This is a genomic window from Halorubrum sp. B52 (assembly GCF_059752555.1).
Genome location: NZ_MWTG01000008.1, coordinates 495,935 through 548,893, shown reverse-complemented (window position 1 = coordinate 548,893; position 52,959 = coordinate 495,935). Strand labels below are relative to the sequence as shown.

The window sequence follows — 52,959 nt, the reverse complement described above, 5'->3', positions numbered from 1 at the left end:
CGCGGGGTCCCCACGAGCGAAGCGAGTGGGGGCAAGCGAGGGAACGAGACGAACGAAGAGAGTCGAGTGGACTCGCGGGGATTTGAACCCCGGGCCTTCCCCGTGCCAGGGGGATGATCTACCACTGATCTACGAGCCCTCGTACGCGTTCCATCGTTCCCCGCTGGATATATTAAGGCCTTCGACTCGGCGATGACGCGCCCGTCGCCTCGGACGCGTGCCTTTCGCCCTCAGATCCGCTCGGAGTCGACGTACACGTCGAGGTCGACGCTGCGGGTCGACCCCTCTAGGTCGCGGACGGCCCGCTGAACGACGCGCTCGGCCTCGGTCCGGATGAGCGGGACCGCCTTCTTCACCACCCAGTCGAAGGAGACGAGCCGCGGGAGGTCGAGCGCGTCCGGGCTGGCCGACCCCGGGTCGAACTCGACTTCGAGCGCGACTTCGCAGGCGGGCGAGTCGGTCGTCTCGCCGGCTTCCTCCCCACCGTCCGACTCCACCGGCGTCACGCGCCAGCAGCCGCCGGCGTCGATGTCCTTCGTGATCTCCCAATCGATCCGTTCGGGCGGCTCAACCCCGGTCACCCGCGAGTGGGCCGTGTAGGTGACCTTCCACCACGCGAAGGTGAGAGCGTAGCGGGTGCCGGGGCCGCCGTCGCCCTCGATCGTCCGCACGTCGTCGAGGTACTTCGAGTAGCGGGCGTAGCCCGGGAAGTCGAGCAGGAACTCGTACACCTCCTCGGGGGCGGCGTACACCTCGGTGCTCACGACGAGTTCGTCCACGCACCGTGGTTCGGGCGGCGCGTAATAAGCAGTCCGGCGAGACTACGTGTGAGAGGATCGGGTAGGTCGTCGGCGTGTGTTCGACATGGTCGGAGGCGTCTTCGGTATCTCAGTCGGTAACGAATTAATGAATACCGCCGGGCCGACGGTGAACGCCTCCAAAGCCCCAGCCGCGACGGCTCGCGTGACTCGCTGCGCTCCTCAGTCGCTCACTTCGTTCGCTCCCTGCGGTGCTTGCGTCGTCAGGCGTCGCCCTCGCGGCTGCCCCTTTGAGTCCCACCCCAACCGCACCGCAACCGCGCCTCACGCCTCCCCAGCCTCGTCGGTCGTCCTCCGCGTTGCTCCGGACGACCGACTCCCTCGCACGCGCTCCTCGCGGCCGCCGGCGGCGGCCACTCGGAGGCGCGCGCCACCGCAGTAGTTTATAAAGTATAGTCGTGCTCTCCGGTCTCGGAGTCGAGGAACGCCGTCAGCAGGTCGATCGTCGCCGCGACGTCGTCGCCGTCGGCGGTCTCGGTGACGGTGTGGAGGTAGCGCGTCGGGATCGAGATGGCGCCGACGGGCTTCGCGCCGGCCGTGTTCTGGAACCCGGCGGTGTCGGTGCCGCCCGCGGGCAGCACCTCGTGCTGGTGGTCGATCCCCGCGGCCTCGGCCACGTCGGTCAGGCGACCGTGGACCTTCGGGCTGGTGATCACCGAGGAGTCCTTGAGCTTGATCGCGGTCCCCGCGCCGAGCTCGGTCACGGCGTCGGCTGGCTCCCCGATCTGCGGGACATCGTTGGCGACGGTGACGTCGAGCGCGACCGCGAGGTCGGGGTCGATGTCGACGCCGAGCGCGCTCGCGCCCCGGAGCCCCACCTCCTCCTGAACGGTGGCCGCGAAGTGGATCGTCACGTCGGGGTCGTCGATCCGGCGGGCGGCCTCCAGCATCGCGAACACGCAGACCCGGTCGTCGAGCGCCTTCCCGGTCACGCGGTCGCCCATGCGCGTCGTCGTCTGGTCGAGCGTGACGAGGTCGCCGACGCCGACGAGCTCCTCGACTTCCCCGCCGTCGCGGCCGAGGTCGATGAACACGTCTTTTACCTCGTCGTCCTTCTCCTTCTGTTCGTCCGTGAGCGTGTGCGGCGGCACGGAGCCGATGACGCCGGTGAGGTCCTCCTCGCCGTGGACGGTGACGCGCTGGGCGCGGAGCACGCGGGCGTCGAACCCGCCGAGCGGGTCGACCTGCACGAACCCCTCGTCGGTGACGTGACGGACCATGAAGCCGATCTCGTCCATGTGGGCCGCGACCGCGACCGAGTAGTCCGAGTCGCCCTCGACGGTGCCGACCACGTTCCCCATCGCGTCGGTGCGGACCCGGTCGGCGGTGTCGGCGAGCTCACGGCGCACGATCCCGCGGACGTCGTCCTCGTAGCCCGGAACGCCGCGGGCCTCGGTCAGCTCTCGCAACAGCTCGAAGTCGAAGTCGAACGACATGGGCGACCGTTGGAGTCCAGCACCAAAGGTAGGGAGGTTCCGGTACACTCGTCGCCGTTCTCGCCGTTCCCCCGGGCCACCGACGTCCGCACCGACCCCGCGTCGTCGTTCGAGAACTTCAAACATGTTTATCGTTGTTCCGCAACGCTTTTGCGGCGGCTCGCGGGATGGGAGTGTATGAGTGACGTCAGAGCGGAACTCCGCGAACAGTTCCTCGACGCGTTCGGCGGCGCCGACTTCCCCGTCGAGAACCAGATGGACCTCGTCCCGGCGCTCCCGAACGGCCCGGCCACGAAGTTCGAGGCCGGCGACGTGAGCCTCACGGCGATGGAGATGGCCGCGAAGCTCGGCAGCGAACAGGAGTTCCCCTACGAGACCGCCGAAGAGCTCGTCGACGACATCCTCGACGGCCTCGAGTCGAAGGGGATCATCTGACGCCGGCGTCCCCTTTTTCCGACGGTCGGCTCCCGCCCGGAGCGCGTCGCTCGCCGATCCCCCGCGGTCCCGGCGAGGGGTTGATAGGCGCCGAGCCGTTACCGGAGTCGTGGTCGTCGAGTTCATCGGCGCGGTGCCGCCGTGGATCCTCCTCGGGGTCGCGCTCGGCGGTGTCGCCTCCGCGCTCGCGGCGCTCGCCTTCTACCTCGGGAACCGGTTCGTCGCCCCGGGCGTCGCCGCGGCGGGCGGAGGCCGGTCCGCCGCGGGCGACGAGCGGCGCCGCCGAGAGATCCGCGAGTACCTGACGGCGATCGACGAGCGGTTCCGCGAGGACCACGCGCTCGGCGAGGTGGCCGTCCCCTTCTACCTCCCCGAGCGCGAGGTCGCCATCACGTTCGACGCGCACGACTACTTCCGGCTGGAGGGCGAGGGCGTCTACACCGTCCTCTGCGAGCACGAGATGCCGGGGCGGGGGCTCGGCCGCCGCCTCCCGTTCGACGTGATCGAGCCGGACTGGGGACCGGGCCCGTCCGTCGACCGGGGCGGCCGCGACCCGGTCGCCGCGGCGTTCGCGGAGCTCGACGTCGCCCGCGACGCCGACGCCGACGAGGTGAAACGCGCCTACCGCGAGCGCGTCAAGGAGACCCATCCCGACCAAGGCGGGGACGAGGAGTCGTTCCGGCGCGTCCGCGAGGCGTACGCGACCGCCCGCAACCACGCCGCGAGCGCGGGAGAGGGGAGCGGACGCGGACGCGGGCGCGCCGCGCCCCGAGGCGATCGCACCGATCCCCCGGCGGGATTCGGCCGGTGACGGGGGGCGGTCGATGACGAGGGGCGGCCGATGACTGGGATCGCGTTCGCCGAGCGCGCGGCGTACCTCGGCCGACACGACGCGCTCGTCGTCGCCGACCTCCACGTCGGCCGCGGGGAGGCCTCCGCGGTGTCGCTCCCGATCGGCGAGCGCGAGGACCTCGTCGACCGGCTCCGCGGACACCTCGCGCGCTTCGACCCCGCGACCGTCGTCGTCGCCGGCGACGCCGTCCACACGTTCGACCGCGTCACCGACCGGAGCCTCGGGACCCTGAACGCGCTCCGCGATGCCTGCGACGCGAACGGCGCCGCCCTGGAACTCGTCGCGGGCAACCACGACACGGCCCTCGCGAGCGCGTGGGACGGCCCGGTTCGCGAGGAGTACGTGTTGGACGCCGCTGGCGCCCCCCGGACCGTCGTCTGCCACGGCCACGAGGCGCCCTCGACGGCGGCGGACCGGTACGTGATCGGCCACGTCCACCCGACGATCGAGATCGAGGGCGACAGGCGTCCCTGCTTTCTCCGGGGCGAGGGCGTCTACCGCGGCGCCGGCCTCCTCGTGCTCCCCGCGTTCACCCGACTCGCCCCCGGCGTGGCCGTCAACGACATGCGAGCGGAGGCGTTCGACTCCCCGCTCGTCACCGACGCGGACCGGCTGGCGCCGGTCGTGGTCGATCCGGGAGCGGCGGGCGCAGACGACGCCGGCAGCGCGGACGCCGCGGACGGCGCGGGCAACGTCGGAGAGCCGCTCCGGTTCCCGCCGCTCGGCGAGTTCCGCGACCTGTTGTGAACGCTTTTGACGCTTCGTGCGTACCGTGAGCCATGAACACGGAGAACGCCTGCCTCGGCTGCGGCGAGCCCTTCGACTGGGGCGAGGGCGCGTGCCCCGAGTGCGGCTGGGACCGCGACGAGTGGGCCGCGAGCGGTCGCCACGGGCTGGAGAAAGAGGGACACGGCGAGCCGGAGGAAGACGGTCGCTCGGGCGGCGGCGGGCTCGGAGGGCTCGGACCGATCCGCTGAGACCGAGAGAACGCTGCGGAGAGGGCGAGAACCGACCGGCGGACTCCGTCCGGCGTCGATTTCGGTCGGCGGAGCGCGGCTCAGTCGTCGGTGCCGAGCGTCCACGTCGAGGTGAACTCGTCGACGTCGCCGTCGTACGTCGACCGGTCGCCGTCCGACGGGTCGACGTACTTCGGTCCCGATCCGTCCGGGCCGTCCGGGCCGTGGCGGGCGCGGTGGAGCGCGTCGCAGACGGCGCCCTGCCCGCCCATGTTCACGGTCGCGAGCCGGGACCGCTTCTGGACCACGTCCAACTGGTCCGCCGGGATCGGGTCGCCCTCCGGCGTCAGGAACAGCGTGTCGTCCGGCTCCGTCACGTGTCCGCTCGTCGTGACGCGGTCGAGGTAGTCGGCGATCGGCGCGGCGTCGACGACGAGCGAGAATCCGTCGAGGTCGACGTGCGCCTCGTCCCCGGCGATCGTCAGGTCGGCGCGAACGAGCGAGACGACCTGTTCGGGGTGGGCCCCCGCGTCGAGCAGGGCTTGGACCGCCTCGCGCTGCCTGGAGACGCGGGCCTTGTCGGCGATCGCGGCCCGGACCGCCGCGACGTCGCCGTCGGCGTCCGGGAACGTCTCGCCGAAGCTGTCGCGGGCGTTGACGCCGGCGGTTATCTCCTCGCCGTGCATGTGGTCGCACAGCTCGATCCGCGCCTCGCGCACCCGGTCGAGCGCCTCGACCTCGTCGCGGGCGTCGGTCGCCATCATCCACGCGAAGGCGGGCGAGCACCACGCCGTCGGGAGCGTGAATCGGACCTCGACGCGACCGCCGTCGATCTCGATCGCGTCGATGTAGTCGAGCTCGACGATGGAGCGGGCGAGCTCCGGGTCCTCGACGCGGTCGAGTCGCTCTCTGACCGCCTGAACCCCCGCGGGATCGCCGCCGGCGCCGCTCGTCGGGTCCGCGCTTCTCCCCGACATCAGTCCGCCGCGGCCCCCGCGTCGCCGCCGTAGTGGGCCTCGAGGTCGAACCGCTCGGAGATGTCGTCGTCGCGGAACTGCCGCTTCTTCGCCTCGATGTCGATGTCGTACAGCTCCGCGGCGTTCTCGCCCATGATCTTCTTCATGGTGTCGACGTCGAGCTCGACCCCGTACTCGTCTTTCTGCTCGTCGGTGAGGTCGGCGTTCATCACCTGGTCGACGAGCCAGTCCGGGTTCCACAGCGCGTAGTCGGAGCCGAACAGGATCCGGTCCTCGCCGAGCCAGAAGAGGAGTTCGCCCATGATCTCGCCGAACTTCCGCTCGCGGTGGGTCGACATCGCGGAGGCGACCGCGAGCCCGCCGTACACGTTCGGCTCCTGGGCCGCGATCCAGCAGAAGTCGTCGAGCCGCGGGAGCCCGACGTGGTTGACGATGAAGTTGAGCTCCGGGAACGACGAGGCGGCGTCGTCGACGTCTTTCACGTCGAACGCGTCGCGGTTGAGCGGGCGGATCGTCGGTCCCTTGTGGGCGTTGATGTTCTCGATGCCGAGGTCAGCGCACTTCTCTAAGAACTCGAAGGCATCGTCGCTGTCGAGCCGCCACCCCTTCGAGTCGCCGCGCCACTCGGCGGTGTACAGCTTCACGCCGGGGATGTCGTACTCCTCCTTGAGGTGTTCGAGGTAGCGCAGGCCCTCCTCGCCGTCGCGCGGGTCGAAGCTCCCGTTGAGCACGAACCGCTCGGGGTACTCCTCCGCGAGCTCGGCGTTCTGTTCGGTCGTGTTGAACCCCTCGTCGTAGAAGTCGTCGAGGTACGTCGGCTGGAAGATCGCCATGTCCGCGGCCGCGTTTCCGAACAGGTCCTCGGTCATGCGGTCGGCGCCGTAGTGGCGGTACGTGTCGATGTCCCACTGCTCCTCCTCCGGGGTGAACCCGGTGTGGTAGTCGTAGAAACACTGGAGGAACTGCTCGCCCCCCTCGTGGATGATGTTCTCCTCCCGCGCGTCCCACAGGTGAACGTGGCCGTCGATGACGAAGATCTCCTCGCCGTCCTTCTCGTACATACGAGTGAATGTGTGACTCGACAACACATAACTATAAGGATCGTTCAGGTAAATTACGCACCGGTTTTTCGTTCACGCGTCGGGTCGGCGGTTTCGCTTCGTCGGCGTCGTCCCCGAAGCCGGGAGCGACGCGAGAAGCCCTCACCGTAACGAACGTTTATGATGTAGGCTGCGAGATATTATGTCACATGCAAGCAGCCAGACTCCACGAGTACACCGACGACATGAGCGAGGGGCTCACGATCGACGAGGTAGACCGGCCGCACGCGACGGGCGCGAGCGACGTGATCGTCGAGGTCGAGGGCGCCGGGTGGTGCCAGACGGACAACCACATCATCGAGGGGATGTGGACGGAGTACGTCCCCCAAGAACTTCCGCTGACACTCGGCCACGAGAACGCGGGCACCGTCGTCGAGACGGGCGAGGACGTCGAGATCGTCTCGGAGGGCGATCCCGTGATCTGCCACCCGGTCCAGACCTGCGGCACCTGTCGTCCCTGCCGGCTCGGCGAGACGATGTACTGCGAGAACAACGCGTTCAACGGACTCACCGTGGACGGGGGGTTCGCCGAGTACCTCCACACCAGCGAGCGCTCGGTGATCCCGCTGCCGTCCGGCGTCGAACCGATCGACATCGCGCCGCACGCCGACGCCGGGATCACGGCGTATCACGCCGCCAAGAAGGCGGTCGCCGACCTCGACCCCGGCGACCACGCGGTCGTCATCGGCGTCGGGGGGCTGGGCCACATCGGCCTCCAGTGTCTCGACGCGATGAGCGCGGCCCGGATCACCGCGGTCGACCTGAAGGAGTCCGCGCTCAGCTTGGCTGACAGCTACGGCGCCGACCACCTGATCAACCCCTCCGAGTCGGACGTTCCGGCCGAGATCGAGGGGATCACCGACGGGAAGGGCGCCGCGCAGGTGCTCGACTTCGTCGGCGAGGACGTCACCACCGCCTACGCGCCCGACATCACCGCCGCCGGCGGCGATCACCACATCATCGGCTACGGCGGACACATCCACGAGCCGGCGCAGGCGCTGGTGAACGGCGAGTTCTCCTTCGTCGGCAACATCGTCGGCCGGTACGCCGAGCTCCAGGAGCTGGTCGCGCTCGTCGAACAGGGCGACGTCGACCTCCACACGAGTCGGTACGAACTCGGCGACGTGAACACGGTCGCCGAGAAGCTCGAACACGGCGAGATCGACGGCCGCGCCGTGATCACGCCCTGAGTCGGGAGCCGACTGCCGAGCGCAGGCCCGACCCGCAGAAGATTTTTATCGATCGTTGTGGAGCCTCCGAGTATGGACCGCAGAGCCCTCCTCTCCGCGATCGGCGGGTCCGTCGCCGCGCTCTCCGGCTGCGCCGGAGCCGATCCGGGCGCTGGTCCGGCGCCGAACGGGACCGACGACGGGTCGGCGGGAGCCGACGGCGAGGGGTCGGACGGCGGTGACGAGTCCGGCGCGTCCCTCGACGTCAAGCTCCGAACGGTGCCCCACGTCGTCACCGCCTACGAGCCGTCGCCGAGCCGCGGGATCGACCCGGAACGCGTCGTCCCCGAGTCGGAGGTCCCGGCCGCGCTGCGCGACCCCCTCGCCGAGGCGCGCGGCGGGCGGTTCGAGACCGACGACCCGAGCGACGCGCTGCTGGCCGCCGTCGACGAGTTCCGCGTGTACGACCGCGGCGAGCTCAAGCCGTACGTCGAGCTGGACGGGACGCGCTACGCGTTCGAGCCGACCCTCCCGACGTTCACCGCGGCGCTCGTCGACGAGGAGGCCGAGGGGTACGACGAGGACCGCGTCCTCCGGGAGGCGGGGCGGCGCGACGACCTCGGCTCGGCGGCGGTCGAGACGTTCGTCAACGCGCTGACGGCGTACGGCCCGAACACGGCGCGGGGAGAGTACCGCCGGTGCGTCCGCCCGGAGGCCGTCGCCGCGTTCCTCGACGAGTACGACTACTTGGAGGACGGACGCGGCGTTTCCCGGATCCGCACGACCGTCGAGAACGAGGACCCCCCGTACGCGATCACGGCGCGCGAGCTGGCCGAGACGGACATGTGGGACCGGCCGGTGGTCGACGAGTCGGCGCTCGACGACGAGGTGGCGGCGTTCTTCGAGCGCGCGCTGGCGTCGCCCCACCGAGAGCCGGCGTTGCCGACCCCCGGCCGGAGCCAACTCTTCGCGGACGACGTGCCGGACGCCTACGGAGACGTCGCCGCCGAGTACGACGAGCCGCCGTACTACCGGATCGACGGGACGGTGTACAGCGTCTTCGTGGGGGAGCCGCGGTACGACCGGCTCCCGGTGTCGGTGTCCGTCGCGCCGAGCGAGGACGCGGACCGACGGTTCACGCTCAGAGTCGCGCCTGCGCCCGAGAACGCCGACGGGGACGTCGAGGGGCCGTACACGTTCACGAGCCGCGGCGCGCTGCCGAGCGCCCTCTGGGTGGTCCACGAGGGGGAGCGGACGGAGCTGGACATCGTCGAGACGGAGGGGATCGAGGGGCCCCCGCCGACCCGCAGCGACGGTGAGGCGCTGGAGTCGCTCGACGCGGGCGACGAGATGGCCGCGACGTACGCGGTCCCCGCGGAGCTCCCCGCGGATACGTACGTGAGCCGCGGGCTGTTCGGGGTCTCCTGGAACGTCCCCGATCAGACGCCGGGGGAACACGGGGCGTACCCGTTCGAGCTGGACATCGCGGTCGAGTGAGCGGGGGCGGGGGTCCGCCCGCCGATCGAGGGACCCGCCGTCGCAGCGGAGACACAAGTCGACGTTTCATCCACGGGAAACGTTTTAGTTCGCTTTCACGACGTTCGAGTATGGACGATGCTTCCCGGTCCGAGTCGAAGCCCTCGTCTCCGCAGCGGTGGGTGCTGCTCGCCGGCGTCTACGCGTTCGGCTGCGCGACCCTCACGGCGTTCGTGCTCTCCGACATGCTCGGCCTCTTCGCGGAGGTGATCGGCCTCCCGACCGCGTTCTCGATGCCGCTGCTCGCGACGCCGGCGCTCGTCGTCGGCGCGGGCGTCTGGTGGGCGCTCGTCGAGCGGCGGGGGGCTCTCACCTACCCCCGCGGGGCCGCGTTCGGGCTGCTCACCGCGCTCGTCACCGGCGGCCTCTGGACGGCCCGGTTCGTATACGTCTGGGGACCGGAGATGCTGACTGCCGGCCCCGTCCCCCTGCTCGTCGGGTTCGTACTCGGCGCGGTCGCCGTCGCGGGCGTCCTCGTCGGCCTCCCGATCACGTACGTCCGCCGGCGGAGCCGAGAGCGGTCGGAGGCCGCCGGGACCGCTAACTCCTTGTGACCGGCGCGCACACCGATCGCCCATGGACGAGAACGGCGCCGACGCCGCCGGTTCCACCGATTCGCCTGCCGACCCGTCCGACGCCGCAACCGATCCGCTCGCGGACGCGGACGTCTACCGCGTGCTCGGGCCGGACGGCAGTCCCCTGCCGGACGCGACGGTCCCGGACCTCTCCGACGAGCGGTTCCGCGCGATCTACCGCGACTTGGTGGTCACGCGCCGGTTCGACGAGCGAGCGGTGAGCCTCCAGCGACAGGGCCGGATCGGGACGTACGCGCCCTGCGCCGGGCAGGAGGGGTCGGCGGTCGGCTCGACCCACGCGCTCGCGGACGACGACCTGATCAGCTACCAGTACCGCGAACACGGCGCGGTCGTCGTCCGCGACCTCCTCTCCGAGTACCTCCCCTACTGGATGGGCCACGAGTCCGGGACCGAGGCGATCGCGGAGGGGAACGTGTTCCCGCTGAACATCGGGATCGCGGCGCACCTCCCGCACGCGGTCGGCGCCGCGTGGGCGTTCGACTACCGGGACGAGGACCGGGTCGCCGTCGCGCACTTCGGCGACGGCGCGACCAGCGAGGGCGACTTCCACGAGGCGATGAACTTCGCGGGCGTCTTCGACACGCCGACCCTCTTCTGCTGTCACAACAACGGCTGGGCGATCTCGATCCCGGAGTCGCGCCAGACCGCGAGCGACACCTTCGCCGAGAAGGCGGCCGCCTACGGGTTCGAGGGCGTTCGCGTCGACGGGATGGACCCGCTCGCGAGCTACGCGGTCACGCGGGAGGCGGCCGATCGCGCCCGGGGCGGCGGGGAGGTCTCGGGGGACGCGTCCGCCGGCGGCGACACCCCCCGCCCCGCCCTGATCGAGTTCGTCGAGTACCGGTTCGGCGCGCACACGACCGCCGACGACCCGACCGCCTACCGCGACCCCGACGACGTGGACCCGTGGCGCGCGCTCGACCCGCTCGACCGCATGGAGGCGTTCCTGCGGGAGACCGACCGGATCGACGACGAGGGGGTCGCGGCGATCCGCGACGAGGCCGACGAGGTCGTCGCCGACGCGATCGACTTCGCCGAGTCGGTCGAGGCCGACCCGACCGACATGTTCGACCACGCGTACGCCGACCTCCCGCCCGAGATCCGTCGCCAACGCGACGAGCTGCTCGCGGCGGTCGAGGAGCACGGCGAGGCGTCGTTCCGGCGGGAGGAGTAGGGCGCTCGGGGAGCGTTTCGCGGCGGCTACAGGTACCCGCCTGCCGCGTCGGCCGCCGTTCGCCCGCTCGCTAACGCGCCCTGGATCGACGACCACTCCGTGTAGTCGCCGGCGAGGACGACCGGCCCCTCGGGGTCGTCCGGGTCCGGGAGGTCGGCGTGAACGCCCGGCGGCTGCGCGAACTGCGCGAACCGGACCCGATGGACGTCGAGGGTCTCTAACCCCCCGAAGTCGCGGTCGGGGTACCACGCTTCGAGGGCGTTCCGGACGTCCTCGCGGAGGGCATCGGCGGGGCGGTCCAGCGCCTCCGCCCCGAGGAACGTCGCGGCGAGCAGCGCGCGGTCGTCGGGGGCGTACTCGGGCGCGACCTCCGACATCGGGACCACGGCGTTCGGCGAGTCGTTCGCGGCGTTGAGCAGGATCCGCCCGCCGGTCTCGAACGACTCGCCCGCGGGGAGCGCGTACCAGCCGGTGACGTTCGGGACGCCCTCCGTGGGAATCGACTCGACGCCGGTGAGCCGGCGGGCCTCCGGCGGGGTCGCCGCGACGACGACCGCGTCGGTCTCGCGCGTCGAGCCGTCGGCGAGCTCGACGGTGGCGCCCTCGGCGTCGGCGCGTCCCGTGCGGAAGGGGATCCGCCCCTGACCGGCGGTCCGGACCGACTCCACGTCCGCGCCGGTCTCGATCGTCACGCCCGCCTCGCGGGCGCGGGCGGCGAGCGCCTCGGGGATCGCGGCCATCCCCGCGGCGGGGACCCCGATCGCGCCGCGGCTCATGGCGCGGAAGGTGTACTCGAACACGTGCTTCGAGGTCGAGAGGCTCCGGTCGAGCGTGATCCCGCCGTAGAAGGGTTCGACGAAGTTGGTAACGTAGTCGTCCGCGAAGCCCCAGTCGTCGAGGTACTCGCGGATGGAGTCGTCCCGCCCGCCGAAGAAGTCGCCCTCGTCCCGCTTCGAGAGGTCGTACCGGAGCGCGAGCGTCCGGAGCTTGTCCGAGAACGAGACCTCGTCGTTCAGGAGCGAGGGGATCGCCCCGCGGGGGTCGCGGAGGGGGTCCGAGAGGGTCGACCGCGATCCCGGCCGGCAGATCGTCGCGCCGGGCGCGAAGGGCCGGACGTCGAGGGCGTCGACGTCGAGTTCGTCCGCGACCGCCGGGTAGCTCGTGAACAGCACTTGGAAGCCGCGGTCGAGCGTGAAGCCGTCTACCGTCTCGGTGCGCACGCGCCCGCCGACCGCGGGCCGTCGCTCGTACAGCGTCACGTCCGCGCCCGCCTCGGCGAGCCGGCTCGCCGCGACGAGCCCGGCGAGCCCGCCGCCGACGACCGTAACGTCTCCGTTCATACGTCCGTGATCGGGTCGCGAGTTTATAAGCGGTCGCTGACGGAGCGACGGTGAACGCCTCCGAAGCCCCAGCCGCGAGGCGCGAAGCGCCTCTGGCAGCCGGCGCGGAGCGCCGGCGACCTCGCGCGTGCTCCTCGGCCGCGAGGCGGCCTCGCAGGCACGCGCCACAGCACGAATGACGGATTCTCTCGAGCGAGACCGAACGTCCCGAGAGGGAAGCGATTAGTCGGCGCCGCCGCAACGGTGCGTATGGAGTCGACGGAGACGACGACGGCGTTCCGCGGGCTGGAGAGTCGCGCGTCGGGTCGCGTCCACGAGACGCCCGACCCGACGACGGTGTCGGCCGAGGAACAGGCGCGGGGGCTCGACCCCGCCTACGACTACGACGCGGTCGACCCGGAGGCGCTCTTGGAGGGACCACGAGACGGCCCGGCCGGGACGGGGCGCGGCCACTGGCGCTTCGACGCGCTTCTCCCGTTCCCGGCGGAGACCGCCATCTCGGCCGGCGAGGGCGCCACGCCGCTCGTCCCGACGGAGCGGCTCGCCGACGAGCTCGACGTCGACGCGGTGTACGTCAAAGACGAGGGCCGGAACCCCACCGGGACGGTGCTCGACCGCGGGCTCTCGGTCGCGCTCACCGCGGTCGCGGCGCGGGCGGCCGACGGGGCCGACGTCGAGCCGCTCGCGTGCGCGAGCCCGGGCAACGCCGGGCAGTCGATGGCGGCGTACGCGGGCCGGGCCGACCTGCGCTCGTACGCGTTCGTCCCCTCCCGGTGCGCGTTCTCGAACAAGGCGATGACGAACGTCCACGGCGGCGACATGCGCGTGGTCGGCGGGCGGTTCCCCGACGCGGCCGCGGCGGTCGACGAGCAGCTGGAGACGGAGTACACCGACCTCGCCGAGTTCGCGACGCCGTACCGCCACGACGGCGTGAAGACGCTCGCGTTCGAGCTGGTCGCCGACCTCGGCGAAGCGCCCGACGTCGTCGTCGTCCCGACCGGGTCCGGCGAGGTCGTCGCGGGCGTTTATAAGGGGTTCACGGAGCTGGAGCGAGTCGGAGCGATCGACGCGGTCCCGCGGATCGTCGCCGCGCAGGCGGCGGGCTGCGCGCCGATCGCGGCGGCGGTCGAGCGCGGCCTCGACGAGCCGGAGCCGTGGTCGACGACGGACACGATCTGCGGCGAGCTGGAGATCGCCGACCCCGCGGGCGGCGCGGCCGCGGTCGAGGCGGTCACGGAGAGCGGCGGGACGGCGGTCGGCGTCGAGGACGAGGACGTGCTCGCGAGCGCGGTCGCCGTCGCGCAGAACGAGGTGATGGAGATGGGCGCCACCGGCGGCGCCGCGCCGGCCGGGGCGTGGGCGCTCAAAGAGGACGGGTTCTTCGACGGCGACGAGACGGTCGTCCTGATCAACAGCGACGCCGGCCTCAAGACGCCCGACGTGCTGCGCAGCCACCTGATGGGTCAGGGGATCTGAGCGCGGGCGCTGCGAGCGGGAGGACCGCGGGGACGTTGTCGCCGTGCGCGCCGCCACGGCCGCGGGGAACGGTTTTTACGTCGGCCCGCGTACGTGAGCGTATGTACGTCCGCGACGCCAAGAACCGTGACGAGGCGTGGTTGCTGGACGCGATCGAGCGGCTCGGGCTCGACGACGTCGCGTTCCGGTCGCGGGACTACGTGATCGCGGTCGACCAGGAGTCGGGCGACCGGGCCGGGTTCGGCCGGCTGCGCCTGCACCGCGGCGACGAGGGCGAGGAGAACCGCATCGAGCTCACCGGGATCGGCGTGCTCCCCGAGTGGCGCGGCCGCGGCGTCGGCGCGCACGTGGTCGAGCGCCTCGTCGACACCGCGGCCGCGGACGGGTTCGAGACGGTGTACGTGCTCACCGACCAGCCCGACTACCTGACCCAGTTCGGCTTCGAGGAAGTCGACACCGACGACCTCCCGGCGGCGCTCTCCGACCGGCTCGGCGAGAAGCGCGAGTTCCTCGGCGGCGGCGTCGTCGGCCTGCGGCTCCCGGTCGACGCCTTCGAGATGCCGGACCGGTTCCGCGAGGCGTTCAAGGAGGCCGAGCCGGCGGACGCAGCCGAGGAGGACACCGCGGAGTCGCCCGAGGACTTCGGGATCGACCCCGAGTCGGCCACCTACAAGTACGACACCGGGAAGTGAGGCCGCCGTCGGCTCGGTGTCGGCCCGCCGTCGGGCGCGACCCGACCCCTTAACGCCCCGCCGACCGACGACCGGACATGGACCTGATCGAGGCCGCGCGCGACGCGCTCGACGACGCGCACGTCCCGTACTCCGAGTACCGCGTCGGCGCCGCGCTCCGGACCGCCGACGGCGCCGTCTACACCGGCTGTAACATCGAGAACGCGAACTACTCCAACAGCCTCCACGCCGAGGAGGTCGCGGTCGCGGAGGCGGTGAAGAACGGCCACCGCGAGTTCGACCGGATCGCGGTCACCTCGGGCGTCCGAGACGGCGTCACTCCCTGCGGGATGTGCCGGCAGACGCTCGCGGAGTTCGCGGCCGACGACCTCGTCGTCGTCTGCGACGAGGGCGACGGCGAGACGAGCGAGTACACGCTCGGCGAGCTGCTCCCGAACACCATCTCGGAGGGGACGCTCGACGACGCGAGAGGGGTCTGAGGGCGGAGGCGAACTCCCCGAGCGGCAGACCGCGAGGCGGAACTACTTTTAAACGGCTCGCCGAAGGGCGGGGACATGACCGACGAGAGCGAGACCCCCGCCGACGAGGCCGCCGCGAGCGACAGCGAGGATCCCAACGACGAGATCGGCTACCACGTCGAGGTGGGTTCCGACGACGTCGCCGACGCCGTGCTCCTCCCCGGGAACCCCGAACGCGTCGACAAGATCACGGCGCTGTGGGACGGCCACGAAGAGGTCGCACACCACCGCGAGTACCGCACCGCGACCGGCAGCTACGACGGCGCGCCGATCTCGGTGACGTCGACGGGGATCGGCTCGCCGTCGGCCGCTATCGCCGTCGAGGAACTCGCGCGGGTGGGCGTGGACACGTTCGTCCGGGTCGGCTCCTGCGGCGCGATCCAGCCCGGAATGGACGTCGGCGACCTCGTGATCACGACCGGCGCGGTCCGGCAGGAGGGGACGAGCGACGAGTACGTGCGGGAGGACTACCCGGCCGCCGCCGACGGCGAGGTCGTCTCGGCGCTCGTCGCCGCCGCGGAGCGGCTCGGCCACGACTACCACACCGGGGTGACGATGAGCGCCGACTCCTTCTACGCCGGGCAGGGCCGCCCCGGCTTCGAGGGGTTCGAGGCCGCCGGCTCCGACGAGCTGGTCGCGGAGCTGCGGGACGCGAACGTGAAGAACATCGAGATGGAGGCGTCGGCGATCCTCACGATCGCGAACGTCTACGGGCTCCGGGCCGGTGCGGTCTGCTCGGTGTATGCGAATCGAGTGACCGGCGAGTTCCGGACGGAGGGCGAGTCGCGGGCGGCTGAGACCGCGAGCCTCGCCGTGAAGCTCCTCTCGCGCATGGACGAGGTCAAGCGGGAGGCGGGCGCCGACCGCTGGCACGCCGGGCTCTCGCTGTAGCGCCGGGGCGCGTCGCCCGTCGGCGAGCGACCGGACGACGGCGACGTCACGGACGTTTCAAAGCGACTTTACCCGCGCACTGCGGAGCGATGTACATGAGTACACAGGTCGTCGTCGTCGGCTCCGGCTACGCCGGGGCGGGTGCGGTGAAGGCGTTCGAAGACGAGGTCGGCGAGGGCGAGGCGGAGCTCACCTGGATCTCGGAGCACGACTACCACCTCGTCTTACACGAGGTCCACCGGGCCATCCGCAACCCCGCGGTCGCGGACAAGATCACCATCCCCGTCGACGAGATAAAGTCGCCCGAGTCGGAGTTCGTGCAGGGCCGCGTCGTCGACGTCGACACCGACGAGCGCGTCGTCGAGACGGACGACGGGACGACCGTCGACTACGACTACCTCCTGCTCGGCGTCGGCTCCACGACCGCCTTCTTCGGCATCGACGGGCTAAAAGAGCACGCCCACCAGCTCAAGAGCCTCGACGACGCGAAGGCGATCCACGAGGACGTGCGGTCGGCCGCGGCCGAGGCGACCCGCTCCGACCCCGTCGAGGTCGTCGTCGGCGGCGCCGGGCTCTCCGGCATCCAGACCGCCGGCGAGATCGCGGAGTACCGAGACAAGCACCGCGCCCCGATAGAGATCACGCTCGTCGAAGGCCTCGACGAGGTCTTCCCCGGCAACGACCCGCAGCTTCAGGGCGCGCTCCGCCAGCGGCTGGAAGAGGCCGACGTGGAGATCCGCACCGGCGACTTCATCTCGGAGGCCGACGCGGACGCGGTCTACCTCGGCGGCGGCGAGGACGAGGAGCCAGAGGAGCTCGCGCACGACGTGCTGGTCTGGACCGGCGGCATCACGGGCCAGCCGGAGCTGGAGAACGTCGAGGTCGAGAAGGACGAGCGCTCCAACCGCGTCCACGCCGACTCCGACTTCACCACCAGCGACGACCGCGTGTTCGCCATCGGCGACACCGCCCTCGTCGAGCAGGGCGACGACGACGTGGCGCCGCCGACCGCGCAGGCCGCCTGGCAGGCCGCCGAGGTCGCCGGCGAGAACCTCGCGCGGGCCGCCCGCGGCGCGCCCCTCCAGTCGTGGGAGCACAAGGACAAGGGAACCGTCATTTCGGTCGGCGAGGAGGCGGTCGCCCACGACGTGATGGGGATGCCGATCGAGACGTTCGGCGGCACCCCGGCGAAGCTGCTGAAGAAGTCCATCGCGGTGCGGTGGATCGCGAAGGTCTCCTCGACCGGGCGCGGCGTGAGCGCGTTCGGCGACATGTAGGATCGGTGAAAGCGCACCCGTCACGGCGGTGATTCTCGTTCGCGGGCGACCGTCTTCGACTCCGAGAGCGACGGCTGGGGGCCGACGGCGACGAATCAAGCGCGAAGAGAGGGAGACAGACCGATACGGCCGGCGAAACCGGTCAGTGCTCGGCGGGCTCGTCGGGCGCGCGCATGTCGTCGATCCGGAGGATGAGGATGTTCGCGGTGTCGTCTTTCCCGTCGACGGTCCCGTCGATGACGAGCTTCGAGAGGGGCGTCGGGCCGACGGTGACGGAGTCGCCCTCGTGGAAGTTCCGGACGGAGCCCTGGACGTGGATCTCGGCTCGGCAGAGCTCGGGGTGGTGGACGCTGGAGAGGTCGATCCCGTCGACGTTGACGCCCGTTACCTCCTCGCCCTCGTGGAAGATGGGGACGTCGGCTGGCTCGTCCATGCGCTGGATGTCGAGCGCCTCGTACGCGTTCGAGGTGGGTTTGTACCCGCCTTTCGGGCCGGGGACGCCCTCGACCAGCTGGAGGGCCTTCAGGCTCTGCATCTGGTTGCGGATCGTGCCGGGATTGCGGTCGACCTCCTCGGCGATGGCCTCGCCTTTGACGGCGTCCTCCTGCTCCCCGTACAGGTTGATGAGGGCCGTGAGGATGCTTTTCTGACTCGACGTGAGCTCGATCGATGACATGGTCGCGACTAGATGGCGGCACCGCTTAAATGCGATGGAAGCCCGTTATAAACGATCGTGTGAGATCCGACGATCCGCACCGTTGACGGCCACGATCCGTACCGTTGACGGCTACGACCCGTACCGTCGGCGGAACCGGAGGTACGCGAGCGGGCTGGAGAGCGCGACGACGACGCCGACCCCGATCAGGGCCAGCCCGAGGTCGCTCACGAACAGGGCGATTCCGGCACCGACGAGCCCGATCACGGCCCCCGTGAACGCCACGGCGATCATGGCGCCGACCGGTTCGATGTCGCTGCCGCGGACGTCGGCGGGGTCGAACTCGGAGGGCGGGTCGTCGGTGCCGCTCATACCGCCCGATCGGGCCGGCACGGCAAAACCGTGTGCGATCCCGGTCGCCCGGCGGGCGACGCGGGACCCCACCATTCAAGCGTCGGGACGCCGCGCCCACAGGTATGACCACCGTCAGGATCATCGGCGCGCCGACCGACTACGGGGCGAACCGACGCGGCGTGGACATGGGGCCGTCGGCCATCCGGTACGGCGGACTCGCCGACCAGCTCGCGGGCGCTGGCGTCGACGTGGTCGACGCGGGCGATCTCGCGGTCCCGCGCGCGGAGGAGCGCGACCCGGACACGGACGCGCCGAGCGCGGGGAAAGCGAAGTTCCTCCGTGAGACGGCCGACGTCTGCCGGCGCCTCGCGGACGAGGTGGGCGAGACGCTCGCCGACGGGGCCGTGCCGCTCGCGCTCGGCGGCGACCACTCGATCGCCATCGGGTCGCTCGCGGGGTCGGCGCGCGACGCCGACGTCGGCGCGGTGTGGTTCGACGCGCACGCCGACCTCAACACGCCCTCGACGACCCCCTCGGGGAACGTCCACGGGATGCCGCTCGCGGCCGCGCTCGGGTTCGACGAGTTCGCGGGGTCGGACTGGGCGAACGCGCCCGGGCTCACCCCGGAGAACGTCGCGCTCGTCGGGCTCCGCTCGGTCGACGAGTCGGAGGTGGAGGTCATCCGCGACCACGGCTTCGCGGCGTACACGATGTCCGACATCGACGAGCGCGGGATCACCGAGATCACGGAGGAGGCGATGGCGACCGCCGGCGCGGGCGTCGACGGCGTCCACGTCAGCCTCGACCTCGACTTTCTCGACCCCAAGGAGGCGCCCGGCGTCGGCACCCCCGTTCGCGGCGGCGTCACCTACCGAGAGGCCCACAGCGCGATGGAGATCGTCGACGAGGCCGACAGCCTCCGGTCGATGGAGCTCGTCGAGGTGAACCCGACGCTCGACCAGCACAACGAGACGGCCGAGCTCGCGACGGAGCTGGCGGCGAGCGCGTTCGGGAAGCGGGTGTTGTGGTAGGCCGGCGAGACGGCGAAGCCGCCGCTCAGACGCCGCGGTCCAGCTCGTCGACGACGCGCTGGAGGTCGGCCTCGCGCTCGATCTCGCGTTTGATCTCCTCGCGGCGGCGGACGGCCGCGGAGTCGGCGTCGTACGCGCGGACGAACTCGGCGCGGGTGTGCTCGTCGAACGCGTGCCGGATCGCGAAGTAGCCGTCCGGGACGATCGTGCCGCACACCTTGCACTCGTGGCGCTGGTGGCCGTCGGTCTGGTGGACGATGGCCGACTCAACGTCGTCGAACGCGGCGTCGCAGCCGTCGATTCCGCACGTCCAGCGGGGCATGTGTCCCCGTCGCTCCCGCGGGGGATTAACCGTTTCCCCCGCGCGGCGGGCGCCGTCATCGACGCCGGAACCGGATCCGCTCGCCGTCGAACGATACGCCTTTGCTCGGGCACGCATTCGATGCACTCGTGACCCGATCGAGAACGCGCGTCGACGCCCACGTGAAGGTGCTCGACGACGACGTCGTGGCCCTCGCGAAGGAGCGGGGGATCGACGCGCTCGTGTACGCGCCGCACTTCACCCGGCTCCCGACGGTCCGGAAGCGCGCGGCCCGGTACGCCGACGACGATCTGACGGTCGTCCCCGGCCGGGAGGTGTTCACCGGCGACTGGGGGAACCGCCGGCACCTCCTCGTTATCGGATTGGACGAGCCCGTTCCCGACTACATCACCTTCGAGGCGGCGATGGCCGAGTTCGAGCGACAGGACGCCGCCGTGCTCGTCCCGCATCCCGGCTTCGCCACCATCTCGCTCACGCGGCCCGAGATCGCGGCCCACGCAGAGCGGCTCGCCGCGGTCGAGACGTACAACACCAAGCTCCTCCCCCACCAGAACGCCCGGACGCGACGGATCGCGGAGGTGACCGATATGCCCGGCTTCGGCTCCTCGTACGCGCACCTGTCCGGCACCGTCGGGGAGGCGTGGACCGAGTTCCAGGGCGACCTCGACGACGCCGACGCGGTCGTCGACGCCTTCCGGCAGGAGCGCCCCCGGACCGTGGTCCACCGCGGCGGGGTCCGCCACCAGCTCCGCGGGCTCTTGGAGTTCGCTCACCTCGGCTACGAGAACACCTGGGAGAAGCTCGACCGGCTGTTCCTCTCCGGCGACGAGCCGACCCTGCCGACGAACGTCGTCTACGAGGGCCGGTTCAACGACGTGAGCGTCTACTCCGGGACGCTGTCGGACTACCGGCCGAAATAGCTGAGTCGCCGCGTCGCGACCGCACCGAAGCGAGACCCCTCAGACGCCGAGCCCCGCCGCCGCCTCCGAGGCGGCCGCCGAGAGGTCGAGATCGAGCGTCACGACGTAGGTGTGGAGCGCCCAGAACGCCGCCAGCTCGAGCGCTGTGATGACGACGGTGACGAGGTCGGCGTACTTGCTGCTCGTCGTCACGCCGGAGGGGAGCCCGTACTCCGTGTCCGACAGCGGGTGGAACAGCGCGATGCCGCGACGGCTCCCGACGACGTCGAGGAGGTAGTGGGTCAACACGCCGATCCAGACGTACTGGAGGTTCCCGAAGACGATCGGGTACGCGACGAAGACGGCGAGCACCGGGAGGCTGTGGAGCGTCTTCCGGTGGCGTCCGAACGCGGTGTCGACGTCGGGGAACAGCGCCCCCAACACGATCGGCACGGTGATCTGGGCGGTGGTCCGCGCCGTGGCCGCGTCGAGCCCGGGCTCGATGACGAAGCCGAGCCCGAGCGCGAGCAGCAAGGCGTTGAGGACGTGGCCGCGTTTGTTCATACGACGGGGAGGTCGGGGCCGTAGGTGAAACCACCGGATTCCGGCGACCGGAGAGGGGTGGTCCCGCCGGGCACGCGAGCGCGCCGCCGGTCGAAAGAGCCACGGCGGACGCCGCCCAGCGGTCCGTATGGAGTACGAGGAGCCGAAGTTCTTTCACGTGATGCAGTACGCGGCCGCGGCCGACGGCGACGTCATCGACATGGTGAGCGGCAACCCCGACTGGGAGCCGCCGGCCGCGCTGCGGGAGGCGCTCCGCGAGTACGCCGACCTCCCGTCCGACGCCTTCCAGTACCCACCGAGCGAGGGGCTGTCGGAGCTGCGGGAGGCGATCGCCGAGCGCCGGAACGTCGGCGTCGACCGCGTCGTCGTCACGAACGGGACCGGCGAGGCGAACTACCTCGCGATGGCGCGCGCGCTCGGTCGCGACGCCGGCGACGAGGCGCTGTTGATGGACCCCGTCTACCCGTACTACCCCGGGAAGGTGGACATGCTCGGCGGCGAGGCGACGCTCGTCCCGACGGAGCGCGACGGGAGCCTCGACGTCGCGGCGGTCCGCGAGGCCGCGAGCGCGGACACCGCGCTGATCGCCTTGAACACGCCGAACAACCCGACGGGGGCCGTCTACGACCTCGACGCGGTCCGCGAGGTCGTCGAGATCGCGCACGCGGTCGACGCCCTCGTCCTCGTCGACGAGGTGTACGACCACTTCGATCTCACCGGCGAGTTCGAGTCGGCGCTGACGCTGTCGTCCGACCGCGTGATCGTCACCAGCGGCTTCTCGAAGTCGATGGCGATCACGGGGTTCCGAGTGGGGTACGGGGTGTTCCCCGAGGCCCACGCCGGCGACGCGAAGACGCGGCACATGCTCGTGAACGTCGCCGGACCACGGCCCTCGCAGTACGCGGTCCACCACGCGCTCGCGGAGACGCCCCCCGACTACTACGCGGAGGCCCGCGACCTGCTCTCGGAGCGCGCCGACGCGTTCACCGACGCCCTCGACGCGGCCGGCGCCGAGTACAGCCGCCCCGAGGGCGCCTTCTACGTGCTCGCGCGCTTCGAGGGGTTCCCCGGGACGATGACGAACGTGAAGCGGCTGGTCGACGAGGCCGGCGTCGCGGGGATGCCGGGCGAGGCGTTCGGCTCCGCGCGCGACGAGTGGATCCGGTTCGCCCTCGTCACCCCCCGAGCCGTCGAGGCCGCGGAGCGGCTGGCGGACTACTTCGGAGAGTAATCGACGACGCAAGGCGGTGGCGCGTGCCTTCGAGCGCCCACCGGGCGCGAGGAGCACGCGCGAGGGAGGCGGCGGGCCGGCGCGGCTTCGCCCGCGCCGGGCCGTCCGCCGAGGCTGGGGAGGCGTGAGGCTGTGGTGTTTTGCGGTCGGGTGGGGCTTTGGAGGCCCTCACCGTCGGTCCACAGTGAACTAGTTAAAAAAAGATCGGCCGAAGCGTCCCGAACCGCGCCTAGCCGAAGTTCTCGACTTTCGCGGCGTCGGCGTCGCCGCCGGCGGCCTCGACCGCGGCCTCGGCGTCGGCGACGAGGTCGGCGAAGCCGTACACGAAGACGGTCTCGCCGTCGGCTCCCGTCAGCGCCTCCGTGACCGCGTCGTCGAGCGCCTCGTCGGCGTCGAGGAGGCGGATCGCGGCGCCGCGCTCTTTCAGCCGGTCCAGGCGGTCGGCGTGCGACACGTCGTCGTCGCGGTAGACGACCGCGGCCTCGGCGCCGTCGTCGAGCGCGCGCTCCGCGATGGCGACCGCCGGGCCGACGCCCGGGCCGCCCGCGATCACGACCGCGCGCGGCTCGCCGTCGTAGTGCTGGTCGCCGAACGGGCCCGAGAGCGTCATCTCGGTGCCGGCCTCGGCGTCCGCGAGGAACGCGGAGAACTCGCCGCCCTCCTCGGGGTCGATCCCGACTGTGACCTCGAACGTGTCGCCGACCGTCGGCGACGAGAGGGTGTAGAAGCGGGCGACCGACTCGCCGTCGATCTCCGTGCCGAGCTTGACGAACTGACCGGGCTCCGCGGCGAATCCGTCCGGCGCGTCGAACCGGAGGGCGTACGTGTCGCGGCCGACTTCCTCGACCGCGCTGACCGTCGCTGTCGTGTCCATATCGCCGATCCGGCCGGCGGACACAAACGTGTTCCCGTCGGCGTCGGTGTTGCCCGCGTCTGGGACGCCTCCCGCGTCAGGGACGCCGCCCTCGTCGGGGACGTCCGGTCCGTGACGCCCGCACCGCGGACGAGCATCGAGGACGGCTCTCGTCGGCGCGCGTCCCCCGGGCGCCGGTCCGCGCCGCCGGGCGCGACCCGCGCGCGAGGGACACGCCGAGATCGTTCGACGAACGTCGAAAAACGACTGCGACGAGGAGGGTCGATCGTGAGGAAACCGGAAAACGATCGTCCACTAAAAATCGATTTTGAACGAAAACGACAGCTGTGATCTCCGATATTCAAGGAAAGTTGAACGAACGTTGGAAAAGTCGCTGGTGGCTCCTTCCAGAAGTCTTTTGATGAGTCCGGCGAAAACTGCGACATAGCATGGCTGCGGACTTCAATTGGGCCGTCGGCGGGGAGGCCGGCGACGGCATCGACTCGACCGGGAAGATCTTCGCGCAAGCGCTCTCTCGGGCGGGTCGACACGTGTTCACGTCGAAGGACTTCGCCTCGCGGATCCGAGGCGGCTACACCGCCTACAAGGTGCGAACCTCCGTCGACAAGGTACAGAGCGTCGTTGACCGGCTCGACGTGCTCATCGCGTTGACCCCGCGGACCATCGAGGAGAACCTCGACGAGCTCCACGAGGGGTCGGTGATCATCTACGACGGCGAGCGGACCACGATGCAGGACGTCGAGATCCCCGAGGGGATGATCGGTCTCGACGTGCCCCTCAAGAGCCTGGCCGAGGAGGCCGGCGGGGCGATCATGCGGAACGTCGTCGCGCTCGGCGCGGCCTGCGAGGTCGCCGAGTTCCCCATCGAGAACCTCGACTCCGCCCTCGAAAAGCGGTTCAAGGACAAGGGTCAGAAGCTCGTCGACAACAACAAGGAGGCCGCCCGCGCGGGGCGGTCGTACGTCGCCGACGAGTACGACCACGAGTTCGACTACGACTTAGAGACCACCGACGAGGACTACGTCCTCCTCAACGGCGACGAGGCCATCGGCATGGGCGCCATCGCCGCGGGCTGCCGCTTCTACGCCGGCTACCCGATCACGCCCGCGACCGACGTGATGACGTACCTCACGGGCCGGATCGAGCGCTACGGCGGCCACGTCGTGCAGGCGGAGGACGAGCTCTCCGCGATCAACATGGCGCTCGGCGCGGCCCGCGGGGGCGCCCGGTCGATGACCGCGACCTCCGGGCCGGGGATCGACCTGATGACGGAGACGTTCGGGCTCATCGCCACCTCGGAGACGCCGCTCGTCATCTGTAACGTGATGCGCTCCGGCCCCTCGACCGGGATGCCGACGAAACAGGAGCAGGGCGACCTGAACCAGATGCTGTACGGCGGCCACGGCGAGGTGCCGCGGTTCGTGCTCGCGCCGACGACCATCGACGAGTGCTTCTGGAAGACGGTCGAGGCGTTCAACCTCGCCGAGAAGTACCAGCTCCCCGTCTACCTCACCGCCGACCTCTCGATGGCGGTCACCGAGCAGACGTTCTCCCCGGACACCTTCGATATGGACGCGGTCGAGGTCGACCGCGGCTTCGTCGTCGACGAGGCCGACATCGACGACCACATGAGCGACTCCGGCGGCTTCCAGCCCCACGAGATCACCGACGACGGGGTCTCGCCGCGGGCGTTCCCCGGCACCGCCGACGGCGCGCACATGTCCACCGGCCTCGAACACGACGAGCAGGGCCGCCGGACCGAGGACACCGAGATGCGCGTCGCACAGGTCGACAAGCGCAACCGGAAGGTCGAGACGGCCCGCGAGCGCGAGGACTGGAGCCCGCGCGAGTTCGGCGACGCGGACGCCGACACGCTCGTGGTCACGTGGGGGTCGAACGAGGGCGCGCTCGCCGAGGCGGTCGACATCCTCGACGACGAGGGGCTCGACGTGCGGGTGCTCTCGGTGCCGTACATCTTCCCGCGGCCGGACCTCACCGACGACGTCGCGGCCGCGGAGGACGTCGTCGTCGTCGAGTGCAACGAGCAGGGGCAGTTCGCGGACCTGGTCGAGCACGACGTCTTAGAGCGCGTCGACCGGGTGAACAAGTACAACGGCGTGCGGTTCAAGGCCGACGAACTCGCATCGGAGATCAAAGCGACCCTCGCGGAGGGGGCGGAGGCGTAACCAATGAGCTCAGACATTCGATTCACCGACTTCAAGTCCGACAAGCAGCCGACGTGGTGCCCGGGGTGCGGCGACTTCGGCACCATGAACGGGATGATGAAGGCCCTCGCGGAGACGGGCAACGACCCCGACAACACCTTCGTCGTCGCCGGCATCGGCTGTTCCGGTAAGATCGGCACGTACATGCACAGCTACGCGCTCCACGGCGTTCACGGGCGCGCACTCCCCGTCGGGACCGGCGTCAAGATGGCCCGGCCCGACATCGAAGTGATGGTCGCCGGCGGCGACGGCGACGGCTACTCCATCGGCGCGGGCCACTTCGTCCACGCCGTTCGGCGCAACGTCGACATGACGTACGTCGTGATGGACAACCGCATCTACGGGCTGACGAAGGGGCAGGCGTCGCCCACCTCGCGCGAGGACTTCGAGACCTCGACGAGCCCCGACGGGCCGAAACAGCCCCCCGTCAATCCGCACGCGCTGGCGCTGGCGTCGGGCGCGACGTTCATCGCGCAGTCGTTCTCCTCCGACGCGCTCCGCCACCAGGAGATCATCCAGAAGGCGGTCGAACACGACGGGTTCGGCTTCGTCAACGTCTACTCGCCGTGCGTCACGTTCAACGACGTCGACACGTACGACTACTTCCGCGACTCGCTGGTCGACCTGAAGGAGACCGACCACGACCCGACCGACCGCGAGGACGCGAAGGACGTCATCCTCGACAACGAGAAGGAGCACCAGGGCGTCATCTACCAGAACGAGGACTCCGTGCCGTACCACGAGCAGCACGGCGTCGACGAGGACATGTCCGTCATCCCGGACGGTGCGCCCGAGGGCGCGACCGACCTCGTCCGCGAGTTCTACTGACGCCGGCGCCCGTTTTTCCGACCGTTTTCGGTGACCGTCGATCGGCGACTCCGCCGACATTCCGACCTTCTCGGATAGCCAAATTCCGGCGATCGAGCCGGGTCAGGGGCCGTTCGCGACCCGTTTCAGCAAGCCTAATTACGTGGGTCCGAATTACGTGAGGTATGGTTGATCGCTACGACGTCGTTGTCGCGGGCGCCGGTCCGGCGGGGGCGCAGTGCGCCCGCGACCTGGCGACGCGCGGCTACGACGTCGTCGTTCTCGAAACGGAGCCGGAGGCCGAGTTCCCCCGCCAGAGCAACAAGTCGACCGCGGGGACGTTCCCCTCGATGATGTCGGCCTTCGGGATCCCCGACGACGTCGTGATGTCGTACACGGACGACGTGGTGTTGGAGTCGCCGAACAGCTACTACGAGAGCTACCAGCCCGGCGCGGTCTTGGAGTTCGCCGACTTCAAGCGGTTCCTCGTGGAAGACGGCCGCGAGAACGGCGCGGAGTACCGGTTCGACTCTCGCGTCTCCCGTCCGATCCTCGACGACGACGGCGTCATCGAGGGGGTTCGGTACGACGGCGACGAGGAGGTGTACGCCGAGGTTGTCGTCGACGCCACCGGCCCCGCCGCGCCGATCGCGAGCGCGCTCGACGTGGTCGATCTGGAGCGGGAGAACCAGGCGATCGGGATCGAGTACGAGATGGAGGGCGTCGAGATGAACCACCCCGAGTACGCCGACCTCCGGCGGGCGATGATGCTCCGGCTCGACCACGACATCGCGCCGGGCGGCTACTCGTGGATCTTCGCGACCGGCGATGACTCGGCGAAGGTCGGTATCTGTTACATCCAGAACGACCGCCACCGCGAGGAGGCCGAGGAGGGGAAGACCGTCGACGGCTACCTCGAGGCGTGGGTCGACCGGGACCCGCGCTTCGCCGACGCCGAGCGCATCGACGGGAAGGTCCACCGCGGCTCCGCGCACATCCAGATGCCCGACGAGATGCACACCGACCGGTTCCTCGCGATCGGCGACACCGTCCCCACCATCGACCCGCTGTGGGGCGAGGGGATCCACAAGGGGATGAAGTCCGCCCGCGCCGCGGCCGCCACCATCGACCGATGTCTCACGGACTCGGAGCGCCGCGTCGACGCCGAGAGCCTCGCCGTCTACGAGCGGCTCTGGCACCGCGACGTGGCCCCGCGGATGCGCGCCCGCCTGATGCTCACCCGACTGCTGTACCTCGCGCCGAACGAGCGGTACGACCGGTTCATGGAGGACCTCCGCCGGACCGACGACGACACCTTGGAGCGGGCGAACCAGGGCGACAAGTCCGCGATGGCGAAGCTGCTCCACCTCGACGACCTCCCGCTGTTGGCGAAGTTCGCCCGGGAGCGGTGGGAAGCGTAGGACCCTTTTAAGAAGCGTCGGCCGCGCCGCGAGAGACCGCTGCCGGCGGCCTACCGCTCGTCGATCGGGACGAACTCGGCGCTCTCCGGGCCGGTGTACCGAGCGCGCGGGCGGATGAGCCGGTTGTCGGCCTGGTACTCGACCATGTGAGCGATCCAGCCGCCGGCGCGGCTCATCGCGAAGATGGGCGTGTACATGTCGACCGGGATCCCGAGCGAGTCGTACACCGAACCGGAGTAGAAGTCGACGTTCGGCGCGATCCCCTTGTCGAGCAGTCCCTGGTCTGTCAGGTACTCCTCGATCGCGGTGGTGTAGTCGAGCCACTTCGTGTCGCCGGACGACTCCGAGAGGTCCTGCAGCTTCTCCTGGAGGATCTTCGCGCGGGGGTCTTTCACCTTATACACGCGGTGACCGAAGCCGGGGATCCGCCGGCCGTCATCGCGGGCGTCCTTCACCCACGAGACCGGATCCTTCGACGACTCGTCGATCTCGTGGAGCACCTCCATCACGTCCTGGTTCGCGCCGCCGTGGAGCGAGCCGGAGAGCGCGCCGATCCCCCCGGTGACGCCGGAGTAGACGTCGGCCAGCGTTGAGCCGATCACGATCGCCGTGAACGTCGAGGCGTTGAGCCCGTGGTCGGCGTGGAGGGTCATCGCCATGTCGAACGTCTCCTCGCTGACGGCGTCGGGCTCGGCCCCGGTGAGCATATAGAGGAAGTTCCCGGCGTACGAGAGGTCCGGATCCGGCGCGACGGGCGCCTCGCCCTGGCGCGCGCGCTCGAAGGCCGCGAGGACGGTCGGGATCTTCGCCGTGATACGACGGCCCTGCCGGCGGGCCGCCTCCGTGACGTCGTCGTCGTCTTCCGCGTCCGCGTCGGGGTCGTACGCCGACAGCATGGAGGTCGCCGTCCGGAGGGCGGCCATCGGCCGCTCGCCGGCGTCGGCGAGGGTCCGGACCGTGTCGAGCACGTCGTCGTCGACGGCCCGCTCCGCGGCCAGGTCCGCGGCGAACGCGTCGAGCTCCTCGCGCGTCGGCAGCGAGCCGTGCCAGAGGAGGTACAACACCTCCTCGTAGCTCGCGCCGCGAGCGAGGTCCTCGATGTCGTACCCACGGTACACGAGCTTGCCGACCTCGCCGTCGACGTAGCTCAGCTCCGACTCCGCGACGAGGACGCCTTCGAGCCCGCGCTTTAACTCGTCTGACATGCTGTGACCTTCCGACCACCACCAAAAAAGCGTTATCTTTCAGGAGGGATAGAGTACGACGATCGACGAACCGGGTGGAGTCGAACGACGCCGTTGGCGTCGAGGCGCGACCGCGTCAGCGCGCCGGAACGACCGTCACGGTCCGCTTGCGGTCGATCGCGTCCTCCAGCTCTTCGGCGATGGCGGAACCGCGAGACACCTGCACCTCGCCGCCGCGGCCGACGGTGGCGGTGAACAGGTACTCGCCGTCCGCGCGCACCTCTACCGTCTCGCCGACGCCGTCGTCGACGTCGATGACGACGTGTCGGGACGTGATCTCCGGCTGGACGACGGTGCCGCGCTCCTCGCCGACCTGTCCACCCAGACCGTCCCCCTGCTCGTTCGCGCCGCGGCCGTCGCCGCCGGCGCCACTGGACCCCTTCGGCTTCTCGTCGTGGGTGCGGACGTCGATCTCGATGCCGAGCCGGCTCTCGATGTCGCTGATACGGCCGCCGCCCTTCCCGATGACGGTGCCGATGTCGCCCTCGGAGACGTACACGATCGCCTGGTCGTTCCCCTCGAGCTCGACGTCGACGTGGCCGTGCGCGACCGACCGGATCTCGCGTTCGATCTCCTGTTTGGCGATGCGGCCGACGCCGGTCTCGCTCTCCTCGCCGTCATCGTCGTTCAGCGGGACGGTGACGACCTGCCGGTTGAACGTGTAGATCTCGTACTCCGGCCGGCCGGTCTCGAAGTTCGACACCTGGATGACCGGGCGCGCGAGGTCCTCGGCGGTGAGCCCCGCGGGCACCTTCACCTCCGTGGTCACGTCGTAGACGGTGTGGACCTCGCCGGCCTCGATGTACACCACGGTGTCGACGATCTGGGGGATCATCCCCAGCTCGACGCGGCCGACGAGCCGCTGGAGCGCGTCGATGGCGCGAGAGGCGTGGACGACGCCGACCATCCCGACCCCGGCCATCCGCATGTCCGAGAACACCTCGAAGTCGTTCGTCTTCCGCACCTCGTCGTAGATGGTGTAGTCGGGGCGGACCAAGAGGAGGGAGTCGGCCGTGTTCTCCATCTCGCCGCCGAGCGCGCCGTACTGGGTGATCTCCGGGCCGACCTGGAGGTCGCGCGGCTTCTCCATCGTCTTCACCGCGTAGTCGTTCTCGTTGAGGAACTCCGCGACCGCCTGCGCGAACGTCGACTTCCCGGCGCCGGGCGAGCCGGAGATGAGCACGCCGCGCTTCCGCTCTTTGAACCGCTCGCGGAGCTCGTCGGCGAACTCGTAGTCGTCGAGCGTCGTCTTCGCGATCGGCCGGACCGCCGTGATCTCGATCCCGTCGGCGAACGGCGGCCGCGCGACCGCAATGCGGTAGTTCCGGAACTGGACGATGTCCATCCCGTCGTCGGAGAGCTCGATGAACCCCTCGTTGGACTGACGGGCGAGGTCGACGATCGCGGTCGCCCACTCGTCCATCCGTTCCTCGCTCGTCGGCTCCTCGTCGATGACCTCGTACCGCATCTCGCCGAGCGACCCGCGCTTCGCCTTCGGCTTCGTCCCCGTCTTGAGGTGGACCGACATCGTCTCGTCGGTGAAGAACTCCTGGATCGGGAGCTCGTCGACGACGCCGCGGGCGACCGGCTCGACGTACTCGACGTCGATCCCCTTCGCGCGGGCGACCTCCGCCTGCACGATGTCGCTCGAGAGGAGGGTCGCGTCGTGGTCGGCGGCGACCTCGCGGATCAGGGCGTCGACGTCGCCCTCGTGAGCGCGCGAGCGGGCGTCGCCGCCGGCGCGCTCGCCGACGTACCGCAGCTCGATCGTCCCCTCGTCGGCGAGGTCGGCGAGACGCTTGAGCTCGCTCAGGCCGTCCCATCCCGACTCGAGCCCGTCGTTCGCCTGCGACTCCAGCTCGCCGACGACGGCCTCGGGGACGAGCACCGTCGCCCCCTCGTAGGTCCCGTCCGCGACGCGTTCGGACACGCGGCCGTCGACGACCGCACTGGTGTCCGGTACTACGTTCATACCGCCGTTCCGGGCGGGAGCGGTATAAGCGTGTTCGACCCGGTCGACATCCTCTCTCGGCAGACTGAGCGGGACGATTCCGCGACTCCGGCGGCGCGACCCCTCAGTCGTCGGCCGCCGCCCGCGACCCCCGTTCCGCCCGTAGCCGCCGGGCGTACTCGGTGAAGTTGTCGAACAGGCCCTTCACCTCGCAGGCGGCGTCGTGCGCCGTCGGGGTGATCTCCTCGAGGACGGCGTCGACCCGCGCGTCGCCGAGCCGCTCCCGTTTCCCCTCGGTGACCTCCCGAGCGGTGTCGACGTCGTACTCCGGGTGGAACTGCACGCCCCAGCAGTGGCCGTCGCGGAACGCGTGGACGCCGTGGTCGTTCTCGGCGAGCAGCGTCGCGCTCGGCGGGAGCTCGACCACCGCGTCGCCGTGGGTGGTGAACGCGGTGAACTCCTCGCTCACCCCGTCGAACAGCTCGTCGTCGCCGCGCCGGCGCACCGCGTTGTACCCGATCTCGAAGCCGTCCATTCCCGCCACGCGCCCGCCGAGCGCCTCCGCGAGCACCTGGTGGCCGTAACAGACGCCGAGCACCGGGACGCCGGCCGCCGCGGCGTCCGCGACGTAGTCGACGAGCGGGGGGATCCACGCCTCGTCCCAGTAGACGGACGACCGCGAGCCGGTGACCACCACGCCGTCGAAGTCGGTGTGGTCGGGGAGGTTCCCCTCGGTCGCGTCGAACTCGACGAGGTCGGCGTCGAGCTCCCGCCGGAAATTCCGCCGGGTGTCGGCGCCGTCGTGGGCCGCGTTCAGCAGGGCGAACCGAAGCCGTGTCATTGCCCTCACCGAGGCGCGACGGACGCAAAACGGTTGCGGCGACGGGAAGCGCTACCGGCGTCGGGGAGGGCGCGGACGGGGCTGCCGCCGGACGCGAAGCGGTTGCCCGGGGATTCGGGCCGGAGCCTACCCGGAGAACGGGTCGGCGCCGTGCTCGGCGAGCCACCCGGACAGCGCGTCGTTGACCGCGGCCGACGCCTCAACGCCGACGAGGTGGCGCGCGCCCTCGACCGCGCGGAGCTCGCCGCGGGGCAGCCCCTCCGCGAGGGCCTTCGCCGCCGACGCCGGACAGACCGCGTCGTCGGTCCCGTGGACGACGAGCGTCGGCGTCGTGAGCTCGTAGAGCCGGTCGGCGACGTCGAACGACTCGACGGCCGCGCGGTGCGCCTTGAACGTCTCGCGGCCGGCGTCCTCGGCGAGCCGCCACTCGGCGATCCGCCGGACGGCGTCGGGGTGCGCCTCGCGGAAGTCGACGGAGCACAGGCCGTGGAGCGACCCCTCCACCGCCGCGGGGTCCGAGGGGTCGGCCCACACGGCGTCGGGTTTGTAGGCGTCGCCGGAGGGCGGCGTGCCGACGACCGTCAGGCTCGCCGGGCGCGAGGAGGCGAGCGCGGCCGCGAGCGCGACCATCCCGCCGAGCCCGTAGCCGACGAGGTGGGCGTTCCGGACTCCCTCAGCGGCGCACACCGCGTCGACGTCGGCGGCGAGGTCCGCGACCGCGTACGGGCCGGGCGGCGCGTCGGAGTCGCCGACGCCGCGCGTCTCGGGCGTGATCACCGTGTGCGGCCCCGCGAGCGCGGCGTGCTGCCAGCCGAACTGCCAGGCGCCGAGCCCGACGTCGCCGCAGAAGACCACCGCCTCGTCGGGGTCACCCGCGTCTGGCGCGTCGACCTCGTAGCGGATCGAGACGCCGCCGTTGTTCGCATATGGCATGTTGGGGAGTATCGGGCGCGAGTGCGTCGCTCAGGCCTCCTGCAGGTTCCGAAGCACGTCCGGCGCCGCCGCGAGCGCGTCGTCGAGCGCGTCGACGTCGGGGCCGCCGCCCTGCGCGAAGTCCGGCGGTCCGCCGCCGCCGCCGCCGACGCGGCCGGCGAGCTCGGCGACGACCTGGCCGGCGTTGACGTCGACGCCGTCCGGGACGCCGACGACGAAGCTCGCGGAGCCGTCGGCCCCGCTGCCGACGACCGCGATATTCCCGTCGTCGACGTGGGCGTTCGCGGTCGCGCGCAGCTCGTCGGCGTCGCCGTCGAGACGCTGGATCACGGCCGTGATGCCGCCCAGGTCGACCTCCTCGGCGTTGGCGCCGCCGGAGGCCCGCGCGGCCGCGAGCTCCTCTTTCAGGGACTCGATCTCCTTGCCCCGCGCCTTCCACTCCTCGAAGAACCGCTCGGCCGTCTCGGGGACGTCGAGCGGGTCGACGTCGAGCACGTCCGCGGCGTCGTACAGCGCGTCCTCCGTGCGCTGGGTCGCCTCGATCGCCGCGCCGCCCGCGGCGAACACGATGCGCTCGACGCCGTCCTGCACCGGCTCCGTCTTCAGCACCTTCACCGCGCCGATCTCGCCGGTCCGATCGACGTGAGTGCCCGCACACGCCTGCACGTCGGCGTCACCGACGTGGATCAGGCGGACGTTCGTTCCCGGCGGGACGCCGCCCTGGTACAGGTCGAAGCCGTGTTCGGCCTCGGCCTCGTTGCGGTCGGGCCACTCCTGGCGCACCGGCACGTCGTCGCGGACGAGCTCGTTGGCGACGCGCTCGATGCGCTTGACGTCCTCGCGGGTGATCCGCTCGTAGTGGCGGACGTCGAGCCGCGAGGAGTCGATCCCCTTCTGCGCGCCGGCCTGCCGGACGTGCTCGCCGAGCACCTCGCGGGCGGCGTGGCCGATCAGGTGCGTCGCCGTGTGGTGCGCGCGGAGCCGGTCGCGGCGCTCGCCGTCGACCTGTCCCTTCACGAACTCCCCCTTACCGGGGTCGGCGTCGGTCCGGTGGAGCACGACGCCGCCGTCCTCCTGTACGTCGACCACGTCGACCGTCGTCTCGCCGACGGTGAGCTGGCCGCGGTCGGCGGGCTGACCGCCTCCCTCGGGGTAGAACATCGTCTGGTCCAAGACGACGTCGTACCCCTCCTCCCGCTCGAACACGTCGAGGACGACCGCCTCGAACTCGGTGCGGCCCTGGTCGTCGTAGAACAGCTTCTCCGTCTCCGGGAGGCTGCCGAGCCGCTCGTCGGCCTCGTCCCCGGCCTCGTCGCCGTCGGCCTCCTCGTGGCGGTCGGCGACGAGCGCGTAGAAGTCGTCCGGCACGTCGACGGTCGCGCCGCGCTCCTCGGCGATGTCGGCGACCATGTCCGGCTGGATCCCGTGGGAGTCGTACAGCTCCAAGAGCGTCTCGGTCGGGATCGGCTCGCCGGTGCCGGCGTACTCGTCCGCGAGCGACTCCACCTTGCGGGAGCCGCGCTCGAGCGTCTCCCGGTACTTCCGCTCCTCGGTGCGGACGATCTCGCGGATCGTGTCGCGGTTCTCGTAGCCGAGCCGCTCCGCCTGCATGTCGACGAGCTCGTCGAGCGGGGCGTCGACGTCGACCTCGTCGACGAGCCGCTTCGTCCGTCGCAGCACCATCCGCGCGAGGTAGCCCGTGCCGACGTTCGAGGGGACGATACCGTCGCCGAACATGTACGCGAGCGTCCGGGAGTGGTCGGCGATCGCGTAGATGGATTCGAGGGGCTCGACGAGCTCGCGGAGCCGATCGACGTCGACGTCGAGCCGGTCGGCGATCTCGCCGCGCGCGGCCTCCACGTCGTCGACGTCGTCGATGTCGAGCCGACCGGAGAGCTTCGCGGCGCGGTGGACCAGCTTCCGTTCCTCCTCGGTGTGTTCGATCCCCGCGTTCTCCTTCAGGAACTCGATCGCGTCGGGGTACACCGCCTCGTACACGGTCGCCGTCCCCTGGCTCATCCACGTCCACCGCTCTAACCCGTAGCCGGTGTCGACGATGTACGTGTCCATGAACGAGTACGTGTTCCCGTCTTTCATCTCGTACTCGCCGTCGGGGTCCCGCTCCATGCACATGAAGACGAGCGTCGCCAGCTCGGCGCCCTTGTAGATCACTTCGATCGCCGGCCCGGCGTTGCCGCCGCCGACCCACGGGTCCTCGATGTACGTTATCTCCTCCAGATCCGCGCCGAGGCTCTCGAACAGCTCGTCGCAGTACGCGACGGTCTCGTCTTTCCAGTACACCTCGCCGTGGTAGGCGTACTCGTCCTCGTCGACCTCCTCGCGCGTGTTGAACGCGTGGTGGGCCATCATCTCGAACGCCATCGTGTGCCGGCCCGTCTTGCCGACGTTGTCGATGTCCTGCATCCGGATACAGGGCTGCGAGATGGTGAGGGGGTTCGCCGGCGGCGGGGTCCGCCCCGACGTGACGAGCGGCTGGAAGTCGTAGATCGACGCCTGCGTCAGGAGGACGTCGTCGCGCCAGCGGTTCGCCGCGACCGGGTACGGGTCGATCCGCTCGTGGTCGTGCTCCTCGAAAAAGGAGAGGAACGCCTCCCGCATCTCCGACAGCGAGTACGACTCCGGAAAGCCGGGGTCGTCGATGAAGCTGTAGTCCTCACAGGGCGGCTCCCCGCAGAGTTCGCGGTCGCCGTCCCGGGTCCAGAAGTGCGCGCCGCAGGAGGTACACTCCTTCCGGACGAACCCCTCCTCCTCGAAGTAATCGAGGCGGTACTCCGCTTCGAGATCGCTCATTAGGGGAACGTGACCCGTGTTCGTGCAAAAGGGTTCCGGGGTGGGTCGCGGCGGGACGAAGCCACCGCGACCCGCGACGCCGGCCGCGCGCGTCCGAAACGACCTTAGGCCGCGCGCTCGCCTCTCCGGTATGGTCGAGAACGTCGTCTATCCCGCGTACTTCGACGCCGAGCGGTCGCGCTCGGAGGGCCGTCGCGTCCCGGCGGACCTCGCGATCCCCGAGCCCACCGTCGACGAGATCGCCAAGGCGGTCCAGCAAGTCGGCTACGACGCGGTGATCGAGCGCGACAAGACGTACTCCCGCGAGTTCGAACCGCGGGGCGCGGTGGTCGTGCGGGGCACGGAAGACACCGCGAAGAACGACCTCGTGCAGGCGGTCGCCGCCTACCTCGGGGTCATTCGCGAGTGACGATGCGACGCGTCGGCACCGTCGTCCGCACCGCCGGTGGGCTCGCGATCGCCCGCGGCGACCGCGGCGAGGAGCCGCCCCGGATCGGCGCGGCCGTCGTCGACGAGTCGCTCTCGACGGTCGGCCGCGTGGTCGACGTGTTCGGTCCCGTCGACCGGCCGTACGTGGCGGTCACCCCGAACGACGGCGACGGCCTCGCCGCGCTCGTCGGCGGGAAGCTGTACGCGCGCTGACTCAGTCCCCGGCCGACGCCTCGCCCTCGCCGGGTGACGATTCCCCTCCCCCGGCCGACGCCTCTCCCTCTCCAGCCGACGACTCGACAACGTCGAAGTCCGCCAGCGTCTTGGTCGAGCGGACGAGCCGCTCCGAGACCATCAGCTTCTCCGTCCGGTCCAGCCGTTCCCAGTCGATCTCCGCGGGAGGCGACTCCTCGAACGCTCGGAACTGTTGAAAGGCGGCGTCGTTGACGAACCGCTCGAACGAACCGCAGTTCGGACACGTCACCGAGAGGTGCGACGTGTCGAACTCCCGGCTCACGGTGTTGTCCAGACAGTTCAGACAGCGGTACGTCCGATCTCTGCTCATACCCGATCGAGGCGCCGGACGCGGGAATACCTGCGGGTACCGGACGGTCGGGGCGGAACGAACGAGTCAAGAACCGAAAGCGAGACGCGAGGGGTTAGAACAGCGCCGACGCGGCCGCCTCGGCGGTCTCGATGACCGGGCCGAAGCCGGGTAAGAGCAGCACCGTCGCGACCGCCGCGAAGACGACCGCGGCGTACAGCGCCGTCGGCCGCACGTCGATCGCGTCCAGCGCGGTCGGCGACGCGGGGTCGTCGATGAACAGCGCCTTCACGACCCGGCTGTAGTAGTACAGCGAGATCACGCTGTTGACGGCGCCGATCGCCGCCAGCCACAGGAAGCCGTTGTCGATGGCGCCCATGAACAGGAAGTACTTCGAGAAGAACCCGGCGAACGGCGGGAGCCCGGCCAGCGAGAACATGAACACGGCCATCGCCGTCGAGGCGACGGGCGCGCGCTCGGCCAGCCCGGCGTAGTCCTCGAAGGTCCGGCCGACGCCCCACCGCTCCGCCATCGCGACGAAGAGGAACGCGCCGGTGTTCATGAAGCCGTAGACGAGCAGGTGCGCCATCGCCGCGCCCATCACCGCGCCGTTACCGCTCCCGTCCGCGGAGAGCGCCGCGACGCCGATGAGCGCGTAGCCCGCGTGACCGATCGAGGAGTACGCGAGCATCCGCTTGACCTCCTCCTGGACGGCCGCCGCGAAGTTCCCGAGCGTCATCGTCACGGCCGCGAGGATGCCGAACGCGAGCACCCAGTTGATGTTCGCGGAGAGCGACGCGCCGACCGGGAACGCCTCCGTGAACACGCGGAACGCGACCACGAAGCCGGCCGCCTTCGACGCCGACGAGAGGAACGCGCTCACGGGGGCGGGCGCGCCCTCGTACGCCTCCGGCGCCCAGAAGTGGAACGGGACGGAGGCGGTCTTGAACGCGACGCCGCCGAGGATCATCACGACCCCGAGGCCGGCGATCCCGCTGCGACTGCCGATCCCGTCGGCGTCAGAGGCGATGTCGCCGAGGACCCCGGCGACCTCGCCGAGCATCAGCGACCCCGTCGCCGCGTACACCAGCGAGATGCCGAACAGGAAGATCGCCGAGGAGAGCGCCCCGACGAGGAAGTACTTCAGCCCCGCCTCGACGCTCCCGCGGTTCTGCTTGAGGAACGCGACGAGCACGTACGACGGCAGCGACACCATCTCTAAGGCGACGAACACGACCGCGAGCGAGTTCGCGACCGCGAGCAGCGACATGCCGGTCGCCGCGAACAGCGTCAGCGAGTAGAACGTCGCCGGGTTCGGGTGGTCGTGGAAGTAGTCGTGGGCCGCGACGACGACGAGCGACGTCACGGACGCGAAGATGGCGGTGAAGAACAGCGCCATGGTGTCCACCTTGACCGCGTCGGCGAACAGCAGGATCGCGCCGCCGGTGTCGCCGGAGCCGGTCCCGGAGGCGACGAACCACACGGTCGCGGCCAGCGAGGCCAGCGCGCCGAGCGCGCTCACGACCGCCATCGAGGTGTTCGACCGGGTGTCGGGGCGGAGGGTGTCGACGAGCAGCAGCGCGAGCCCGGTGAATCCGAGCAGCAGCACCGGCAGCAGCGCCGTCGCCTGCGGGAGCGTGTTAACCATCGACGCTCACCCCCTCGACCACGGGAACGGCGGCGTCGCGGATCATCTCGAAGAAGATGTCCGGCGCGACGCCGAGGACGATGATCGCCACCAGAAGCACCGCGAGCGGGGCGACGTCGTGGAACGGCGCCGGACCCACGTCGTAGTCGGTCGAGAGCTCGAACGGCCCGAACAGCGTGCTCTGCATCGCCGACAGCAGGTAGCCCGCGACGATGACGATACCGAACATCGCGAGCGCCGTGAACAGCGGCGCGTACGGGAGCGCCGGCGCGGAGAACGACCCCACGAAGATGAAGAACTCGCCCGCGAAGCCGGCCATCAGGGGCAGCCCCATGTAGCCGAACGCGCCGGCGACGAGGATGCCGACCGTGACCGGCATCCGGTCGGCCATCCCGGCCATGTCGCCGACCATCCGCGTGTGGGTCGCGTTGTAGACGACGCCGACCGCCATGAACATCAGCCCCGAGATGAGGCCGTGCGCGACCATCTGGAACGTCGCACCGCCGACGCCGTACTCGGTGAACACGACGAGCCCGAGGATGACGTACCCCATCGACGAGACGGAGGAGTACGCGACGATGCGCTTGAGGTCCTTCTGCGCGAGCGCTAACATCGCGCCGTATATGACGCTGATCACGGCTATCGCCGCGATCGGGATCGCGAGCGCGGACGCCTGATCGGGCAGCATCGTGAAGTTGAACCGGAGCAGCGCGTACGTCCCCATCTTCAGGAGGACGCCCGCCAAGAGCACCGACACGGGCGTCGGCGCTTCGACGTGGGCGTCCGGCAGCCACGTGTGGAACGGAACGACCGGGACCTTCACCGCGAACCCGAGGAACATCGCGAGGAACGCCCCCGTCGCGATCGCCCCGGGCGCGATCCCGAACCAGGTCCCGAGGCCGCCGTTCGCGATCGCCGCCGTGATCTCCGGGAGCGCGAACGAGCTCACGGAGTCGCCGAGCGCGAACACGAGGCTCATGAACCCGATGAACATCAGCAGCGAGGCCGCGTTCGTGTAGACGAAGAACTTGATCGCGGCGTACTTCCGGCGGGGGCCGCCCCAGACGCCGATGAGGAAGTACATCGGGACGAGGACGGCCTCCCAGAAGACGAACCAGAGGAAGAAGTCCAGCGCGGTGAACACGCCGAGCAGGTTCGCCTCCATGAACAGCATGAGCCCGTAGAACTGGCTCTGCCGGGAGTCGATCGGCGTCCACGCGCTGAGGATCGCCAGCGGGACGAGGAACGTCGTGAGCACGACGAGCGGGAGGCTGATGCCGTCCAGCCCGACGAACCACGAGACCGAGCGGCCGCCGACTTCCAGCCACTCGATCTGCGTTTGGTAGGCGATCTCGCCGCCCGTGAGGGCGTTCCCGGAGGCGTCGAAGCCGGACCAGAGGTACAGTGAGCCGGCGAACGGGATCAGGCTCAAGGCGAACGCGAGCCGCCCCGCCCACGCGTTCGGCGAGAGCATGACGACGAGCGCGCTCGCGAACGCGACCGCGATGAGCGCCTCGACTATCACAGGAACCACCCCCCGGTGACGCCGAGCACTAAGATCAGCGCGACCAGCCCGAGCGTGAGCAGCGCGGCGTACTGCGAGACGACGCCGTTCTGGATCTGCCGGATCCGGTCACCGCCGATGAGACTCACCGAGGAGACGCCGTTGACGACGCCGTCGATGATGCCCTGGTCGAAGGTGTCGGCGCCGCCGGCGACGTCCTCGGTGCGATACGCGAGCCATACCTGCAGTTCGTCGAGGTAGTAGTTGTTGTACAGCACGTCTTTGATCCCGCCGAGTTTCGCCGTGTGCTCCGTCGGCGACGGAACGTTGTAGAGCCGCCACGCCACCAGCAGACCGGTCAGCGCCAGTCCGAGCGAGACGGCCGCGCCGACGAGAACCGTGGCGACCTCGCCGCCGACGACGTACTGGCTACTGTACGGCCCGATGTCGCCGTAGTGGTGCGAGGAGAGCCCCTCGATGCCGCCCCACTCGTTGTCGAGCCAGCGGTGGAGCAGGTCGATCCCCTCGAGGCCGAGGACCTTCTGGACCGGCACCATGTTGATGAGACCGGTGACGACCGCGAGCGAGCCGAGGACCGTCAGCGGCCCCTTCACGTTCCAGCGAACGGGTTCGGGGTCGCGCGCCGTGTCGGTGCGCGGCTCGCCGTGGAAGGTTAAGAACACCATCCGGAAGGTGTAGAAGGCGGTGACGGGGACCGCGAGCAGCCCCATCAGGTAGCCGCCGAACAGCAGCGGCTCGCCGGGCGCGTGGACGAGCGCCTCGTAGAGGATCTCGTCTTTCGACCAGAAGCCGGCGAACGGGAAGATGCCCGCGAGCGCCAGCGACCCGGCCAGGAAGGTGTAGTACGTGACGGGCATCTTCGATTTGAGCCCGCCCATGTCCCACATGTCCTCGTTGTGGTGCATCGCGATGATCACCGCGCCGGCGCCGAGGAACAGCAGGGCCTTGAAGAAGGCGTGCGTGGTCAGGTGGAAGACCGCGGCCACGTAGCCGCCCGCGCCGAGCGCGAGCATCATGTAGCCGTACTGCGAGATGGTGGAGTACGCGAGCACCTGCTTCAGCTCGTCTTTCACGACCCCCATCGTCGCCGCGAACAGCGCGGTGAAGCCGCCGATGAAGGCGATCACCGCGAGCGTCGTCGGCGTCAGCGCGTAGAAGCCGTACATCCGCGCGACGAGGTAGACGCCGGCCGCGACCATCGTCGCGGCGTGGATCAGCGCGGAGACGGGCGTCGGGCCCTCCATCGCGTCGGGGAGCCAGGTGTGCAGCGGGAACTGCGCCGATTTCCCGACGACGCCGCCGAGGACGAGCAGGCCGACGACGGTGAGCCACGTCTGCAGCTCGACGCCGCCGGGCGTCCACGCGACCGATCCCTCGCCGGCGAGCGCCGCCTCGGCGAGCGCCGGGAACGACTCCGGCCCGGCGAACTGCGCCGTGCCGAACGTCCCGATGACGGCGACGACGCCGACGAGGAAGAAGTAGTCGCCGAAGCGGGTGACGAGGAACGCCTTCTTCGCCGCCGACGGCGGGCCGGGCTCACGAAAGTGGAACCCGATGAGCAGGTACGAGCAGAGCCCGACCAGCTCGAAGAACATGAACGCCATCAGCAGGTTGTCGGCGACGACGAAGCCGAGCATCGACGCCGTGAACAGGCCGAGCCCGGCGTAGTAGCGCGGGAGGCCCGTCTCGCCCTCGTCGTTCATGTAGCCGAGCGAGAACACGTGCACGAGCAGCGCGACGAGCGTCACGATGACGAGCATGAGCGCCGACAGCGGGTCGACGAGGATCCCGAAGGAGAGCTCGACGTCCGTCGGGCCGATCCCGCCGGCGCTCGCCCACGTGTAGATGGTTCGGTTCGCCGCCGCGCCGCCCGCGACCGTCGCGAGCACCCACAGCGAGAGCAGGAACGAGCCCGCCGTCGCCGCGATGCCGCCGAACGCGCCTCCCTTGGGGAGGTACTTGCCGGCGCCGAGCGCGATCAGGAACGAGAAGAACGGGAGGAGTACGATCGCCGGAACGTATGAGAACACGTCTATCATGTTACCACCTCATCTCCGTTGGGACGGTCACGTCGGTGACCCCGAAGTTGCGGTACAGCACGAGGATGATGCCGATACCGATCGCGACCTCCGCGGCGGCGAGCGCGATGACGAACAGCGCGAACACCTGCCCCGTGAGGTCGCCGTAGTACAGCGCGAAGGCGACGAAGTTGATGTTCGCCGCGTTCATCATGAGCTCGACGCTCATCAGGAAGTACAGCGCGTCGCGCCGCGTGAGTATGCCGAACAGACCGATACAGAAGACCGCGGCCGAGAGCAGCAGGTACCACTCCGGCGGGATCGAGGAGGCGACGGCGGTCATCGGCGCTCACCTCCGTCGCGGCCGCCGTCGGTGAACGCCTCCCCCACCGCGGCGATGATCGATCCGCCCTCCTCGCGTTTCGCCAGGTACACCGCGCCGTCGACGGCGACGTCGAGGGCGACGGCGGCGATCAGGAACGCGGCGAGGAACCCCTCGGAGGGGATCGTCGCGACGTCGTACTCGCCGAGGTTGAAGAGGGCGTACCCGATGTTGTGGACGACCGACGCGTCGGCAGGGAATCCGGCTCCCGCCGCCGCGAAGTCGGCCGACAGCGCGGTCAAGGCCATCGTGGCGAAGAGAAGCCCGACCGCAGCGGCGGGGACGACGCGTCCGCCCCGGCCCGAGTCGTCGTCGCTCATGCGCTATTCACCTCCGTTTCCGTGTCCGATCGCGTGAGCATCACGGCGAACGTGACCAAGATCAGAACCCCGCCCACGTAGACGAGGATCTGCATGGCGGCGATGAACTCCGCCTGTAACATCACGTAGTGCACCGCGACGCTCGTCAGGGCTCCGCCCAGCAGCAGCGCGGCGTGGAACACGTCGCGCGCCAGGACGACCCCGAGGCCGAACGCCAGCGTGACCGCGGCGAACAGCCCGAACGCGATGGTAGCATAAACCATTGTGTTTGTCTCCTATGAGAGTCCCTTTGAAGATTTCGAGACGCGCCCGCTACTGGTAGTCGACCTCGCCGTCGCCCTCCCCGATCCACGCGCCGCGATCGGGGTTCCGGGACTCCAGCGGGTCGATTCCCTTGTACCACGGGACGTTCTTGAGCTGTTCTTTGTTGAACACGAAGTCGTCCTTCGTGTCCGCGGTGAACTCGAAGTTCTGCGTCAACAGGATCGCGTCGACGGGGCAGACCTCCTCGCAGAGCCGGCAGTAGATGCACTGCCCGATGTGGAGGTTGTACTGCTCCCCGTTGCGCTGGTCGTCCTGCACGATCTGGATCGTGTCGTTCGGACAGACGTTCTCGCACTGGCGGCACCAGATGCACCGCTCCTGGCTGAACTTGTGAACGCCGCGGAACCGCGGGCTCACCTCGGGCGCGTCCTCCGGGTATTCCACCGTGAACGTCGACCCGTCCAGCGCGTGTTTCATCGTCGTCGCCATGGATTTCATGAGTCCGATCATGTTACGCGATCACCCCCACGATTACGGCCGTGAGCACCAGGTTCGCGAACGACAGCACCAGCATTCCCTTCCAGCCGATCTCGATCAGCTGGTCGATACGGACGCGCGGCAGCGCGGAGCGGGCCCACTGCGTGAACAGGAAGAAGCCCCAGATCTTCACCACGAACCAGATGAAGCCGATGCTCTCCGGGCCGGGCCCGGAGGCGCCGCCGAGGAACGTCACGGCGAGGATCGCGCCGCCGAGGAAGATGTGGACGAACTCGCCGAGGTAGAACAGGACGAAGTACGCGGAGGAGTACTCGGTCTGGTAGCCGGCGACGATCTCCGTCGGCGCCTCCGGGATGTCGAACGGGTTCCGCCCGATCTCGGCCATGTTCGCGGTGAGGAACAGCACGAACGCGAACGGGTTCACGAAGGCGTACCACGCCGGGATGTCGATTCCGGCGATCGTCACGAGCGTCGTCGTCTGGGCGCCCACGATGCCGCTCATCTGGAGCGTGCCCGCGAAGATCACGACGGACATCGCCGTGACGATGAGCGGGATCTCGTACGCGAGGTTCTGCGCGACCGCGCGGAGCCCGCCGAGCAGCGAGTACTTGTTGTTCGACGCGTAGCCGGCCATCACCAGCGATATCGAGGCGATGGAGGCGAACGCGAACACCAGCGCGAACCCGACTTCGGGGTCCGCGAGGTGGAAGTTGATCGGGCCGAGCCGGCCCATCGGAATCACGGCGAAGCCGAGCAGCGCCGACGCGGGCAGGATGATCGGCGCGATGTCCCACGAGGGGCGGTCGACGCCCTCGGGGACGATGAGCTCCTTCGCGAGCAGCTGGACCGCGGACGCCGGGATGATCAGGAGGCCGAACGGCCCGACCCGGTTGACCGCGATCCGGTCGGTGAACGCCGCCGTGATCTTCCGTTTCGCCCACGGACCGGCGACGCCGGTGAACGCGAGGACGATGTTCCCGACGACGGCCGCCGCGATCAGCGCCGCGACGACCTCGCCGAGCACGCCCGGGAGCCCGAACGTCTCGGCGAGGAACTCGGGGAACAGCTGTGCGGGCGCCGTCCCCATCAGCGGTCCACCTCCCCGAGCACGATGTCGAGGCTCCCGAGCGCCGCGATGACGTCGGGGATGTACTCCCCGTTGGCCATCTCAGGCAGTGTCTGGAGGTTCGAGAAGCACGGCGACCGGATCTTGAACCGGGCCGGCTTGTCGGTGCCGTCGGAGCGGATGTAGATGCCGAGCTCGCCCTTCGCGGCCTCGACGGCCCGGTAGATCTCGGCGTCGTCGTCGGGGCGGAGCGTGCGCGGCACGTTCGCCTGAATCGTCCGCTCGTCCTCGGGCCAGTCCTCGAGGAGGTCGACGCACTGCTCGATGATCTTCGCGGACTCCTCGACCTCGCGCATCCGGACGAGCAGGCGGCTGAAGTTGTCGCAGCCGTCCTCGGTGACGACGTCCCAGTCGAGCTCGTCGTAGTAGCCGTACGGATCGTCGCGGCGGAGGTCGAAGTCGATCCCCGAACCGCGGGCGACGGGGCCGGTCGCGCCGTAGTTCTTCGCGACGTCCGGCGGGAGGATTCCGGTGTCGATCGTCCGCATCTGGAAGATCTCGTTAGAGGTGACGAGGTTGTGGTACTCCTCGACGGACTCCGGTAGCTGGTCGAGGAAGTCGCGGGTCTTCGAGAAGAACTCCTCGCGCGGCTCCGGCAGGTCCCAGACGACGCCGCCGAGCCGGAAGTAGTTGAACATCAGCCGCTGGCCCGTCAGGTCCTCCAGCAGGTCCTGCACGCGCTCGCGGTCGTTGATGGCGTACATGAACGTCGCCGTGAAGTCGCCGTTCACGTCGAGCGCGAACGTCGCGAGCGCGAGCATGTGCGCCGCGATCCGGCACATCTCCGCGCCCATCGTCCGGATGACCTGCGCGTACTCGGGCACCTCGATCTCGGCGAGGTCCTCGGCCGCGCGGGCGTACGCCCACTCGTTGAGGAGCCCGGCCGAGATGTAGTCCCAGCGGTCCGGGTACGGCATGATCTGGTGGCGGTACGTCCCGGACTGCGCCATCTGCTCCTCGCTGCGGTGGAGGTAGCCGATGTCGGGCTCGACGTCGACGACCTGCTCGCCGTCGAGCGTCGTCTTCAGGTGGAGCACCCCGTGAGTCGCCGGGTGGTGCGGCCCGATGTTGAGGAACATCGTGTCGGACTCGGCGTCCTTGTGGTGCTCCTGCAGCGGGTTCGCGTGCTCCGGCAGCGTGGCGATCTGCGGCCGGTCCTTGTCGTAGTCCATCGACAGGGGGTGGCCCTGCCACGTCTCGGGAAGGAGGATCCGGCGCAGGTCGGGGTGGTCGTCGTACTCGACGCCGATCAGGTCGTACGCCTCCCGCTCGTGCCAGTCGGCGGTGCGGAAGACGGGCTCGGCCGACTCCGAGACCGGGTCGTCCTTGTCGGCGGGGACGACGACGCTGACCTCCTGGGTCGGGTCGTCGAACTTCTTCAGGTGGTAGATCGATTCGTAGCGGTTCTCGTACTCCTGGGCGGTGACCACCGAGAGGTGGTCGTACCCCGCCCGCTCTTTCAGGATCGAGAGCGTCTCCTGGACGGTGTCCGGGCGGATGACGAAGCCGGGGGCGTTCAGGTGGTCGTCGCGCTTGACGACGAGGTCGCCGAGGAGCGCCTCCAGCTCGTCGGGGGTGCGCTCGATCGCCGCGTCGTCGGTGGTGTCCGGTCGTTCGAGGCTCATGGCGAATCAGCGAAGTTGTACCGCATGACGAGTTCGTCGTCGTCGATCTGGTCGGCGAGCTTGTCGACGAGCTCGTCGCGTTCGAGGTCGGAGAACTCCTCCAGCTCGTACGGCTTGACCGTCACGGGCGCGGCCTCGCCGTTGGCGACGCGCTCTTGGAGCTTCACGACGCCGTAAACGAGCGCCTCTGGACGGGGCGGGCAGCCGGGGACGTGGATGTCGATCGGGATGACCTCCTCGGCGCCCTTGATCACGTTGTACCCCTCCTGGAACGGGCCGCCGGAGATGGTACACGAGCCCATGCCGACGACGAACTTCGGCTCGGGCATCTGGTCGTAGACGCGCTTCATCCGCGGCGCGAACTTCGAGACGATCGTCCCGGGGACGATCATCACGTCGGCCTGCCGCGGCGACGCGCGGGGGACCCCGCTCCCGAACCGGTCGAGGTCGTGTTTCACGGCGTAGGTGTGCATCATCTCGATGCTGCAGCAGGCGATACCGAACTGCAGCATGAACATCGAGGAGCCGCGACACCAGTTCAGGAACTTGTCGAACTTGGTGAGGATGAACGGCGAGGAGCCGAACGCCTCGCGGAGGCGGGAGTTGAACCGGTCTCCCTGCCCGGTCATCCGGGCGTCCCGAGTTTTAGTTACGACCTGCGATTCGTCGGTGATAAATGGTTGATCGCTGCTCATTAGTTGAGGTCACGCTCCGTTTTCCGTCTGGTCGCGCGGGGGCTCCGGGCCCAGCTGATCGCCCCCGACCGCCACGCCCAGACGAGCCCGATCGCGAGGATCCCGACGAAGGCCAACATCGGCCACATGAGGGCGGTCATCGGCACGCCCGCCTCGATCGCCGGGCGGTAGATGACGGCCCACGGGAACAGCAACACGGTCTCGATGTCGAACACGACGAACAACAGCGCGACCATGTAGTACTGGATGTTGAACCGGATCCGGGTCCCGCCCGTCGGGGTCTCGCCGGACTCGTAGGTGGTGCTTTTACCGGTCTCAGGCACGCTCGGACGGAGTAACGCCGACACGGTCATCATCCCTATCGGGATGAGCAGGCCGACGGCCGCCAAGGCGCCGATCGCTATCCAATCGCTCATATAGGTCTCCGTAACGTGCGGGGATTTGGACCGCCCCCTCATAAGCGTTGAGTCTTCAGGACACCGCTCCGAGGAGGCCCCAGACGACCGCGAGAGCGCCGAACGGACGGACCGGCGCGTTTCGATTCCGCGGCCGAACGAGTCGGGCGGGCTCGTCGAATGATCGGGGCGCGCGTTACTCCCCGTCCCGTGCGCGGAACCCGTCGATACCGAGGTCGTGGAGGTCGGCGGAGACGTCGGCGACGCCGCCCTTGAGGTCCTCGTGGTACGCGATCAGCCGCTCCTCGATCGCGTCGTGCTCGCGCGCGAGCACCTGCGCGGCCGAGAGGCCGGCGTTGAACGACTTCCCGGCGTCGACCGCGACGATCGGGGCGCCGGTGGGCATCCCGATCACGGAATCCACCGACTTCTCCTGTACCGGGACCCCGATCACGGGGATCGGGTACGCGATCGACGCCGTCATGTTCGGGAGGTCGGCGGATTTCCCGCCCGCGCCGGCGATCACGACGTCGAGCCCGCGGTCGGCGGCGGTCTCCCCGTACGCGTACATCAGTTCGGGGGTGCGGTGCGCGGAGACGACGTAGCTCTCGTAGGTGAACCGGGCGTCCGGCGCCTCGGCGAAGTCGGTCTGCTCCGCGAAGCCGAGCTCGTCGAGCGCGTCGTACGCGCCCTCCATGACGGGGAGGTCCGAGTCCGAGCCCATGACGATCCCGACGTCGGGGGTGGTCTCCGGGTCGGCGTCGGCCGCCGCTTCCGCTTCGAGCCGGTCGATGAGGTCCTGCACCGTTGGCATAGACGGTGGTTCGGCGGAGGCCGGTAAGGAAGTGCCGGATGCGGCGCGGTCGGCTCGGGGGCCGTCAGTCGCTCCGGACCGTCAGTCGCTCCGGAACGTCGTCGCGTCGCGGAGTTCCCGAGCCCGCGAGAGCAGGGCGTCGCGGTCGGCGTCTCCGGGAGCGTCCGCATCGTCGGCTGCCGCATCGTCGGCTGCCGCCTCGTCGCCTCCGCCGGTCACCGTCAAGTGCCCCATCTTCCGGAGCGGGCGCACGTCGTCTTTCCCGTACCAGTGGAGGTCGGCGTCGGGCGCCGCGAGGATCTCGTCGACGCCGCGGAGCGTCGCCGGCCCGGTCTCGTCTACGTCGCCCAGGACGTTCGCGGTGACCGCGGGCGCGACGAGGTCGGTCGGGCCGAGCGGCCATCCGAGCACCGCGCGGACGTGGTTCTCGAACTGCGACGTCCGCGCGCCCTCGATCGTCCAGTGACCGGAGTTGTGGGGGCGCGGCGCGATCTCGTTGACGAGGACCGACCCCTCCTTCGTCTCGAACAGCTCGATCCCGTAGACGCCGCGGCCGTCGAGGAACTCGAGCACGTCGCCGGCGACCGACTCCGCCTCGGCGACGACCGCGTCGTCGGCCCGGGCGGGAGCGACGCTCTCGCGGAGGATCTCCTCGCGGTGGATCGTCTCCGTGACGGGGTAGGTGCGCGTCTCGCCGTCGGCGCCTTTCAGGCCCATCACGGCGATCTCGCACTCGAAGTCGAGGAGCTCCTCGGCCATCGCGTTCCCGCCGACCTCGTCGAGCGCGTCGGCCGCGTCCGCGGGGTCCTCCACGGGGACGTTCCCGCGGCCGTCGTAGCCGCCCTCGCGCGCCTTCAGCATGACGCCGCCGAACTCCTCGACGACGCGTTCGAGCCCGTCGGCGGTCGCGACCGCGACGAACTCCGGAACGGGGATCCCCGCGTCAGCGAGCGCCTCCTTCTGCACCAGCTTGTCCTGGATCGTCCGGAGGGTGGCGGGGTCGGGCTGGACGGGTACGTCGTGCTCCGCGCTCGCCTCGGCCAGCAGGTCCGGGTCGGCCAGCTCGATCTCGAAGGTGAGCGCGTCGACGCGGCTCGCCAGCTCGTGGACCGCGTCGGGGTCGTCGAAGTCGCCGACGATCTGGTCGCTGACGACGGGGGCGGCCGGGCAGTCCGGCGTCGGGTCGAGCACGACGACCTCGACGCCGAGCCGCGCGACCGCCTCGCCCATCATCCGACCGAGCTGTCCCCCGCCGACGACGCCGAGCGTCGGTCCCGGCAGAGTGATCGACATACGCGGTCGCTACCCGACGTTACTGCATAAATATTCCCACATCGAAGCGAGAAATACGCACGAACATGGACACCATCGAGCGACGGCGGCGGCCACGAACCGTTTTCCGTCCGGGGGTGCTCCCCGTTGGCGTGACCTCGATACCGGGACTTTACGACCGGGTCGACGGGTGGGCGCGCGGCCTCTCTCGCGGACGGTACGCGGCCCTGTTGGGGGGCTCTGCGGGCGTCGGCGTGCTCGCCGTCGGGCTCGTCCTGAGCGGGGACCTCCTCCTCGTCCGCGCCCTCACGATGGCGCTCGTCATGTTCGGCCTGGAGTACACGTTCGGTGCCTTCAGCGGATCGGGAGGCGAGTGAGAAAGAGGCGAGCGAGGGGACGCCGAGCGGGGGGCTCCTCAGAGTTCGACCGTCGCCAGGTCGCTCTCCAGTTCCCCCACGAACTCGTTGTACGCGTCGACGAACCCCCTGAAGGAGTCGGCGTACTCGCGAACGTCGGCCGCGGAGGGCGCCTCGTACTGCGAGAGGAGGTAGAGGCCGCCGGAGCCGCCGACGCGGAGGTACGAGACCGTCCCCTCGTCCCACTTCAGCTCCCAGCGGTCGCCGTCGACGCGGGCGGTGTACGTCCCGTAGTCGTCGCCCTCGTAGCGATGGATCTCACCGGCGATGACGGTGCAAGTCTGACGGATCGCGTCCAGCACGCGGTCGCGCTCGGCGACGACCCCGTCGGTCGACGCCGGATCCGGGAACTCGGCGCTCACCCCGTCGAGGACGCCCGACAGCGACGCGACGTACTCGTTCCAGGCGGCGACGAGGTTCGCGTAGTCGTCGAGGGCGGCCGCGAGGTCGGTCGGGTCCGGCGGCTGTTTCGTCGAGACGACGTACACGTCGGAGCCCGACTTCGGCGAGAACAGCAGGAACTCCAGCTCCCCGGCCTCGTGTTTGACGGTCCACGTCCCGCCCGGCGTCGACAGCTCCCGTCGGCCGTAGTCGCCGCCCTGGAGCTTCGCGAGCTGGTAGGCGATCGTTCCGGCGTGGTCGCGGACCGCGGCGACGACCTCGTCGCGGCGATCGGCGACCGCGTCCGCGTCGCGCACGTCGAGGTCGAGCCCGAGGTCGGCGTGGGTGGTCACGGCCGATCTGGGCGCCACAAGGGGTTAATCGGTTCGGGTTCGGGGTCGGGATCCGACCCTCGCCCCGAGGTCCGGGCCCCGACCGGGAGTCACGCGATCGACTCCCGGATCTCCCGGACTCGCGCCGGCTCGTCGATTCCCGAGCGCAACACGACGGCGAAGACGGCCTCGCCGTCCGGCTCCGGCGCGTCGCCGCTCAGTATCGCGTCCGACCCGGTCTCCTCGGCGAGCCACCGCCGCCCGTCGGCGATCGCCTGCCGGTTGAGCCACGCCGGCGGTCCGCCGACGACGAGCAGCGTCCGGTCCGCGCGCCCCTCGAGGACCTCGATCGTCGACTTCCCGCGGGCCGCCTTCCGGATCGTCGTCTCGATCGCCGACACCGCTTCGCCGGTGTCGACCTCCGCGGGCTCGCTCGAGCCGAAGAGCCCCAGCCCGAACCGCGACCCCGATTCCGGCGGGTCGACGGCCTGCGTCGCGTGACCGATCGCGGCGATCTCCCCGTCGTCGCCGACCGCGCGGGCGACGTCGCTCGCGTCGAGCACCTGCTGCGGGGTCGACTCAGCCTCGCCGGACTCGCCGGCGCCGAACAGCGCCGCGATCCGCTCGACGACGACACCGTTCAGCCGCTCCCGGGCGTCGGCGAGGCTCTCGCCCGGGCGGAGCCACGCGTCGTTGTCGAACGGGAACAGGGCTGCGCAGCGGTCGGAGAGGGCGTCGAGCGTCCGGGCGGCGTTCTTCTCCGCGAGCGGGCGCCGGGGCGCGCGGTCCTCGGGTTCGGTCGCGCTCCCGCGGACGGGGTCGACCTCGCTCGCCGCCGACTCCGCCGGCGTCGGGAGCAGCCCGACGGCGTACACCGGGACGTCGTAGAGGCGCGACAGCTCCCCGGCGAGCGCCGGCGCGGCCCCGGCCCCCGCGCCGCCGCCGAGGCCGACGACGAGCAGGAACGCCTCCGCGGCCGACGGGCTCTCGTCGTCCATGACGCGGCCGAGCTCGCTCGCGTGGGCGTCGCCGAGCCGCCGGGCGGCGTGGAGGTCCCCGTCGAGTCCGCTCCCGTCGGCCGCGTCGCCGAAGCGGTAGCGCCGCGACTCGTCGAGCGACCGCAGGGCGTCGAGGGCCGCCGCGTCCGTGTCGAACGCGTTGAGTCCGTGAAGGAACCGGTCGCCGCCGTGGTCGGCCGCGAGCCGGTCGGCGATCCGGCCACCGGCGCCGCCGAGACCGATGACGTGAAGGCGCATACGTCACTCCGGTCGGCGAGCGGGGGCTTATCTCTTCGGCTCGGTGGCGGGGCCATCTCCGTCGAATGGCGGAGCGCGGGAGCCCGCGCGTCCGCGACTCCGGCGGTCAGAACTCGTCGAGCCGCCGCTGTCCGCGGGGGACCGGCGCGGGGCCCCTCTCCGCCCCCGTTTCGTCCGGATCGCGGCCGAGTAACCGGATCAGCGCCGTGTCCGCGAAGGTGAGCGCCAGCACCAGCACGATCGGCGCGAGGAACAGCCCGTGGAAGCCGAAGACGACGGGACCGAAGATGTACGCGAGCATGAGCAGGCCGACGTGGGTCGTCTTCCCGCTGAAGTACGGCCGGAGCAGGAGGTCGGGAATCGTGTCGACGACGACCGCGGCGACGACGAGGAAGCCGACGACGTAGGCGAGCAGCGCGAAGTCGTCGCCGAGCAACGTCGGCACGGAGGTCACCGCCGCCAGCGGGACGTACACGATCTTCATTCCGATCACCGGAATCAGGCTCGCGATTCCGGTGAGCGCGCCCGCGAGCGCCGGATACGGGACCTCGACGGGCGCGGGTGCGACCACGTTGTAGGCGGTGTAGGTGACGATCGCGATGATGGAGATGGCGATGACGTTGAGCAGGTTTCCGTACAGGACCGCCTCCAACTCGGCGTCGGCGGTCTCGAGGTACTCGCGGACCACCCCGTCGCCGTCGTCGAACGTGAGCAGCCACTCGCGGAGCTTCGAGCCGTCGAGCAACAGGTAGTACGTGACGATGACGGCGATCAGGAGGTTGAGCGCGAGCCCGGAGAGCGCGCTCGCGAGCAGCGCCGCCTGCTCGGAGGCGAACTCGATGAGGGGGTCGAGCTGTCCGGAGCGGTAGGCGGCGACGAGCCCGTCGAGGGTCGGGTCCGAGAGCTCGGACAGGTCCCTGACCCACGAGCCCTCGGCGCCGACCGTCTCGACCACGGGGTACCGCCCGATGAAGCGGCGCGCCTCGATCAGCAACAGCAGCATGGTGTATCCCAGGAGACCGACCAGCGGCACGCCGAGGAGCGACATGGCGACGACGGCTCGGACGCGGGCGGGGAGCCGGAACCGGTCGAGCCGGTGGAAGAGCCGTCGCGTCGAGTAGTAGAGGAACACGGCGACCGTGAGGGGGGCGATGAACTGGTAAGTGACGAGTCCGACGACGAGCGCGACGGCGAGTCCGAAAAGGGCGATGACGACCCGCTTCCCGTCCATGACCGATGGTTTCCGCGTGCCGACATAAACTATGTGCCTGCGGTTCGGACGGTCGACCGTCAGTCGTCGGCATCGACGGTCAGTCGTCGGCGGCGTCGATCGACGGGTCGCCCGCGTTGACGTCGGCCGACCGGTCGCCCTCGCTCTCGTCGCTCCGCCCGTCGAGCCCCCGGTCTTCGATCGCCTGCTCGAGCCGCGCCACCTGTTCGCGGTGCAGCGAGAGAATCATGTCGGCCAGCACCCCGAAGATCAGCAGTTGGATCCCGAGGATCGTCGCGCCGACGGCGCCGATGGCGATCACCTCGTGGCTCACGCGGAACGCGAGCCACTCGTAGAGAACGTACGCGGTCATGAGCGCGCCCGCCGCCGTCGACACCGCAC

55 protein-coding genes and 1 tRNA gene (1 of these 56 running past the window's edge) are annotated in these 52,959 nt (G+C 70.1%); 22 read left to right on the top strand and 34 right to left on the bottom strand.

Annotated features, from left to right (window positions below; genetic code table 11):
- Positions 1-67 precede the first annotated feature (67 nt).
- From B4V04_RS08595 to B4V04_RS08585, 3 genes are all read right to left on the bottom strand, one after another.
- Positions 68-139: transfer RNA gene (locus B4V04_RS08595), tRNA-Ala, on the bottom strand.
- Positions 140-230: 91 nt separating this feature from the next.
- Positions 231-779, bottom strand: coding sequence for a type II toxin-antitoxin system RatA family toxin (locus tag B4V04_RS08590; protein ID WP_498230824.1), 549 nt, complete (start codon positions 777-779; stop codon positions 231-233).
- Positions 780-1,201: 422 nt separating this feature from the next.
- Positions 1,202-2,254, bottom strand: a complete 1,053-nt coding sequence (locus B4V04_RS08585; RefSeq protein WP_498230822.1) for a M42 family metallopeptidase — start codon at positions 2,252-2,254, stop codon at positions 1,202-1,204.
- A 177-nt stretch (positions 2,255-2,431) separates the two neighbouring features.
- Here B4V04_RS08585 and B4V04_RS08580 point away from each other — a divergent pair, with 177 nt between their 5' ends.
- The 4 genes from B4V04_RS08580 (at position 2,432) to B4V04_RS08565 (ending at position 4,519) form a co-directional block, all read left to right on the top strand.
- Complete coding sequence (locus tag B4V04_RS08580) at positions 2,432-2,689, top strand: MTH865 family protein (RefSeq protein WP_144799366.1); 258 nt, start codon at positions 2,432-2,434, stop codon at positions 2,687-2,689.
- 109 nt (positions 2,690-2,798) lie between these two features.
- Positions 2,799-3,500: a J domain-containing protein gene (locus tag B4V04_RS08575; protein WP_498230820.1), complete on the top strand. Its 702-nt coding sequence runs from the start codon at positions 2,799-2,801 to the stop codon at positions 3,498-3,500.
- A 30-nt stretch (positions 3,501-3,530) separates the two neighbouring features.
- Complete coding sequence (locus tag B4V04_RS08570) at positions 3,531-4,289, top strand: metallophosphoesterase (RefSeq protein ID WP_498230818.1); 759 nt, start codon at positions 3,531-3,533, stop codon at positions 4,287-4,289.
- 32 nt (positions 4,290-4,321) lie between these two features.
- Positions 4,322-4,519 carry a hypothetical protein gene (locus B4V04_RS08565; protein ID WP_498230817.1) on the top strand — a complete coding sequence of 66 codons (198 nt, stop codon included), beginning with the start codon at positions 4,322-4,324 and terminating at the stop codon, positions 4,517-4,519.
- Positions 4,520-4,599: 80 nt separating this feature from the next.
- On the opposite strand, the gene B4V04_RS08560 is transcribed toward B4V04_RS08565, so the two are convergent.
- A complete protein-coding gene (locus B4V04_RS08560; protein ID WP_498230816.1) occupies positions 4,600-5,475 on the bottom strand; it encodes a metal-sulfur cluster assembly factor in 876 nt (291 codons plus the stop codon).
- Positions 5,475-6,536 (bottom strand): amidohydrolase family protein, encoded by a 1,062-nt coding sequence (locus tag B4V04_RS08555; RefSeq protein WP_498230814.1) that lies wholly within the window; start codon positions 6,534-6,536, stop codon positions 5,475-5,477. Before B4V04_RS08555 ends, B4V04_RS08560 begins: the two co-directional genes overlap by 1 nt.
- A 188-nt stretch (positions 6,537-6,724) precedes the next feature.
- Here B4V04_RS08555 and B4V04_RS08550 point away from each other — a divergent pair, with 188 nt between their 5' ends.
- From B4V04_RS08550 to B4V04_RS08535, 4 genes are all read left to right on the top strand, one after another.
- Complete coding sequence (locus tag B4V04_RS08550) at positions 6,725-7,765, top strand: NAD(P)-dependent alcohol dehydrogenase (protein ID WP_498230812.1); 1,041 nt, start codon at positions 6,725-6,727, stop codon at positions 7,763-7,765.
- A 72-nt stretch (positions 7,766-7,837) separates the two neighbouring features.
- Complete coding sequence (locus tag B4V04_RS08545; RefSeq protein WP_498230810.1) at positions 7,838-9,241, top strand: hypothetical protein; 1,404 nt, start codon at positions 7,838-7,840, stop codon at positions 9,239-9,241.
- 110 nt (positions 9,242-9,351) lie between these two features.
- On the top strand, positions 9,352-9,834 hold the full coding sequence (locus tag B4V04_RS08540) for a hypothetical protein (protein WP_498230808.1): 483 nt from the start codon (positions 9,352-9,354) through the stop codon (positions 9,832-9,834).
- 22 nt (positions 9,835-9,856) lie between these two features.
- Complete coding sequence (locus tag B4V04_RS08535; RefSeq protein ID WP_498230807.1) at positions 9,857-11,050, top strand: thiamine pyrophosphate-dependent dehydrogenase E1 component subunit alpha; 1,194 nt, start codon at positions 9,857-9,859, stop codon at positions 11,048-11,050.
- 26 nt (positions 11,051-11,076) lie between these two features.
- Here the strand turns inward: B4V04_RS08535 and B4V04_RS08530 are convergent, their stop codons facing one another.
- Positions 11,077-12,390 carry an NAD(P)/FAD-dependent oxidoreductase gene (locus B4V04_RS08530; protein ID WP_498230805.1) on the bottom strand — a complete coding sequence of 438 codons (1,314 nt, stop codon included), beginning with the start codon at positions 12,388-12,390 and terminating at the stop codon, positions 11,077-11,079.
- Positions 12,391-12,639: 249 nt separating this feature from the next.
- On the opposite strand from B4V04_RS08530, the gene B4V04_RS08525 reads away from it, so the two are divergent.
- The 5 genes from B4V04_RS08525 (at position 12,640) to B4V04_RS08505 (ending at position 17,244) form a co-directional block, all read left to right on the top strand.
- Positions 12,640-13,866: a pyridoxal-phosphate dependent enzyme gene (locus tag B4V04_RS08525; RefSeq protein ID WP_498230803.1), complete on the top strand. Its 1,227-nt coding sequence runs from the start codon at positions 12,640-12,642 to the stop codon at positions 13,864-13,866.
- Positions 13,867-13,967: 101 nt separating this feature from the next.
- Positions 13,968-14,558: a GNAT family N-acetyltransferase gene (locus tag B4V04_RS08520; RefSeq protein WP_498230801.1), complete on the top strand. Its 591-nt coding sequence runs from the start codon at positions 13,968-13,970 to the stop codon at positions 14,556-14,558.
- Between the two features lie 77 nt (positions 14,559-14,635).
- On the top strand, positions 14,636-15,037 hold the full coding sequence (gene cdd, locus B4V04_RS08515) for a cytidine deaminase (protein ID WP_498230799.1): 402 nt from the start codon (positions 14,636-14,638) through the stop codon (positions 15,035-15,037).
- A gap of 75 nt (positions 15,038-15,112) precedes the next feature.
- On the top strand, positions 15,113-15,967 hold the full coding sequence (locus tag B4V04_RS08510) for a nucleoside phosphorylase (protein WP_498230797.1): 855 nt from the start codon (positions 15,113-15,115) through the stop codon (positions 15,965-15,967).
- Positions 15,968-16,062: 95 nt separating this feature from the next.
- Positions 16,063-17,244, top strand: coding sequence for an NAD(P)/FAD-dependent oxidoreductase (locus tag B4V04_RS08505; RefSeq protein WP_498230795.1), 1,182 nt, complete (start codon positions 16,063-16,065; stop codon positions 17,242-17,244).
- Between the two features lie 142 nt (positions 17,245-17,386).
- Here B4V04_RS08505 and B4V04_RS08500 read toward each other — a convergent pair whose 3' ends face one another.
- Together B4V04_RS08500 and B4V04_RS08495 are read right to left on the bottom strand one after the other, a co-directional pair.
- Positions 17,387-17,920, bottom strand: coding sequence for an Rrf2 family transcriptional regulator (locus B4V04_RS08500; protein ID WP_144799382.1), 534 nt, complete (start codon positions 17,918-17,920; stop codon positions 17,387-17,389).
- 111 nt (positions 17,921-18,031) lie between these two features.
- Positions 18,032-18,271 (bottom strand): hypothetical protein, encoded by a 240-nt coding sequence (locus B4V04_RS08495; protein WP_498230793.1) that lies wholly within the window; start codon positions 18,269-18,271, stop codon positions 18,032-18,034.
- Between the two features lie 104 nt (positions 18,272-18,375).
- Here B4V04_RS08495 and rocF point away from each other — a divergent pair, with 104 nt between their 5' ends.
- Positions 18,376-19,284: an arginase gene (rocF, locus tag B4V04_RS08490; RefSeq protein WP_498230791.1), complete on the top strand. Its 909-nt coding sequence runs from the start codon at positions 18,376-18,378 to the stop codon at positions 19,282-19,284.
- A gap of 25 nt (positions 19,285-19,309) precedes the next feature.
- On the opposite strand, the gene B4V04_RS08485 is transcribed toward rocF, so the two are convergent.
- Positions 19,310-19,606 (bottom strand): DUF7565 family protein, encoded by a 297-nt coding sequence (locus B4V04_RS08485; protein ID WP_092561897.1) that lies wholly within the window; start codon positions 19,604-19,606, stop codon positions 19,310-19,312.
- Positions 19,607-19,734: 128 nt separating this feature from the next.
- Here B4V04_RS08485 and B4V04_RS08480 point away from each other — a divergent pair, with 128 nt between their 5' ends.
- Positions 19,735-20,526: a PHP domain-containing protein gene (locus tag B4V04_RS08480; protein ID WP_186311009.1), complete on the top strand. Its 792-nt coding sequence runs from the start codon at positions 19,735-19,737 to the stop codon at positions 20,524-20,526.
- A 39-nt stretch (positions 20,527-20,565) separates the two neighbouring features.
- On the opposite strand, the gene B4V04_RS08475 is transcribed toward B4V04_RS08480, so the two are convergent.
- Positions 20,566-21,069, bottom strand: a complete 504-nt coding sequence (locus B4V04_RS08475) for a metal-dependent hydrolase (protein ID WP_144799387.1) — start codon at positions 21,067-21,069, stop codon at positions 20,566-20,568.
- A gap of 127 nt (positions 21,070-21,196) precedes the next feature.
- Between B4V04_RS08475 and B4V04_RS08470 the strand changes: the two genes are divergently transcribed.
- Positions 21,197-22,300 carry a pyridoxal phosphate-dependent aminotransferase gene (locus B4V04_RS08470; RefSeq protein ID WP_498230789.1) on the top strand — a complete coding sequence of 368 codons (1,104 nt, stop codon included), beginning with the start codon at positions 21,197-21,199 and terminating at the stop codon, positions 22,298-22,300.
- 229 nt (positions 22,301-22,529) lie between these two features.
- On the opposite strand, the gene B4V04_RS08465 is transcribed toward B4V04_RS08470, so the two are convergent.
- A complete protein-coding gene (locus B4V04_RS08465) occupies positions 22,530-23,174 on the bottom strand; it encodes an FAD-dependent oxidoreductase (protein WP_498230788.1) in 645 nt (214 codons plus the stop codon).
- Between the two features lie 428 nt (positions 23,175-23,602).
- Here B4V04_RS08465 and B4V04_RS08460 point away from each other — a divergent pair, with 428 nt between their 5' ends.
- From B4V04_RS08460 to B4V04_RS08450, 3 genes are all read left to right on the top strand, one after another.
- Entirely contained in the window at positions 23,603-25,360 is a 1,758-nt protein-coding gene (locus tag B4V04_RS08460) for a 2-oxoacid:acceptor oxidoreductase subunit alpha (protein WP_498230787.1), read from the top strand.
- A gap of 3 nt (positions 25,361-25,363) precedes the next feature.
- The gene (locus tag B4V04_RS08455; RefSeq protein WP_498230785.1) at positions 25,364-26,227 is read left to right on the top strand and encodes a 2-oxoacid:ferredoxin oxidoreductase subunit beta; all 864 of its coding nucleotides are present in this window, start codon (positions 25,364-25,366) and stop codon (positions 26,225-26,227) included.
- Between the two features lie 164 nt (positions 26,228-26,391).
- Positions 26,392-27,627, top strand: coding sequence for a digeranylgeranylglycerophospholipid reductase (locus B4V04_RS08450; protein WP_498230784.1), 1,236 nt, complete (start codon positions 26,392-26,394; stop codon positions 27,625-27,627).
- A 50-nt stretch (positions 27,628-27,677) separates the two neighbouring features.
- Here B4V04_RS08450 and citZ read toward each other — a convergent pair whose 3' ends face one another.
- The 5 genes from citZ to alaS form a co-directional block, all read right to left on the bottom strand.
- The gene (gene citZ, locus B4V04_RS08445; protein WP_498230782.1) at positions 27,678-28,832 is read right to left on the bottom strand and encodes a citrate synthase; all 1,155 of its coding nucleotides are present in this window, start codon (positions 28,830-28,832) and stop codon (positions 27,678-27,680) included.
- A 115-nt stretch (positions 28,833-28,947) separates the two neighbouring features.
- Positions 28,948-30,843: a PINc/VapC family ATPase gene (locus B4V04_RS08440; protein ID WP_498230781.1), complete on the bottom strand. Its 1,896-nt coding sequence runs from the start codon at positions 30,841-30,843 to the stop codon at positions 28,948-28,950.
- A gap of 103 nt (positions 30,844-30,946) precedes the next feature.
- Positions 30,947-31,663, bottom strand: coding sequence for a type 1 glutamine amidotransferase (locus tag B4V04_RS08435; RefSeq protein ID WP_498230779.1), 717 nt, complete (start codon positions 31,661-31,663; stop codon positions 30,947-30,949).
- A gap of 126 nt (positions 31,664-31,789) precedes the next feature.
- Entirely contained in the window at positions 31,790-32,596 is an 807-nt protein-coding gene (locus tag B4V04_RS08430) for an alpha/beta fold hydrolase (protein WP_498230778.1), read from the bottom strand.
- A 30-nt stretch (positions 32,597-32,626) separates the two neighbouring features.
- A complete protein-coding gene (gene alaS / locus B4V04_RS08425) occupies positions 32,627-35,407 on the bottom strand; it encodes an alanine--tRNA ligase (protein ID WP_498230777.1) in 2,781 nt (926 codons plus the stop codon).
- A 130-nt stretch (positions 35,408-35,537) separates the two neighbouring features.
- Here alaS and srp19 point away from each other — a divergent pair, with 130 nt between their 5' ends.
- Positions 35,538-35,816: a signal recognition particle subunit SRP19 gene (srp19, locus tag B4V04_RS08420; protein ID WP_498230775.1), complete on the top strand. Its 279-nt coding sequence runs from the start codon at positions 35,538-35,540 to the stop codon at positions 35,814-35,816.
- A gap of 2 nt (positions 35,817-35,818) precedes the next feature.
- On the top strand, positions 35,819-36,049 hold the full coding sequence (locus tag B4V04_RS08415; protein WP_498230849.1) for an H/ACA ribonucleoprotein complex subunit GAR1: 231 nt from the start codon (positions 35,819-35,821) through the stop codon (positions 36,047-36,049).
- A gap of 1 nt (position 36,050) precedes the next feature.
- On the opposite strand, the gene B4V04_RS08410 is transcribed toward B4V04_RS08415, so the two are convergent.
- The 14 genes from B4V04_RS08410 to B4V04_RS08345 form a co-directional block, all read right to left on the bottom strand.
- Complete coding sequence (locus B4V04_RS08410) at positions 36,051-36,401, bottom strand: hypothetical protein (RefSeq protein WP_498230773.1); 351 nt, start codon at positions 36,399-36,401, stop codon at positions 36,051-36,053.
- Between the two features lie 94 nt (positions 36,402-36,495).
- Positions 36,496-38,028, bottom strand: a complete 1,533-nt coding sequence (locus B4V04_RS08405; protein WP_498230772.1) for an NADH-quinone oxidoreductase subunit N — start codon at positions 38,026-38,028, stop codon at positions 36,496-36,498.
- Positions 38,021-39,553: a complex I subunit 4 family protein gene (locus tag B4V04_RS08400; protein WP_498230770.1), complete on the bottom strand. Its 1,533-nt coding sequence runs from the start codon at positions 39,551-39,553 to the stop codon at positions 38,021-38,023. The genes B4V04_RS08405 and B4V04_RS08400 overlap by 8 nt, the downstream gene beginning before the upstream one ends.
- Positions 39,550-41,592 (bottom strand): NADH-quinone oxidoreductase subunit L, encoded by a 2,043-nt coding sequence (gene nuoL, locus B4V04_RS08395; RefSeq protein WP_498230768.1) that lies wholly within the window; start codon positions 41,590-41,592, stop codon positions 39,550-39,552. Before nuoL ends, B4V04_RS08400 begins: the two co-directional genes overlap by 4 nt.
- 1 nt (position 41,593) lies before the next feature.
- On the bottom strand, positions 41,594-41,914 hold the full coding sequence (gene nuoK, locus B4V04_RS08390) for an NADH-quinone oxidoreductase subunit NuoK (RefSeq protein WP_144799402.1): 321 nt from the start codon (positions 41,912-41,914) through the stop codon (positions 41,594-41,596).
- Positions 41,911-42,273 (bottom strand): hypothetical protein, encoded by a 363-nt coding sequence (locus B4V04_RS08385; protein WP_498230767.1) that lies wholly within the window; start codon positions 42,271-42,273, stop codon positions 41,911-41,913. Before B4V04_RS08385 ends, nuoK begins: the two co-directional genes overlap by 4 nt.
- A complete protein-coding gene (locus B4V04_RS08380) occupies positions 42,270-42,536 on the bottom strand; it encodes an NADH-quinone oxidoreductase subunit J (protein ID WP_004049822.1) in 267 nt (88 codons plus the stop codon). Before B4V04_RS08380 ends, B4V04_RS08385 begins: the two co-directional genes overlap by 4 nt.
- 49 nt (positions 42,537-42,585) lie before the next feature.
- On the bottom strand, positions 42,586-43,047 hold the full coding sequence (locus tag B4V04_RS08375; RefSeq protein WP_004596401.1) for a NuoI/complex I 23 kDa subunit family protein: 462 nt from the start codon (positions 43,045-43,047) through the stop codon (positions 42,586-42,588).
- 1 nt (position 43,048) lies between these two features.
- A complete protein-coding gene (locus tag B4V04_RS08370; RefSeq protein ID WP_498230764.1) occupies positions 43,049-44,122 on the bottom strand; it encodes a complex I subunit 1/NuoH family protein in 1,074 nt (357 codons plus the stop codon).
- Positions 44,122-45,786 (bottom strand): NADH-quinone oxidoreductase subunit D, encoded by a 1,665-nt coding sequence (locus B4V04_RS08365; RefSeq protein ID WP_498230762.1) that lies wholly within the window; start codon positions 45,784-45,786, stop codon positions 44,122-44,124. Before B4V04_RS08365 ends, B4V04_RS08370 begins: the two co-directional genes overlap by 1 nt.
- A complete protein-coding gene (locus B4V04_RS08360; RefSeq protein ID WP_498230761.1) occupies positions 45,783-46,481 on the bottom strand; it encodes an NADH-quinone oxidoreductase subunit B in 699 nt (232 codons plus the stop codon). The genes B4V04_RS08365 and B4V04_RS08360 overlap by 4 nt, the downstream gene beginning before the upstream one ends.
- Positions 46,481-46,897, bottom strand: coding sequence for an NADH-quinone oxidoreductase subunit A (locus B4V04_RS08355; RefSeq protein ID WP_144799406.1), 417 nt, complete (start codon positions 46,895-46,897; stop codon positions 46,481-46,483). Before B4V04_RS08355 ends, B4V04_RS08360 begins: the two co-directional genes overlap by 1 nt.
- Positions 46,898-47,072: 175 nt before the next feature.
- Positions 47,073-47,690, bottom strand: a complete 618-nt coding sequence (gene purE / locus B4V04_RS08350) for a 5-(carboxyamino)imidazole ribonucleotide mutase (protein ID WP_498230759.1) — start codon at positions 47,688-47,690, stop codon at positions 47,073-47,075.
- An 81-nt stretch (positions 47,691-47,771) separates the two neighbouring features.
- A complete protein-coding gene (locus tag B4V04_RS08345; protein WP_498230757.1) occupies positions 47,772-48,983 on the bottom strand; it encodes a 5-(carboxyamino)imidazole ribonucleotide synthase in 1,212 nt (403 codons plus the stop codon).
- A 131-nt stretch (positions 48,984-49,114) separates the two neighbouring features.
- Between B4V04_RS08345 and B4V04_RS08340 the strand changes: the two genes are divergently transcribed.
- Positions 49,115-49,339, top strand: coding sequence for a hypothetical protein (locus B4V04_RS08340; protein WP_498230756.1), 225 nt, complete (start codon positions 49,115-49,117; stop codon positions 49,337-49,339).
- 38 nt (positions 49,340-49,377) lie between these two features.
- Here the strand turns inward: B4V04_RS08340 and B4V04_RS08335 are convergent, their stop codons facing one another.
- The 4 genes from B4V04_RS08335 to aglJ all read right to left on the bottom strand — a co-directional run.
- Entirely contained in the window at positions 49,378-50,112 is a 735-nt protein-coding gene (locus tag B4V04_RS08335) for a profilin-fold protein (RefSeq protein ID WP_498230754.1), read from the bottom strand.
- Between the two features lie 89 nt (positions 50,113-50,201).
- On the bottom strand, positions 50,202-51,347 hold the full coding sequence (locus B4V04_RS08330) for an FtsZ/tubulin family protein (RefSeq protein ID WP_498230753.1): 1,146 nt from the start codon (positions 51,345-51,347) through the stop codon (positions 50,202-50,204).
- A 106-nt stretch (positions 51,348-51,453) separates the two neighbouring features.
- On the bottom strand, positions 51,454-52,578 hold the full coding sequence (locus tag B4V04_RS08325) for an AI-2E family transporter (RefSeq protein WP_498230751.1): 1,125 nt from the start codon (positions 52,576-52,578) through the stop codon (positions 51,454-51,456).
- A gap of 79 nt (positions 52,579-52,657) precedes the next feature.
- Positions 52,658-52,959 carry the 3' end of an S-layer glycoprotein N-glycosyltransferase AglJ gene (aglJ, locus tag B4V04_RS08320; protein WP_498230749.1) on the bottom strand. Its footprint extends 709 nt past the window's final position, so 302 of the gene's 1,011 nt are visible here — the last part of the coding sequence; the start codon falls outside the window, past its right edge; its stop codon occupies positions 52,658-52,660.

Excerpts from the sequence above, each read along its gene's own strand:
- srp19 (WP_498230775.1), top strand. The coding sequence starts at position 35,538 with ATGGTCGAGAACGTCGTCTATCCCGCGTACTTCGACGCCGAGCGGTCG.
- B4V04_RS08475 (WP_144799387.1), bottom strand. The coding sequence starts at position 21,069 with ATGAACAAACGCGGCCACGTCCTCAACGCCTTGCTGCTCGCGCTCGGG.
- B4V04_RS08355 (WP_144799406.1), bottom strand. The coding sequence starts at position 46,897 with ATGAGCGATTGGATAGCGATCGGCGCCTTGGCGGCCGTCGGCCTGCTC.
- B4V04_RS08380 (WP_004049822.1), bottom strand. The coding sequence starts at position 42,536 with ATGGTTTATGCTACCATCGCGTTCGGGCTGTTCGCCGCGGTCACGCTG.
- B4V04_RS08405 (WP_498230772.1), bottom strand. The coding sequence starts at position 38,028 with ATGGTTAACACGCTCCCGCAGGCGACGGCGCTGCTGCCGGTGCTGCTG.
- nuoL (WP_498230768.1), bottom strand. The coding sequence starts at position 41,592 with ATGATAGACGTGTTCTCATACGTTCCGGCGATCGTACTCCTCCCGTTC.
- B4V04_RS08470 (WP_498230789.1), top strand. The coding sequence starts at position 21,197 with ATGGAGTACGAGGAGCCGAAGTTCTTTCACGTGATGCAGTACGCGGCC.
- B4V04_RS08485 (WP_092561897.1), bottom strand. The coding sequence starts at position 19,606 with ATGCCCCGCTGGACGTGCGGAATCGACGGCTGCGACGCCGCGTTCGAC.
- B4V04_RS08545 (WP_498230810.1), top strand. The coding sequence starts at position 7,838 with ATGGACCGCAGAGCCCTCCTCTCCGCGATCGGCGGGTCCGTCGCCGCG.
- B4V04_RS08360 (WP_498230761.1), bottom strand. The coding sequence starts at position 46,481 with ATGAGCAGCGATCAACCATTTATCACCGACGAATCGCAGGTCGTAACT.
- B4V04_RS08550 (WP_498230812.1), top strand. The coding sequence starts at position 6,725 with ATGCAAGCAGCCAGACTCCACGAGTACACCGACGACATGAGCGAGGGG.
- B4V04_RS08525 (WP_498230803.1), top strand. The coding sequence starts at position 12,640 with ATGGAGTCGACGGAGACGACGACGGCGTTCCGCGGGCTGGAGAGTCGC.
- B4V04_RS08505 (WP_498230795.1), top strand. The coding sequence starts at position 16,063 with ATGAGTACACAGGTCGTCGTCGTCGGCTCCGGCTACGCCGGGGCGGGT.
- citZ (WP_498230782.1), bottom strand. The coding sequence starts at position 28,832 with ATGTCAGACGAGTTAAAGCGCGGGCTCGAAGGCGTCCTCGTCGCGGAG.
- B4V04_RS08345 (WP_498230757.1), bottom strand. The coding sequence starts at position 48,983 with ATGTCGATCACTCTGCCGGGACCGACGCTCGGCGTCGTCGGCGGGGGA.
- B4V04_RS08435 (WP_498230779.1), bottom strand. The coding sequence starts at position 31,663 with ATGACACGGCTTCGGTTCGCCCTGCTGAACGCGGCCCACGACGGCGCC.
- B4V04_RS08450 (WP_498230784.1), top strand. The coding sequence starts at position 26,392 with ATGGTTGATCGCTACGACGTCGTTGTCGCGGGCGCCGGTCCGGCGGGG.
- B4V04_RS08430 (WP_498230778.1), bottom strand. The coding sequence starts at position 32,596 with ATGCCATATGCGAACAACGGCGGCGTCTCGATCCGCTACGAGGTCGAC.
- B4V04_RS08520 (WP_498230801.1), top strand. The coding sequence starts at position 13,968 with ATGTACGTCCGCGACGCCAAGAACCGTGACGAGGCGTGGTTGCTGGAC.
- B4V04_RS08500 (WP_144799382.1), bottom strand. The coding sequence starts at position 17,920 with ATGTCATCGATCGAGCTCACGTCGAGTCAGAAAAGCATCCTCACGGCC.
- B4V04_RS08385 (WP_498230767.1), bottom strand. The coding sequence starts at position 42,273 with ATGAGCGACGACGACTCGGGCCGGGGCGGACGCGTCGTCCCCGCCGCT.
- B4V04_RS08440 (WP_498230781.1), bottom strand. The coding sequence starts at position 30,843 with ATGAACGTAGTACCGGACACCAGTGCGGTCGTCGACGGCCGCGTGTCC.
- B4V04_RS08510 (WP_498230797.1), top strand. The coding sequence starts at position 15,113 with ATGACCGACGAGAGCGAGACCCCCGCCGACGAGGCCGCCGCGAGCGAC.
- B4V04_RS08565 (WP_498230817.1), top strand. The coding sequence starts at position 4,322 with ATGAACACGGAGAACGCCTGCCTCGGCTGCGGCGAGCCCTTCGACTGG.
- B4V04_RS08410 (WP_498230773.1), bottom strand. The coding sequence starts at position 36,401 with ATGAGCAGAGATCGGACGTACCGCTGTCTGAACTGTCTGGACAACACC.
- B4V04_RS08555 (WP_498230814.1), bottom strand. The coding sequence starts at position 6,536 with ATGTACGAGAAGGACGGCGAGGAGATCTTCGTCATCGACGGCCACGTT.
- B4V04_RS08495 (WP_498230793.1), bottom strand. The coding sequence starts at position 18,271 with ATGAGCGGCACCGACGACCCGCCCTCCGAGTTCGACCCCGCCGACGTC.
- B4V04_RS08560 (WP_498230816.1), bottom strand. The coding sequence starts at position 5,475 with ATGTCGGGGAGAAGCGCGGACCCGACGAGCGGCGCCGGCGGCGATCCC.
- B4V04_RS08365 (WP_498230762.1), bottom strand. The coding sequence starts at position 45,786 with ATGAGCCTCGAACGACCGGACACCACCGACGACGCGGCGATCGAGCGC.
- B4V04_RS08375 (WP_004596401.1), bottom strand. The coding sequence starts at position 43,047 with ATGATCGGACTCATGAAATCCATGGCGACGACGATGAAACACGCGCTG.
- B4V04_RS08465 (WP_498230788.1), bottom strand. The coding sequence starts at position 23,174 with ATGGACACGACAGCGACGGTCAGCGCGGTCGAGGAAGTCGGCCGCGAC.
- B4V04_RS08330 (WP_498230753.1), bottom strand. The coding sequence starts at position 51,347 with ATGCGCCTTCACGTCATCGGTCTCGGCGGCGCCGGTGGCCGGATCGCC.
- alaS (WP_498230777.1), bottom strand. The coding sequence starts at position 35,407 with ATGAGCGATCTCGAAGCGGAGTACCGCCTCGATTACTTCGAGGAGGAG.
- purE (WP_498230759.1), bottom strand. The coding sequence starts at position 47,690 with ATGCCAACGGTGCAGGACCTCATCGACCGGCTCGAAGCGGAAGCGGCG.
- B4V04_RS08325 (WP_498230751.1), bottom strand. The coding sequence starts at position 52,578 with ATGGACGGGAAGCGGGTCGTCATCGCCCTTTTCGGACTCGCCGTCGCG.
- B4V04_RS08535 (WP_498230807.1), top strand. The coding sequence starts at position 9,857 with ATGGACGAGAACGGCGCCGACGCCGCCGGTTCCACCGATTCGCCTGCC.
- B4V04_RS08570 (WP_498230818.1), top strand. The coding sequence starts at position 3,531 with ATGACTGGGATCGCGTTCGCCGAGCGCGCGGCGTACCTCGGCCGACAC.
- B4V04_RS08580 (WP_144799366.1), top strand. The coding sequence starts at position 2,432 with ATGAGTGACGTCAGAGCGGAACTCCGCGAACAGTTCCTCGACGCGTTC.
- rocF (WP_498230791.1), top strand. The coding sequence starts at position 18,376 with ATGACCACCGTCAGGATCATCGGCGCGCCGACCGACTACGGGGCGAAC.
- B4V04_RS08540 (WP_498230808.1), top strand. The coding sequence starts at position 9,352 with ATGGACGATGCTTCCCGGTCCGAGTCGAAGCCCTCGTCTCCGCAGCGG.
- nuoK (WP_144799402.1), bottom strand. The coding sequence starts at position 41,914 with ATGACCGCCGTCGCCTCCTCGATCCCGCCGGAGTGGTACCTGCTGCTC.
- cdd (WP_498230799.1), top strand. The coding sequence starts at position 14,636 with ATGGACCTGATCGAGGCCGCGCGCGACGCGCTCGACGACGCGCACGTC.
- B4V04_RS08460 (WP_498230787.1), top strand. The coding sequence starts at position 23,603 with ATGGCTGCGGACTTCAATTGGGCCGTCGGCGGGGAGGCCGGCGACGGC.
- B4V04_RS08585 (WP_498230822.1), bottom strand. The coding sequence starts at position 2,254 with ATGTCGTTCGACTTCGACTTCGAGCTGTTGCGAGAGCTGACCGAGGCC.
- B4V04_RS08530 (WP_498230805.1), bottom strand. The coding sequence starts at position 12,390 with ATGAACGGAGACGTTACGGTCGTCGGCGGCGGGCTCGCCGGGCTCGTC.
- B4V04_RS08415 (WP_498230849.1), top strand. The coding sequence starts at position 35,819 with ATGCGACGCGTCGGCACCGTCGTCCGCACCGCCGGTGGGCTCGCGATC.
- B4V04_RS08370 (WP_498230764.1), bottom strand. The coding sequence starts at position 44,122 with ATGGGGACGGCGCCCGCACAGCTGTTCCCCGAGTTCCTCGCCGAGACG.
- B4V04_RS08455 (WP_498230785.1), top strand. The coding sequence starts at position 25,364 with ATGAGCTCAGACATTCGATTCACCGACTTCAAGTCCGACAAGCAGCCG.